This is a genomic window from Methylocella sp. (assembly GCA_037200525.1).
GTDB lineage: Bacteria > Pseudomonadota > Alphaproteobacteria > Rhizobiales > Beijerinckiaceae > Methylocapsa.
Genome location: JBBCGG010000001.1, coordinates 2391208 through 2448878, shown reverse-complemented (window position 1 = coordinate 2448878; position 57671 = coordinate 2391208). Strand labels below are relative to the sequence as shown.

Sequence of the window (57671 nt, the reverse complement as noted above, 5' to 3'; positions counted from 1 at the left end):
CAAGGAATGCAAGTCCAAGAACGACGCCGCGCAGCAAAGCCATGACGACGCCTGACATTTCCTGCGGGCTTCCCTCCGAGGCATTCGCCAAAGCCAGCAGGAGGGCGGCGAGGCTCAGCCCATTGGGGATGATGAAGCGATGCGCGTCAACGACGGCGATCGCCAGCATCAAAAGCGCCAATGCGGCGCCAAACCATCCCGCGCGGCCCGGAGCCGAGGCGAGGCTCGCGATCGCCATGGCGCAGCCGACCGCTGCAAGAAAACAATATTTGACGAGATCCTGGTCCGACCATGGCGCGAGGCGGCGAGCGCATGGCGTTGCGCGGCTTAGCCAATTCATTGGAGCGCCCGGGGCGGATTTGGTTCGACGGCGCCCTGCGGATAGACCGACCCGACCTTATTGCCGCGCAACTTGGAGCGAAGCTCCTCGGCGACGAAAGAGGCGTCGACGCTATCGCGAATGATCTGCGGGCGGATGAAGATGATCAGCTCCGTGCGATTTATATTTTTCACCGCGCTATTGTTGAAGAAATTGCCAATGACCGGAATTTGGTCAACGACGGGAACCCCCGCGCGGTTCGAGTTGTGGTTATCCTGGATCAGTCCGCCGAGCAGCACGGTCTGACCGTTCGGGACCATGATCGTACTCTTGACCTTGCGATCGCTGAACGTCGGGCCGAGGGCGGAAATGGTCCCCTCCTCGCTGATCTCCTGTTCGATTGAGAGAAGGACATTCCCGTTGGCGTTGATGCGCGGCTGGATATGCAGAAGGATGCCCGTATCTTTGTAGTCGATCGTGTTGACGACGGCGTTATTGGCGGACAGCACAGTCGCGGAACCGGTCTGGATCGGAATCTGATCGCCGACTTCAAGAGACGCAACCCCGTTGTCGATGACGACGAGAGAGGGATTGGAGAGAATCTTGGTGTCTGTGTATTGGTGCAAGGCGTTCAGGACGACATTCGGCGTAAATTGCGAGCCAAGCAGCAGGTTGAAGCCGGCCCCCGGCTGCAAAGGCAGCGTGCCGGGAGGAGCTATATTGCCGACGCCCATGGTCGCGATTTGAGATGTCTGGGCGGTGCCGGTAGCTGCATTGGTGCCGGAGGACGCGAGGGTATGCCCTAAGAAGAACTGGACGCCATAAGTGAGCGCGTCCGTGAGCGTGACTTCGGCGACGGTGACGTCGACCGCGACCTGCAACTGGGGGCGGTCGAGCTGGTCCAGAGCCTTCTCGATGATGTGGTAACTCTCCTGATTGGCGTAGATCACGACCGCGTTATTGGGGATGTCGGCCATGATGCGGACTCCCGGCAATAGATTCGGTCCTTTGCTTGCCCCTCCGCCAGAAGGACTAAAGCCGTCGCCGCCGCCAGGGCCGCCGCCCGATCCTGATCCTGCCCCACCCGCGGAGCCGCCGCCGAGGCCGCCAAATGGCGATTGGCTTCCGCCGCTAGATCCAAAGCCGCCGCTTGAAGATCCTGAACCGAGCCCACCCGACGAACCAGCTCCAAGGCCGCCTGAAGATCCGCTTGAACCGAGCCCGCCTCCGGATCCCATTCCGCCTCCCGAACTCGATCCAAGTCCGCCCGAGGCTCCGCCAGAGCCGGAAGCCGGCGCGCCGCCCGTTAGCCGGTCCACCGTCGTCAATCCGCCGCCCGGGGCAAGCTGATTGGAAGCCGAATCGAGGCCGCCGCCGCCGCTTCCGACAAACAAATCATTCAGCAGCTTGGCGATCTGGCGCGCATCGCCGTATCGGACGCGATAGACTTTTACTCCCGTGCTCGCCGTGGCGGAGCCGTCGAGACGGCTGATCCAGGTTCCGGTTATGCGCAGCAACTCCGGCTTCCGCGCCACTACCAGAATAGCGTTCGAGCGGGCCATGGGTTGCAGTTTGACGAGATTCTGACTGAGGCCGGATTCGCCGGAATCCAGGATTTTCTCAAGTTCGGCGATCACGGGTTCGGGCGTCGTGTTATGAACCGGGAAAATGCCGACCGATTGGCCGCGCATCCAATCTTCGTCGAAGCTGAGAATAGTATCGACGGCGGAGCGGCGCTCGACGCCGTTGCCGATGACGATGATGAGATTGTTGGACGGGTCGGCGCGGATTGCTCCGGGCCGCGTCGCAAAGCCCTCCAGCAGCTTCATGATCGTCTGCACAGAGACATGCTCCACCGGCACGACCGTCACGCCGTATCCGGCCTCCGTTTCATGACCGGATGACGCGCGGTCGACGCCGCCGTTGCCGACCGCGTCATCCAGCGGAAGAATGCGATAGCCGCCGGCGTCATGGGTTAGAACCGCATTGTTCGCACGGAGGGCGCTCTCAAGAACGAACAGCAAATTGGATCTCGGAACCGGCCGCCCTGATGACAGGGTAATTGAGCCTTGCACGCGAGCATCGATCGAATAGCCGACGCCGAGAATATCGCCGAGAATGACCTTGGCGACCGCGGTCACCGGAGCATTTTCGAAGTTCAGATCGACGCCCTCGCCGGGCGCCCCGCCGCCGCCCGCACCGCCGCCCGACTGCGGCGTCGCCGGAACCGCGCTTCCATAATAAACGGCGGCGCGCTGATCGTGCGCTGATCCGGTGTTGGCCGTTCTGGTCGCTTGCGGAAACCGCGGCTGCAGATCCTCGCCGCGGACTGTATCCAGCGCGTCGGGGGACTCATTGCCGCCGCCGATAACCGGCTGGTACTGCGAACAGGCAGACAGCGCGGCGACGACAAACGCAAACAGAGCGCTGGACATCGCGTGGCGACGCAGAGGGCGAACTCGAACGCTATTGAAGAAACTGAACACAAACGTACCTGAAGAAAAAGCGCTCTGATCACGCGGGCGAGAAAAGCAGATAGCAAATAACGACAACCAGCACTACAACCAAATTTCGCGCGATCATTAAATAGAGTTAATCTTGGGAGCTGGCTCTATGCTGCCCTCGAATGCTGACGACAGCGATTAGGCTTTGGCCGCGACGTCATCGAAAAAACGTCATAAACATGCGCTAAGTCCGCCGGTAGAGGCCCCTCTCAGGAGATAAAATGCACGTGAATTGCTGACGACGCCGCGCTGAGAATGTATAAATGTTCGCTGGCGTCGGCGGAGCCCTCCTCCGATTCATGTCTTTTCTGTAATCTTTCAATAGGCGATGTAACTTGACATATGTTGAAATCCGCCATTCTTAATTAGATAACGACACTTTCCGATCTAGGCAATGCTGCAGAAATGTGACGCCTATATTCAAGATAGACTCATATTCTAATAGAATGCCTCTTACTGAACTGTTTTATAGGCATTTTTTGTTAGCGTCTTGAGTTGAAAGAAGAAACAAAGCTGAAATATGACATCCATCCTTCGTCCTCGAGTTTGGACGCTCCAATCTCCAAAAGGGAGCGGGGGCCGGCGTTTATCGCGCCGAGACCGCCGGCGAACTGCGTTGTCCGGCGTAGTCCCCGCCGCGCCGGCTGCGCCGACCCGCCAAGGCGCGCGCGCGGCCGCAATCAGCTTCGTAGCTTCGGTTAAATTTCGCTTGTCCGGCGACAGATTTGGCGTCTTAAAAGACGCTGGCCACTCTCGACCTGCGCAGGCATGAAGCCATGACCCCCTATCTTGCGGACGAGTTCGCAGCGCATCTCGTCAACAAAAAATACGTCTCATCCGACAGCGTCGTTGCGTCCGCCTCCAAAGACTCGCGATCCGAGCCGAGCCTGAGAAAGCTTTGGGAAGCGACGGAACTTTCGGCGAACAGCTTTGCCGATGAAGTCGCGCATTTTTACGGGATGCGCAGGCTAAACCTGCCTCAACTTGTCGCAGCGACGGCTTTGGCGGATCGATTTTCGTCGCGTTTCCTGCGCGAGACGGCGGTGTTTCCTTTCGAAATGCCGAAAGGCCAGTTCAAACTCGCGGTCGCCGATCCAAGCGACCACGCCGCCGTGCGCGCGGCTGAAATTGTTCTCGGAGGCGCCGTCACAGTCGAGATCGCCTCATTTGAAGACATCGCGACCATCCTCAGCGAGCGACTTGGAACCGAAGAGGCCCCGGCGCAGGATACGAGGCGCTCGCAAGCCAGCGCCGACGACGACATCGAAAGCCTGCGGGATCTCGCAAGCGGCGCGCCGGTCGTTCGGGCCGTCAATGATCTTCTCGAAAAAGCGGTTGAGCTGCGCGCGAGCGATATCCACATAGAGCCCTTTCGCAACGGTCTTACAGTGCGCATGCGGATCGACGGATTGCTGCGCGCGGTGCCGGCCCCGGTTGACGCCTTGCCGCAAGCGCTCATCTCGCGCATAAAAATTCTCGCCGGCCTCAATATCGCCGAACGACGGCTGCCGCAGGACGGCGCCGCTCGCCAGCGCATCGGCCGCTCGGACGTCGACATTCGCGTCGCCACCATGCCGACGCAGCACGGCGAATCCGCGGTTCTCCGCTTGCTCCAGCAGGATCGCGGACTGCTCGACGTCGCAAGACTCGGACTGTCGGCGTCAGATGAAAAAACCTTGCAGCGCCTGCTTGGTCTGCCGCATGGCATGATCATCATCACCGGACCGACCGGCAGCGGAAAGACGACAACGCTCGCGACGATGCTCTCCCTTCTCAACGATCCGTCGCGGAAAATCCTGACGATCGAGGATCCCGTCGAATATGAAATACCGGGAGTCAACCAAAGCCAAGTAAAAGCAGGGATTGGCCTCACTTTCGCGACGGCGATGCGCGCATTCGTCCGCCAGGATCCCGATGTGATCATGGTTGGCGAAATACGCGACTCCGAAACTGCGAGCATCGCCGTTAACGCGGCGCTGACGGGCCATCTCGTGCTGACGACCCTACATACCGAGTCCGCTGCGGCCGCCATTCCCCGCCTGCTTGATCTCGGCGTCGAAGGCTTTTTGTTGAAATCCACGCTGCGCGCGGTCATCGCGCAGCGCCTCGTTCGCGTTCTTTGCGATCGCTGCAAGGCCAAACGGACGCTGACCGCCGAAGATATGTCGCTTGACCCGCGCTATAGCGCGCTTGGCTTCAAGGCGGGCGATGTCGTCTATGAGCCGGTGGGCTGCGAGCGATGCGGCGGCATAGGCTATCGCGGCCGTAATGGAATTTTCGAAACGCTGGAATTGAAGGGCGAGGCGTATGAACTCGTTGGTCCGCAGGCCGATGCGCACAAGATAGATCTTGCCGCGCGGAAATCCGGCATGATCACCATGGTCGAGGATGCCGTGGCCAAATGCCGCGCCGGCGTGACTTCGACCGCAGAGGTTCTTCGCGTCACGACAATCCGCTAACATAATCCAGAAGCTTCTCGACATGCCGAGCATTTGCAGATGATGAATTTTCGCTATCAGGCTCTGACCCAGACCGGCGAAATCGTGAGCGGATCGCTCGCAGCTGCGAACGCCTCTGAAGTCGCGCATCGCATTGAATACCTCGGCCTCATTCCCATCGAAACCGTCCAGGAGGACGGCAAGCGGAAGGGTTCGAAGTGGAACCTCGAATTCGCATCGAGCCCCCGCGCCGAGGACGTGACATTTTTCACCGGCGATCTCGCCCTTCTATTGAAGACCGGGGCCCGCATCAACGAAGCGCTTGATCTTGTTGCGACCGACTCCGACATCGGGCGGTTGCGGCCGACCATCGCCAAGATCACATCGACCATTCTTGGCGGCGAGAGTTTCGCGGATGCGCTGGCGCATCATCCGTCGCTGTTTTCGCAAATGTATGTGGCGCTTGTGCGAGTTGGCGAAACATCGGGCAATCTCGTTCCCGTCCTCGAAGCTCTCACCGCCGAGAGGGTGCGCTCCGAGGCGCTGCGCGCGAAAGTCAGCGAGGCGTTGCGCTATCCGGCTTTCGTTCTCTCCGCCGCCGCCGCCGTTCTGAGCTTCTTTCTCACCTTCGTGCTGCCTCAGTTCGGTGCGGTGCTGCGCGATTTCAACGCCAAACTCGATCCGATCGTGGTCGGCTTCCTGGCGCTGTCCGATTTCGCCTCGGCCAATAAGGCGGCGCTCGGGGCCGGATTCGTCGCGATCGCCGTCTCTCTTTGGCTCCTGCTGCGGCGCCCCGGCGTGCGCAGCGCGATCATGGATGCGGCCACTCACCTGCCCCTGATCAATAAAATTTTAAGCTACCATCGCACCGCCGTGTTTTGCCGCAACCTCGGCGTCCTCCTGGCGGCCGGAGTCACTCTCACGGCGACGTTGCGAATTCTCGCGGATATGATGGCGACGACCGGCCGCTCCGAGGCCTGGCGCGCGACCGTCGATCTCGTCCGCCATGGCGGCAAGCTCTCAGACGCGCTCAGCGAAACGCAGGCAATTCCGCCAATGGCGATACGCACCTTGCGGCTTGGCGAAGAATCCGGCCAATTGCCCATGCTCGCCGAACGCATCGCCAGCTATTATGAGAATAAGCTGCAACGAAGTCTCGACCGGCTGGTCGGGGTCATAGGTCCAGCGGCCATCATCGGCATCAGCATCATCGTCGGCGGCCTGATCGTTTCGATCATGACCGCGCTTATGTCGGTTAGCCAGGTAGTTGGTTGAGGAAAACAAGTAGTTGGTTGAGGGAAAATCCTCGGCAAGGAACGTGATCGGATGAACCAGGAAGCAGTCCCAACAATGAAGAAGATATATGCGTTCTTCGGCGGCATGAATAAGCGGCCGCCGCTTGCGTTCAAACGCCGCGTGGATCTCTCCCATGGCCGATCGGCCGCCCGCGGCGGCGAGGACGGCTTTACGCTGGTTGAGATGCTGGTCGTCATCACGATCATCGGCCTCATCATGGGTCTCGTTGGACCGCGAGTTCTGAACTATCTGTCCGAGTCGAAGGTCAAGGCCGCGACGATTCAGATCGAAAGTTTTGCTGGCGCTCTCGATCTTTACTTTCTCGACCTCGGCCGCTACCCGTCGACCGCTCAAGGCCTTACCGCATTGGCGCAGCGCCCCGGTGGCGCGACAGCCTGGAATGGCCCCTATCTGAAGAACGGAAGCGTCCCGAACGATCCCTGGGGCCACCCCTATCTCTATCGTGCGCCTTCGGATCACGGCCCTTATGAAATCATCTCTTTAGGTTCGGATGGGCAGGAGGGCGGAGCCGGCGTCGCCGCCGACATCAAGAGTTGGGAGCGACGGTGATTGGCGTCTCGCACACAACGGCAAGCGATGACGAAAGCGGCTTTACCCTGCTTGAGGTCATCTGCGTTCTCGCCATCGTTGCGATGCTCGCCGCCCTTATATTGCCAGCCATTCCGAGCGGCACCTCGCGCACCCGGCTTGAGGCCTATGCGGTAGCGACGGCGGCCTTGCTCAAGGCCGACCGCAACGCCGCGATGCGCCGCGCGGCGCCGGTCGAAACCGCGCTCAATTCGATCGCCGGCACGATTCGCTCCGGCTCCGGCGCAAGTATGGTGCAGTTGCCGCCCGACGTCGCCTTCCACGCCGTCCTTCCAGAGCAATGCGGCGGACGCGTCAGCGGGACGACGATTGAGTTTTTTCCGTCCGGGATGTCTTGCGGCGGAACGATCTCGCTCTCTCGCCTTGGCTCGACCCTTGAGGTCCGCGTCGCCTGGCTGACCGGAGGCGTCGAAATTGTCCCGCTCAAAACCTTCTGAGACCCAAAACTTCCTCGAACAGGAAGACGCTCGCGCCGGCTTTACTATTATCGAGGCGCTGGTCTCTCTTGCCGTCGTCGCAATTTGCCTCAGCGCAATTGGAGCGCTGATGGCCAAGAACATCCGCGGCGCAGGAAAGATCAGCCAGCACCTGGAATTGGTCGAGACCTTGCGTAAGATCGAGACCGCCCTTCCCAGCCGCAAGAGTCTTTCGACCGGGAACCTTTCGGGCGAGGTCGGCGATCAAAGGTGGTCGGTCGATGTCGAACCTTTCCCCGTCGCATCCGCCGCATCGAATCCGACCGCCAATCCTCCTCCGGAAGATTGGATGCCCCAGACCGTCATCATAACGCTGCAAAGACCCTCTGGATCCACTATCCAGCTTGCTACTCTGCGCCTGACGGCGAGGACCGCGCAATGAAACTGCGCGCCTTGACGAACCGAGCGTCGCAGCGAGAAGGCTTCACGCTTTTTGAGGCGCTCATCGCCGTCGCTTTGATGGGCTTCATCCTCTCCATTCTCGCCACCGTCATCGCGCAATGGACTCCAAGCTGGAAGGCAGGCTTCAACCGCGTGCAGCGAACCGAGCTGGTGGGTCTTGCCATTGATCGCATTGTCACGGATCTTGCGGCCGCCGAATTCATCGCGCCCATCGGAAGCGACCGGCCGCTTTTCTATGGATCGCCCTCCTCCATCACATTCGTGCGGTCGGCCATCGGCCCAAACGCCGCAACCAACGGCAAGTCGAGGGGCCTTGAGATCGTGCGATATTTCGACAGCGCCGACGAAGGCGGATTTGTCCGCGCCAGGACGCCGTTTTCGCCTGCGCCGAACGATGTCCTCAGCGACGATTTCAAATTCTCCGATGCGATTCTTCTGCTGCGCGCGCCGTTGCGGCCGTCATTCTCCTTCGCCGGAACCGATCGCGTTTGGAAAGACACATGGACCGACGCCGCATCCTTGCCCGCCGCCGTTCGCGTCAGTCTGCGCAATGAGGACACGAATGAAACGCTGACGGTTTCGACGGCGACCCTTATCCATGTGAATTCGCCCGCCTCCTGCGTCGCGACTGATAAGTCGCTATGCAACCAGCACCTCGACAAAGGCGCCGACGCGCAGCCGGACGGAGAAGGCGCAGATGCGAAGCCTCCAGGGGGACCCGGACTGTGAGGCGGCGTTTACAACCGATGTCTTTCGCACGCTCAGCCTTGCCGCAAGATCGCGGCGAGCAGGGCTTTATTATCGTCGCGGTGTTGTGGATCCTCGCCGCGCTCGCAACCTTTGCGTCGGTCTACGGGCTGTATGTCTCCAATACGGCAGTCGGATCGCGCGTCGGCGAAGAAAGGTTGCAGGCGGAAGCGTTGATATCCGCCGCGCTCGAACTCACAGCTTTTCGCCAGCTTAGCGGAACTGCCGACGATCGGCCGAGGGCGGGCGACTTCGGGTTTCAACTCGGCCGCGCGAATATTACAGTGAAGTTTCAATCCGAGGGCGCCCGCATCGATCTCAACGAGGCGCCCAAGGAATTGCTGGCGGGCCTTTTTTCAGTGCTCGGAGCAAAGCCCGCCGACGCAGCCTATTACGCCGACCGCATCATCGAATGGCGGAAAAAAGTCGGACTTCCAGGTCAGAACGCAGCTGCCGGTCAGAACGGCGCTGCGGGCCAGAACGGGGCTGCGGGTCAAAATGCGGCTCCGGGTCAGAACGGAGCTCCGGCTCAAAACGGGGCTGCGAGTCAGAACGCTAGTCCGGGCTTAAACAGCGGAGGCCAAGGTGAGAGCAAAGAGGCGGCCGCCTATAAAGATGCCGGTCTGGCCTATGGGCCGCGCCTGGGGCCGTTCCAGAATGTCGCTGAATTGGGGTTTGTGTTGGGGCTGCCGCCGGAATTGGTCGAAAGCGCGCTTCCGTTCGTGACGGTATTCAGCGGAACGCCAAAGGTCGACGTCATCGGGGCTGCGCCAGAGGTCGTCAAGGCGCTGCCGCATATCAATCCGGATATGGTCAACGTCGTTCTCCAGCAGCGCGATGCGCAAAATCCGAAAGCGATCGTGGCCATGTTGGGTCAAGCCGCCGACAATGTCTCGGTAGAAGCTCGCAAGGCGACGCGGATCGATGTCGCCATTCGCTTCGCCAACGGCCGCAAGGTGAACGCAGAAGCCGTGATTCTTCTTATGGATAAAGACCCAGAGCCCTATCGCGTCCTCGAATGGCGCGACGATTTCGATGGTTCTTTTTGACTTTGCCGATCAGGAATAAACTGACATGAGCCGCGCCGACAAGATTCTTGCTGCAACATCTCGCTGGATCGACCATGTCGCATCCGCGATCCTGACTCTTCGGGAATCGTTGCGGCCTACGCGAATGATGCGGCTGATCGAACTGAAGGATGGCTCATTCACGCTGCAAGAAATGGCGCCGCAAGAGACCTCGACTCCCAAGGCTTCGGCGTTCCAGATTCTGAAGCGGAAAAGCGCCTCGCTGCAAAAGCCCGCGCCAAAGGCGGAGGTGCAATGGACAGGCGATCCAATCCGCATCGTCGACGGGCGCATCGAGTCTGGGATTGCGGCGAAATTGGCTCCGCTCCTGTCGCGCGCTAAAGTTGAGCTCGTGCTGCAACCCAGCCGATTTATGTTTCGGCCGCTGGAGCTGCCGCGTCGCGCTTCGGACTTTCTTGAAGGAATCATCCGCGCCCAGATCGACAGGCTGACGCCGTGGACCGCGACTGATGCGGTCTTCGGCTGGCGCCCCTCCGCCGACATCGGCGACGAGAGGATGCTCGTCACGATCGCCGCGACGGCGCGGACTCTGCTCACGCCTTTCGTCGGCGCGATCGCCGGCCTTGGCGTTGAAACCGTCACGATCTCGACCATCCCTCCGGTCGCCGTTTCCGGCGAAGAGACGCTCAAGGTATTGGAACAGAAGATCGAAGGCGCGCGCGACGCGTACCGATTGAAGCGGGTCCTTGTCGGCGTCCTTCTCGCGCTCGGCGTCATTTGCGTGGCGTCGATGGCGCTTGCCTTCTTCGCGGGAGGCGAGCTCGAAGCCCAGAGGGACGACGCCAACCATCTCATCGCTCAGCGCCGCACCGCGCGGGGTCAGCCGGGACGCGAGGTCGACAGCCCAGCTGCGCTCATTCTCGAGCAGCGCAAGCACGAGACCCCGGCGAGCGTCATCGTCATCGACGCGCTATCGCAAATTCTTCCTGACGACACCTATTTGACCGAATTGCGCATTCAGGGCGACAAGGTTCAAATTGTGGGCGTCACGCGCGATCCGCCCGAATTGATCCACCTCATTGAACAAACGCCGCATTTCTCTAAAGCGACGTTTTTCGCGCCCACGACGCGGACGCCGTCCGAGTCGGGCGCGCATTTCTCCATCGAGGCGCATGTGGAGCCCGTTTTTCCCTCGCGACAGGCAAACCAATGATCAGCGCGACCTCCCTCATAAAACGTTTTGACGAGCCATACGCTTTGGCGACCTTGGGCTACCTCGCCGTCGTGCTGACTCTGCTGACCATCTCCTGGTTCGCGCTTTCGGGGCTAAAGGACGATTACGATGAGTTCTCCGTCGTCAACGCGCGTCTCGCCGCGATGGAGGGACATGGAAAATCAGGGGATCAAGCGGCCGCCGACGATTCGCCGTTTTCCGGCTCGCCTTTTCTGGACGGTCCAACAGTAACAATAGCCGGAGCCGACCTGCAGCGCCGCGTCGTCGCGGCCGTCGATAAGGTTGGCGGCAACGTGCTGTCTTCGCAAATCGATCTGCATGACGTGCGTGCGAGCGAAGGCTATGTCACGCTCTCGGCGACCTGCGAAGTCGACCAGACCGCGCTGCAACCCTTGCTCTATGATCTGGAGGCGGGAATGCCTTTTCTTTTTATTGAGCAGATTATAATCCAGGGATCGCAATCCGGCGCCCAAAAGGAGGGTGGGCGAATGCACGTTCAGATCGACGTGACAGGTCAATGGGAAGTGACCAAATGATCCGGCGCGGCGCAATTTTACTAGCGGCAGCGGTTGCTTCGCTGGCTGCTGCGGCCTTGGCGCAGTCTCCGCCAGAGTCGGACGCGTCCCGCAATGAGCTCACGCAGTCGAACTCGCAATTGAGTCATGTAAATCCCGGCCCAGCGGACGCAGCTCGTGCGGACGTGGTTCATGTCGACGCAGTTCAGGGGGACGTAAACCACCCGGATTCGGAGCCTGCCCCAGCGGCTGCTCCGTCTGCCCATTCCAAGCCGCAGCCCGAGCACGGCAATCCGCTTTGGTCGATTCCCATTGATGATTTATCGGCGACGCGCGAGCGCCCCCTCTTTTCGGTTTCCCGACGTCCGCTGCCGGTGGCTGCCCCCCAGACTGCATACGTCCCGCCGCCCCCAGTCGTCGCGCCAGCGGCGCCAGAGCGTCCGCTGATTACCCTAGTTGGAACAGTGCTTCGCGGAGAAAGAAACGTCGCAATCTTCACCGATCCAACCGGCCAGACGGCGATCCACCTTCATGTCGGCGAGGAGGACAACGGATGGGTGGTGCGTTCGGTCGGTTTACGCACGACAGTGCTCGAGAAAGACAACCAACAGGTGACGCTGACGCTGCCTGTGCCCAACCCGCAGCCAATCGGCGCAGCTCCAACGGTCTCCGATACAGCGCCAATTGAGCCGGTTGCCGGCGGAAGACGACTGTTGCGATCGCCTTCTGAGGCGCCGTAGCCCGCCGTCCCGAACACCGCGTTCTGAGCCAGTATGTAATCGCCTAGCTTTAGCGCGTAGCGCCACACGAAAAAAAACCGCGCCCTTTCGGGATCATGCCGGCTTCATTTCCAACGCATGATCTTGTCCGAAAAGTCTGCAACTTTTCGGGAGCATGCTAATGCGCAAGGCGTTCCAGAAGGTCGCGGACATGGACCTGATCGGCCTTATAATTGCCGGTCAACGTATACATCACGAGATTGACGCCGCCGCGCAAGGCCATTTCGTGCTGTCGCCGTCCGCCAGGGTTGAGCGCATAAAGACTTTCGCCATCAGCATCGCTGGCCCAGCCGGCCGCGAGATCATTCGCGGTGATGATGATCGGCGATACGCCATCGCCAGAGCGCACCGGACGCGCTTCGCCATCCGCAGGAGCTGGCGGGAGCGCCTCGATCCAGGTCGCTCCATTCGTGTAGCGGCCGACAAAACCGTCGAGAAGATAGAAGGTTTTGGTCACCACGTGATCGGGCGGCACCGGCTCCAGTTCGGGCACGTCGACCCCGTCAAGCAATTGCCGCAGCCAGCTTGCTTCCGGAGTCGGCGCCCCGCCCGGCCGCGTGGCTTCGGCATCGCGCGTGTCGAACACAATAGTCCCGCCTTGCTTCATGAAGGCGCTGATCTTGGCGATGGCCGCCTGTGGCGGCTGCGGACGCGAGGCGACGATCGGCCAATAAAGCAGCGGATAAAAGCTGAGCTCGTCGCGCGCCGGATCGACGCCGATGGGCTCGCCGGGCGTCAGAGAGGTGCGTCGCGCCAGCACGCGCGAGAGGCTGAGGAGACCCTCCCGGCTCGCCTCATCCACTTTGGCGTCGCCGCTGACGACGTAAGCAAGCCTCGTCGTCAGCGCGGAAGCAAGGTCTCGCGGCGATATCGCCTGCGCCGCCGGTTCGGCTTCAACCCGCATCGGGGCTGCGAAAAATCCGCAGCACAAAGCGACGAGCGCAAGCGCAGCGACGGCGCGGCGCGAGATGCGCAGCCCACCTGCAAGCCACTGCGAAGCCAAAGCATCGAGGCAAAACATCACAAAGGCGGCTGCAATCAAGAAAGGCGCCAAATCGATCGGTTCGCCGGCGCGCAAAGCATCAGCCCTCAATCCGATGCCCGAGAAGTCTACTTTGGCGATGGTCTCGTTCGCGCGCAACGTATTGACTGCGACAAGCGCATCCGTCGGGCCGTAGAAGCCGGGCAAATGCTCCGCATCGGCGCCGCCGTCATAGCCGATTGAGATCGGTTTGGCGCTTGCCGGCGGCGCGCCGAGCACGCCGAAACCATCGAGCGTTTTCGTCGGCGCAACGGTTCTAGCCTGATCCGCCGCCGCACTCGGATCTTTGGCCAAATCCTGTGCGGCGTCATGCGCGGTTTCTCCCGACAAGTCGACGATCTTGCGCAGCATATCGACGAAGAGGCCTGAAATCGGCAAGTTCGACCAGGTGGTGTCGGCCGTGACATGAAACAGAATGGTCATTCCCTTGCCAAGCCGCATAGCGGTCACGAGCGGCGTCCCGTCGGAGAGCTGGGCCAAGGTCTTGGCCGCCAAACCAGGGTCGGGCTCGGCCAGAACCTGACGCGTCACCGTCACTTCATTTGGAACGCCCAATCCGAAAAATGGACTCTGCCGGTTGAAAGCCGCCAGATTCTTGGGCGTATCCCAAGACATCGAGCCGCCGAGCACGCGACCGCCGCGCCGCAGCCGGACGGGAACGAGATCATCTGAGGCCGCGGCGAGCCTTGATCCGGCGAAGCGCAGAAGAATACCGCCCTCCTCGACGAAACGGCGTAATTCGTCATGCTCTGCGCCTGACACCGTGCCGACGTCGGCGAGGATCATGATCGCGACATGCTCCTCGAGCAAAGCATGGATGGGATCGGCCGTGCCTGGCCGGGCCTCGCGCACGTCCGCGAAAGGCGCCAGAGCTTTCTTCAAATAATAATTCGGCGCGAGCAAAGGCTGCGACACGTCCGCCGCCTCGCCGCTGACGAGGCCGATGGCGCGCCGGCGCCAGCGCTCGTCCAGAAGCGAAACCGCCGCCGCCGATCGTTCGTCCGAAATTTCAAGCCGGACGATCTCGTCGCGCAATTCGACCGGCAATTCAAAGCGGGCGACAGTCTCGGTTTTGGCGGCGAAGTCGAACGGCGCGGCGCCGATCGCAAGCCCTTTGACGTCAAGCGCTCGCACCTCGCCAATCTCAGGCCCGCTTGCGGCGGAGCGCAGCACGCGCGCCTCCAGGCCGCCGGCGAGATTTTGCGGCCCGGCCAACGCTCTGACGGCCTCGGCGTCAGCGACAAGCGAGAGTTGGTTCGAGAGCGCCGCGAGCTTTTCCGCGAACTCGCGGGCGTGGCCAGCCTCAATGCCGTCCGCGATCCAGACAATGGACGGTTCGGGATGCGCCGCGATGAACCGTTCTATCGCGCCCAAAACCGGGAGACGATCTGGAACATACGGCGCCGGCTTGATCGCGCGTAACCGCTCCAGCGCCTTGCCCGCGTCAACCGGCGTGATCGCGCGCGGTCCATCCGAGGTCGCGACAATAGCAATGGGTTGCGAACGCCGTCCCGCCGCATCGATCCGTTGCGCGGCGGCTTTCAGTCTACGCTCCCAGGCTGGAGCCGCTGGCCAGCCATCATCCAGCACAATCAGCAAAGGCCCCGCCCCCGCCGCGAGCGGCGTCGGGTTCAATACGGGGCCCGCCATCGCGAAGATGATGCAAGCGGCGATGGCGAGGCGCAGAGCCAGAAGCCACCAGGGCGTCCGGCGGGGCGTTTGGCTGGTCGGGAGAAGATCGAGAAAAAGCCGCAGCGGCGGAAATGGCACCTGTCGCGGGTGCGGCGGCGTAACCCGCAGCAGGAAATAGAGCAGCGGCAGGCCGACAAGAGCGCAGAGCGCCAAAGGTACGGTAAAGGCGAGCGGGATGCCCAACATCACAGCGCCAATCCTGCTGCGGCATTATGAAGATTGGCTTCAAGTTGCATCCGCAGCGAAAGCAAAGCCTCCGACGCCGGCCGGTCGGTGCGATGCAGCATGACGGTCCAGCCCCGACTCCGCGCGGCGGACCTGATCGAATCGCGATGGGAATTGAGCCGGCGAATATAATCGGCGCGGAAGGTTTCGGCCTGACCAACGCGCAAACGCGCGGGCGAGTCGACGTCAATGAATTCGGTATGGCCCGCGAAAGGAAAGGTCTCCTCGACCGGGTCGACGATCATGACGAGATGGCCCCGCGCGCCGCGCGCGCTGACGGACTCGATCATCTTGGCGATCTGACTGGGATCGCTGAGGAAATCGCCGATCACAACGGCCTGCATATTGCGGGCGAGACTAGCAGATGGCGGCAATTCGATCGGCTCGTATCCGGGGCTGCGCTCCTCGCTGAGCAAAACCTCGCCGAAGCGCTCGACGATATTGCGCGCCGCAAGCGGCGGCGTGAGGCCGAGCAGCCCGACGCGTTCGCCGCCGCGCATCAAGAGATCGGCGACGGCAAGGCCAAGGACGAGGGCGCGATCGATCTTCGGCTGCAAGGCCAGCTTCGAGGCAAAGCGCATGGAGGCCGAACGATCGATCCAGATCATCACTGTGTGCGCTGCTTCCCACTCCCGCTCGCGCACATAAAGCCTTTCGTCGCGGGCGGAGCGGCGCCAATCGATCCGGCCTCTCGCCTCGCCAGTGACGAAGGGCCTAAATTGCCAGAATGTTTCGCCAGCGCCAGCGCGCTTGCGCCCATGCACGCCATGCATGACGCTGGCCGCAACCTCGCGCGCGGCGACGAGCAGGCTCGGGAACCGCCGCGCCAGCGAAAGCGCATCATCCTGATGGCGCCCGCTGACCCGACTATCAATCTGATCGAGCAGCCGAACCTGCGACATCGTCAGCCAATCCGCCCGGTCAGCTGCGTGATGAGACCCGTGACTGTTTCGCCTTCCGCCCGCGCCGAAAAAGTCAATGCCATGCGGTGCTTCAATACGGGGACGGCAAGCGCTGCGACATCATCGAGCGACGGCGACAAGCGGCCGCCAAGCAGCGCGCGGGCTCTCGTCGCCAGCATCAACGCCTGCGCGGCGCGCGGCCCCGGGCCCCAGGACACGTGCTGCGTAATGGCGGGATCGCCTTCGCCTGGACGCGCCGAACGAACAACGTCGAGAATGGCTTCGATGATGCTATCGCCGATCGGAATCCGGCGCACCAACCGCTGCATCGCCATCAACTCCTCAGCGCTCATCACGCGCTTTGGCGCGACCTGATCGTCGCCCGTGGTTTCGATGAGGATGCGCCGCTCCGCCGCGCGATCGGGATAGGTGACGTCGATCTGCATCAAAAAGCGGTCAAGCTGGGCCTCGGGGAGCGGATAGGTTCCTTCCTGCTCCAGCGGATTTTGCGTCGCCAGCACGTGGAAAGGCTGCGGCAGATCATGGCGCTCCCCAGCGACGGAAACATGATATTCTTGCATCGCCTGAAGCAAGGCAGATTGCGTGCGCGGGCTCGCCCGGTTGATCTCGTCGGCCATCAGCAATTGCGCGAAGATCGGCCCCGGAACGAAACGGAAGCTGCGCCGCCGGTCGGCCGCCTCCTCCAGCACTTCGGAGCCGAGAATATCGGCCGGCATCAAGTCCGGCGTGAACTGCACGCGGCGGGCATTGAGGCCAAGCACGGTTCCTAAAGTCTCGACGAGTTTGGTTTTGGCGAGGCCGGGCACCCCAACGAGGAGACCGTGGCCTCCCGATAAAAGCGTGACCAAAGCCTCCTCGACGACCTGCGTCTGGCCGAAGATCGTGGTTTCAATTGCCGCTCGCGCGGCGGCGATCCGCTCCAGCGCCGTCTCGGCTGTGCGCGCCATGGCGGCTTCGAAGGAAGCCGTAATAGGTTCCGGCATAAGATTGCGCCCTTTCGGCTTTCCGCCGCCAACAAAGCAATTTTGCTTTGTTCATAGCCTGTTAGATGGTCCACCCAAATCGGATTGTCGATCAGAATGGGTCAGAATCTCCGCGATTTGGCTCTTTTTGATGGCCTGAGCGCCATGCGCCGAGGAAACTTCAATTGATTTTACTCAGGATTCCGAGACAAAACGAACTCGAAAATTTTACCCGGAGCATAATCAAGAAAAGCTGACGCCCTACCCTTCTATGCACACGCTGCGAAGGTCTCAGCGTCGCGCCGTTTCGGACGGAATAGATTGTCGCCTGCGTCGCTTCAGCCGAGATTTATTCATATTTCACATTTGCCGCTCTATTGGTGATGCGCCGCTAGCTACAGAGGATCGCGCCGCCCCGGCGCAGAATGGCTGGCGAGATAAAGGCCACCCAAGAAACCTTACGACCTGAAAGGGCGGATAGAGCCATGACCGCAATACACCTCGCCATCGATCTAACCCGACCCCTGCCGCGATGGCATGTCTATGGGCGATGGATCGCTATTCTTTTCGCTGGCGGCTGGTTCTTGACGGGGTTGCTTTACGCCTACGCCGGCATCGCCGTCCCGGTCGCATTCGACCCAAGGGTGACGGCCTCGCCCGAAGCCCTCGCCAAATATTTCGGGGCTCTCGAACAGGGCGCGCTGTTCTATTTGCTGGCTTTTGCTTGTTTCGCCGCGGCCGACTTCGCGCTTCTGCTTCTTGGCGTGGTGCTTCGGCAGCTCGTCGGCCCCGGCGACATCCGCGGCGAGTTAATGCGGACTTGTATGGTCATCGCCATGGCTTTCGGAATTCTCGTCGATGTAATGTTGTTCAGTCATTGGCTGATCATCAGCCGCCTTGGAACGGCTCTCGCGCCCGCCGCCCAAGCCGGATTGTGGACAGCATTCTTGGAAATCCAGACTTTCGGCGTGTGGCTGTCCGTGGCGGGTTATGTGATCGGGGCGCTGGGACTTCTGCTTCTGGCCACGGCGACAATCGAGGTTCCAGCACTCCGCCGTTGGGCGCTCATGACCTTTGCTTTCGCTTTCTTCATTCTGCTTGAGGTGGCGGCCATCGTCTTCGACGTCGCTGCTTCGAACAGCGGCATCGCCACCGGCTTGTTGTTCCTACTTTTAACTGTCGTGGTCGCTCCGATTTGGGCGCTTTGGCTGGCGCGTCTTTTGGGCCGGCCGTTGCCCGCCATCTAAACCCCGCCGCTCACTGGATGCTTTCAGCGCGGCAAGTCGCCTTTCGTCGATGATTGATCAATCGAACTCCTACGTTGGCCATAAGCATTTAATATGGCCGCGCGCTATAAGAACAACGCGAATAAGGATAGGCGCAAACGCAGAAGAAGACTGAGATGGGCGGCGTTGACGACTGGAATCCGCCTTTTTGCGGCGACATCGACATGAGGATCGCCCGCGACGGAGTCTGGTTTTACCAAGGCACGCCAATCGCACGGCCCGCCCTTGTTCGGCTGTTCTCGACAATCCTGCGCAAGGACCCCGAGCGCTATGTTCTCGTGACGCCAGCCGAACGCGTCGGCATCATCGTGGAGGACGCGCCCTTCATCGCCGTGGAAATGGAGGCGGCGGGAGAAGGATCAACGCAAACTCTGCGGTTTCGCACAAATGTCGACGATTGGGTGAGCGTCGACGCGAAACACCCGCTGCGCTTCGAGCGCGGCGCTGAAAACGGCGTGAAGCCCTATGTTCTTGTGCGTGGAAAGCTTTGGGCGCTCCTCAAACGCAGTCTGCTGATCGATCTCATTGCGCTCTGCGAAATCAAGGCGCATGACGGCACGCAGCGTTTCGGCGTATTTTCAGCCGGCGCATTTTTTCCGCTGGCGGATGCGGACGAGATTGAGACCATCGAGACAAACATTTGAATATCAATAATAATGAGCGTTTCCATCCATCAAGCGTCTTCGCACAAATCAACCGACGGCTGAGCTTTGCGCTGACTCCGCAGAGCGAGGATCATATCCTGAGCGATCAGGCGTTGGGAGACGACATATTGGATGGCCTCCCTACCGCGTTCGCTCTTGCCGCCGGCGCGCGGGCGGCTGCGGTGCTCGTCGGGCTTGTCGCCTACCCCCAAGAGATCCGGATTATTTTCACTCAGAGGGCGGCGAACCTGCGCGTTCATCCCGGCCAGATCTCGTTTCCCGGCGGCAAGATCGAGGCGCAGGACGAAAGCCCCGCCGCCGCCGCGGTGCGGGAGGCCTTCGAGGAAATCGGCCTGCCGCCCGGCCGCGTCGAGCCGCTCGGCTATCTCGACCCTTATGTCACCGGCACCGGCTTTCGCATCATCCCGGTCGTCGCCAAGGTGGCGCCCGGCTTTGTCCCGACCCTCGATCCGGGCGAGGTCGAGGATATGTTCGAAGCGCCTTTCGCTTTTCTCATGGACGCCGCCAACCATAAGCTCGGCGCGCGGGAAATTGAGGGCCGGATGCGCCAATTCTATGCGATGCCCTACGGCGAGCGCTACATTTGGGGCGTCACCGCCGGCATACTGCGCAATCTCTACGAAAGGCTGTACTCTTAATGTGGCGCATCATCCTCGAGCCGGCGCTGCTGTTCGGCTCTCCATTCGTCGCCTATGTGATCTATCTCATCCTGCGCCAAAGATATCCTTTTGCGGTGGACCACTGGACCCGCAGCGACGTCGCGACCTTGGTTCTGGCTGGGCTTTTCACGACGGTCGTCGGCGTCTTCGCTTTTGGCCTTTTCTCGCCGCGACATCAGGGCACCTATGTCCCCGCCCATATCGAAAACGGCAGGCTGACGCCGGGACAGCTGCAATGAGCAAGGCGACTTCCGAACCTTCGGGGGTAAAAGCGCCAGACGCGCTGGCTCCCCTGCTGCAAAACCCATCCCTCAAACACATCTTCGCCGCCATCGACCGCGATGGCGAAGAAACCCGCATCGTCGGCGGCGCCTTGCGCAACGCCCTGCTCGGCCGCGACGTTCACGAAATTGATCTCGCCACCACGGCGCCGCCTGATCTGATTGTGCAGCGCGCGCGCGCCGCGGGCCTTCGCTCGATTCCAACCGGCATATCGCATGGCACTGTAACCCTCCTCGTCGAAGGCGAGCCTTTTGAAGTGACGAGCCTGCGCGAAGACATCGAGACGGACGGACGCCACGCGAGCGTTCGCTTTGGCCGCGATTTCAGGACCGACGCTCTGCGGCGGGATTTCACCATGAACGCGTTGTTTCTGGCGCAGGACGGCCGTCTTTTCGATTATGTCGGCGGCCTTGACGACATTGCCGCGAAGAAACTGCGCTTCATCGGCGAACCGGCGCGGCGCATCCGCGAGGACTATCTGCGCATCCTGCGCTTTTTCCGCTTTTCGGCTGATTTCGGCGAAGGTCCGCTTGATTCAGCCGGGCTTCTCGCGGCGATGCGCGAACGAGAGGGGCTGGCGCGGCTTTCGCGCGAAAGAGTGCGGGCGGAGCTTTTGAAGTTTCTTGTTGCGCGGCGCGCCGTCGAGGTCGCGCAAGAGATGACCGACGCCGGGCTGCTCGGCCCGCTGCTCGCCTCGGCGCCCAACCCTGCCCGGCTTCGGCGCGTGGCGGCGAATATCGCAGGCGGCCGTCCGGACGCCCTCATGAGCCTCGCGGCGCTTTCTCTCAATCTGCCCGAGGACGCCGAGCGCCTCGCCCAGCGCCTGCGCCTTTCCAACGCGGAACATCAACGCCTCGAGCGCGCCGCGGTGGCGCTGACCTCCTTGCACGGCCGCTACGAGGCCCCAGGGCAAGATGAATTGCGCCGCTTGCTTTTTCTGCATGGGCGGCAGGCTGCGCAGGACGCGCTTCTGCTTGCGGAAGCGGATGCGGGCAGTGCGGCGCCATGGATAAATGCGAGAGTTTTTCTTCAGGAGGCGCCGGAGCCGCGTTTACCGTTTGCCGGCGTGGATCTGCTGTCGCGCGGCCTCGTCAGCAGCAAGGCCGTCGGTGAGGTTTTGAATGATCTGAAGGATCGCTGGATCAAAGCGGGCTTTCCGGACGATCCTGATCAGTTGGCGCGGATGCTCGACGAAGCGATCGAGCGCGCGCGTTGACCCCTTGCTGATGACGCGACCGATGGTCGGCTAGCCGCCGGTGGCGCGTTGCGCCGGCTGCAAGCTCCCGCCAAACCATTAACCCTGTCGCCAGTCTTCCAGCAACTAGAAGGCCAAAGTCTTGTTAAGATTGGGTCCAGGTTTTAGTCCGCGGTCCGCCGCGCTATAATGACGGCTGGGCGGTCGGGAGTTGCGCAATGAGCGCGGACCACAAGACACCATCGGACATAGCGCGCCGCCTCGCCAGACGGGCGCGCGCGCGAGCTGATCAAGACGCCCGACCGGAAGCTTGGCGGCGCGAGACGTTCAATTTGCCGCGGGGCGAGGCGCGCGACAAAGCCCGCGAGTGGTTCGACAAGTTTCCGAAGGCAGCCTATATGACCGAAATTGAATCCTGGCGCGAACTCGCCGGCGACAGGATCGAATTCACCATGCGGCGGCTGCCGACCGCCGATTAGAGCAGATCGATTTAAATCGCTTTGAGCAGTTGAATGACCTCCTCGTCCGAGGTCTGTTTGAAGTCGGCGTAATGCAGGCCCACGGCCGAAAATGGTTCGGGCGTGCTGAGGCAGACGATCTCGTCGGCCTCCAGCCGCAGCGCATCGAGCGTATCGCGCGGGGCCACCGGAACCGCCAACACGATGCGCTTGGCCCCCGCGCGGCGAAGCGCTTTCAAAGCGGCTCGAATTGTGCCGCCAGTCGCGATCCCATCGTCAACGACGATCACGAAGCGTCCCTTTATCGGCGCAGCCCGGCGCTGACCAAGGTACAGCCGCCGCCGCCGTTCGATCTCCTGAAATTGCCGCTGCGCTTCGGCCTCGACGTACCCCGGCGGGGGATGGACGATGCGCATCGCTTCCTCATTCATCACAATTTGCGGGTCGCTGCCGTCGACCACGGCGCCGAGCCCTAATTCTTCGTGTCCCGGCGCGCCGATCTTGCGGACGATCAGCAGATCAAGCGTCGCATGCAGCGCCTTGGCGACCTCGAAGGCAACCGGCACGCCCCCCCGCGGCAGCGCTAAGATCACGGGGCTCGATCGAGCGAATTTCGCCAATGCGCGCGCGAGGCGACGCCCAGCCTCCCGACGATCCGAAAACGTCGCGACCTTGTTGGACATATTTCGCCTCCCTTCCGCCGGAGGGCGGGGACGCGCCCGGAACCAGTCACTCGTATCGCAAACGATCCGGTCCGGTTTTTCGCCGAGTCGCTTGCGCGCGAGCGCATCTTACGGCTGCCCCCTCATCCAGATGATTTGGGCTATCGAGGCTTCCGGCGCAGCGTCCCTCATCGAAATTCGCGTACAGCTATGGACCGGCGGCGTGAGTTTCAGCTATCCTACGCTCGACGTCATTTTGGCCCGCGTCAGGGATGATTAAGAAGACAGATTAGCGGCAATAGCTCCGAAGCTTTTTAGCCCCTATCTAAAGCAAGCTGGACAGCGGGTTCGGTATCGCGACCCGAGACAGCTGCACTATATTGGAGGACCTGTGGAACGGACCGAAGCCATCTTAGAGCCCCAAGACTATGCAGCGCCGACTCCATCAAATTCCAGCGATATTTTCTTCCCGTTTTACGATGCGGATCCAAACCGTCCCTTTATTGTAGCGCAAATTGGGCAATCGCTCGATGGTCGGGTCGCCACGATTAGCGGCGAATCCCGTGATATTAGTGGTGCGGCGGGGCTCGATCATCTGCACCGTCTTCGCGCGCATGTCGACGCAGTAATTATTGGAACCGGAACAATCATTGCTGACGATCCTCAGCTCACGGTGCGGCGGACAAAGGGAAATAGCCCAGCCCGAGTAGTAATCGATTCGTCCGGTCGATTGGGTTCTCTGGGTAAATGGTTAGCTTGCGACGGCGCCCGCCGCATTCTCATTACTACGGCGCCGGCCGCGGTTCCGTCGGGAGTTGAAACTATTCAGCTTGCAGCTAAGAACGGCAAAATTGAACCCAAGGCCATTGTTGAGGCTCTATTCGCCAGAGGGTTGAGCCGGCTGCTTATTGAGGGGGGCCCGCGTACGCTCGCCGGCTTTATTGACGCAGGCTGCATCGACCGACTGCATGTACTGGTGGCGCCGGTTATCATCGGGTCTGGACGGTCAGGATTCGAACTTTCTCCGGTGCCGGAACTCAAGCTTGCGCGCCGTCCTCGCACCAAGGTCTACTTTCTCGGCGGCGGAGACGTATTGTTTGACTGTGATCTATCGACCTGTCCGCAACAATCGAACTGACCTGTATTTATCCGCAGCGGGACCATGATCTTCGATCCTTTTTCTCAATTCCTTTAGAACTTGACGGATTTTCAGCATGGACGTTGGCCATCGTATGACCAACGGCATGAACGATAATGCGAGCAACCGATGAGCGGGACATACGCCGAGAACGGGCAGGATTATTCGGCGGCGGCCAAATGGCTTCACTGGATTGTCGCCGCGATTGTCATCACGCTAATTCCAGTGGGCGTCATCATGGCGGATTTGCCCGAAGGCTCCCTTCAAGACTGGATGTTCTTCTTCCATGAATCTTTTGGCGTCACGGTCTTGGCGCTGATGGTTGTGCGCCTCATCCAACGATTGCGCGGAGCGCCCCCTCCATATCCTACCCTCACGCGGACAGAGCGCATCCTTTCGATCGCGGTCCATCGAGCGCTCTATTTATTATTGTTTCTGGCCCCACTTCTTGGCTGGCTGGCTTTGTCCGCCTATGGTCTTGGGCCGGCCTTCTTTGGCCTCGGCAAACTCCCCGCTCTCATCGGCAAGGATGAGCCGCTTTCTAAAATTCTATTCCAGCTCCACGGTCTTGTTGGTTTTGTCATCGCCGGAGTCGTCGCCATTCATATCGCGGGGGCTTTCCTTCACGGCTTTGTCAAGCGCGATGGTCTGATCTTTAGGATGCTCCCTGTCAGCTGGCGCGGCTAGGGAATTGCAAAAAGATCGCTATGCCCGATCTCGCAGCCTGTCGCGCGGCGGCGGGCGTCCCGCCAATTTGCAATCATCGCCGCCGGCGCTGATTGCGTCTCAGCCGCGGCTGCGGCGATGCCATCGGCGAGAGCTTCGACAAGCGGGTAATCCGCCGCGGTGAGCCGCCAAGGGCTTAGCTCCACAGCGACTCGAAAGCCCTGCGCCTCCAGAGCCTCCCGTAGAAGCAACGCCCCGCGTGGTCCCGCGGCGGGACCAAAGCCTTTGTCTCTTCCCTGGTGCTGATGAAAAGCGCGGAGGATCGTCGCATCATCAGGATGCGGAGGAAGCCAGACCTCCTCTCCCGAATAGGTCAGGATGGCGTAAAGCGGCTGCTTGCGTCTCGCGAGTTCGGCGCAAAAGACTTTGATCCAAGCCGGGGATACAAGATCGAAAAAGGCCGCGGAAGTGACGAGATCAGCCCCGTGATCAAGGGCCGAGCCTGGCGCGGCGACGAGGTCAATTCCTGCAAAGATTACTTCGATGCGGCGATCGCCTTTCAGAAGGATGAGAGGGTCGAAGCTTTCCAAAGCATCCGCCCAAGCGATCAGCGCATTTTTCGCCGCTGCGAGCAGGCGTGGATCGTGATCTACCAGCCGCCATGTTTGGCGCAGCGGCAGATATGGCACCAAACCGCGCAGGTTTGAGCCGGCTCCGCAGGCAAGATCAACAATCGAAATTTGATCGCGTTGCGCGAAATGTGCGGTCACTGCGGCGCGCAGTTGCGCGTTGCGGGCGCGATGGTCGAAAGGCTCACGCAAAGCAAGCCATTCGGCGGAGAAGCCGCTCACGGCGAAACCGGCGCGCTGTCGCGCGCGACGTTGGCGATCACCAGCGCCGCATCATGCCAACGAGGCAGATCCTGCCCAGCGCGCCAAGACGCATCGGCCAAGCGCGAACGCAACTCATTGTCCAAAATCATCCTTCGCAAGGCCTGCCGCAGGCCGACGACATCGCCGGGCGAAACTTTCAAGCCGGCCATGTCGGGAACCGTATCCGCCGCCGCGCCGCCCGTTGTCGCGACGATAGGCAAGCCACAGGTCATGGCCTCGGCGAGCGCCATTCCATAACCTTCATAGAGAGAGGAGGACACGAAGATATCGCTTGCGTCGAAAACGGCTGCGAGCGCTGCGGCGGATAAGTCACCAAGACATTCGACGCGACCGCCAAGACCTTGGATCTCGATGAGCCTATTGAGCGCCGTCGCGGTTTCGGGCGAGCGCGCGGGACTGCCGGCAATCCGCAGGCGCCAGTCGCAATCGGTAAGCCCTGCGAGCGCTTCGACGAGCACGTCAAAGCCCTTGCGCGGGATAATCGAGCCAACGGCGAGCAGGGTTGGCGGTCCGCCTGATCCAGAAGCTCGCGCAGCGCGATCAACGCCGGGACGCGCGACTGAAATGCGTTTTGCCGAAACATCGAAGTCTTGCGCCAGCAAAAGGCTGGTATGTACGCTTGTTACGATAACATGAGCGGCGAGCGCCAACGCCATTCGCTCGCTATCAAGAAGCGCGCGACGGCGCGCCGGCGGCAGTCCGGTCTCTAACCCGAGCGGATGGTGGCAAAGGGCGATGATTGGCGCATTGATAGCGCGGATTGCATCCTCAGGCAGCGCGCCATAGGCGAGCCCATCAGCCAGAACTACGTCGCCCGGCAGAAGATTGTCATTTATAGCGCGCACGGCGCGAGCCACATCATCTGGAGCAGGGTCTGGGAAGCTCCCTTGCAAAGCGAGGTGAAGAACATCGACGCCGCAGCCGGGCAGTTCCTGCAACACTCTCCTGTCATAGCCATATCCGCCCGTGCGCAATGACAGATCGCCTGAAATTGCGAACAGAAGCCGCATCACCCAGCGACAGCCCCCTCAAACCAAGCGCGCGCCACATGCGATTCATGCAAGGTTACGCGAATGCGGTCGACGCCCTCCCCGCCGGGGCCAAGCGCGCCCGAACGCGCGGCGACCGCCATCGCTTCAAAAATATGACGCGAGATGAATTCCGTCGTCGTTTGCTGACCTTTAAAGGCCTCAACCTCATCGAGATTGCGATAATTGAGCGGCGCAAGAATTGCCTTCAGGGCATCGTGGGCGCGGCCAATGTCGATGACGACGCCGTCCGACGTCAAGGTTTCACGGAAAAAAGCGACATCGACAATAAAGGTGGCGCCATGAAGCCGTTGCGCCGGGCCAAACAACTCCCCGCGAAAGCTATGCGCTATCATGATATGTTCACGAACTTCGACGGCGTACATTTGTTTTTCCTATATATTTCAGTAGCGAACCACTGTCGCGACGCCTTGAGCGTCGGACGCCAGAATACGGGGCAAATCGCGCGCGAGATCGTCGAAACTGACTTCCTCGGTGATCAACGCGTCAAATTGGTCACTGCCAAGCAGCTCCAAAGCCTTACCTAGCCGCCGCGCGAACGACCATCGAGGTCGTCGCGATGGCGAGACATGGCCAACCTGGGATGAAATCAGCCGCAACCGATTAGCGTGGAAGCCGCCTCCCAGCGGGAGGTTGAGCAGCGCATCGCCATACCAGCTCATTTCGACGATTGTGGCCTCGAACCCGGCGCAAGCGAGTGCAAGCGATAGACCAGCCTGCGTTCCGCTGCAGTGGAAGACAACATCGGCTTCATCGCGACAAGTTGATCGAAACTCGGCCTCGCTGATAAAGCGAGCGCCAATCAACTTGGCGATGCTGGCGCGAGCCGGCTCGGCATCGACGACGGTGACTTCGGCCCCCGGCAACTCCCCAGCCAGCGCCGCAATCAGCAGGCCGACAAGGCCGGCGCCAATCACGACAATCCGGTCGCCGGGACCAGCGCCAGAATCCCACAGCCCGTTGAGGGCGGTCTCCATATTGGCTGCAAGCGTCGCGCGGCGAGGCGCGATATTGTCAGGTATGGAGCAAAGCAGGCCGAGGGGCGCGACAAAGCGGTCCTGATGCGGATGCAGGCAGAAAACATTCCGCCCAAGCCATTTTTCCGGGCCTGCCTCGACTCTGCCAACAGCGCAATAGCCATATTTCACTGGGAACGAAAACTCTCCCTCCTGCAGAGGCGCCCGCATTCGTTCTCTCTCCGAAATCGGCACGCGCCCCTCAAAGACTAGCCGCTCGGTGCCGCGGCTGATGCAGCTCCACGACATAACGACAAGGGCTTCGTCGGGGCCAGGATCTTCAATCGCCATCGTTCGCAGCATGGCTGTGCACGGAGCCTCGACCCACAGGGCGCGCGCCTTGAGACGCCCGGCGCGTCCGGATGTCGTATCGACCCCCATAATCTGCCCCTCTATGATCCGGCCCTTCTACGACAAAGGCGGCGTGAGCGCCAGCCAGTTTGCAGCCGATGAGTTTTGCCAAGACATGAATGACCCCTATTTCGCGACGGCGCCGGCTGGCCTGGAGAAGCTTAAAGATTTAACCCGCCGCCGCCGTTGCGTCGCCGCGATCAACCTAGCCGTTTATCTGATTCTCCTTATTTGGCTCGGCGCCCTCTTTCAGCATGTCGGCTGGAGCGCAATCTACATTGCAATCTTCATAGCCTTCGCCGTCACTGCGCCCTGGAGCGTGCTCGGGCTCTGCAACGCGACATTAGGTTTATGGCTTCTCCATAGGAGCCCCAACGGGTTGGCGTCCGTGGCGCCTTTTGCTCGCGCAGGCGATGCGACAACCCGGCTGCGGAGCCGGACAGCCATATTGATGACGATCCGCAACGAGGATGTCTCGCGCGTGCTCGCGCGGTTGCGAGTCATGAAGAAAAGTCTCGATGCCACCGGGGAAGGAGCTCAATTCGATTGGTTTGTTTTGAGCGACACCACGGATCCCGTCATCGCCGCGCAAGAGGATAAGGCCTTCGCCAACTGGAATGCGCAGAGAGGCAACGACTCAGACCGTTTACGCTACCGCCGACGATCCCGAAACATCGGCTACAAGGCCGGCAACATCAGCGATTTTTGCGACCGCTTCGGCGACCAATTCGAATTCATGATTCTGCTCGACGCCGACAGTTTGATGGATGGCGAAACGATCGTGCGCTTTGTGCGCATCGGCGAAGCCCATCCCCGTATTGGCATCCTGCAGAGCCTTGTTGTCGGCGCGCCGTCTACTTCGGCTTTTGCGCGCATTTTCCAGTTCGGGATGCGGCACGGCATGCGGCCCTATACGATGGGGGCCGCCTGGTGGGCTGCCGACTGCGGCCCTTTCTGGGGGCACAATGCGCTCGTCCGCATCGCTCCATTCCGGGCGCATTGCGCGCTGCCAAAGCTTAAAGGCGACCAGCATGTTCTGTCGCACGATCAGATCGAAGCCGTGCTGATGCGGCGCGCTGGATTCGAGGTTCGCGTGCTCCCAATCGAATGCGGCAGCTACGAGGACAATCCTCCAAATCTGCTTGAATTCACGCGGCGGGATTTGCGCTGGTGCGAAGGCAACATGCAATATTTGAGATTGCTCTCCATGCCCGGGCTTTTTCCGATGAGCCGCTTTCAGCTCTTATGGGCGATCAGCATGTTTATCGGCGTTCCGGCCTGGACCTCAATCATTGCGCTCGTCGCTCTCTTGCCGCTGACGCAGCAGAATTTATCTAGCTTCCCAACTATCGCCACAGCGCTTCTCTATCTGCTTTTTCTTGTGTGTTATCTCTCGCCGAGGCTCGCCGGCTTTATCGATGTCGCAATTACGCCGGGCGGCCTCAAGCGGCACGGCGGCGTCGCGCGTTTTGCGGCGAGCGTTTGCCTCGAAATTCTGTTTTCCTTTATCATTGGGCCTATCACCACATTCCGCACAAGCCTCTTCATGCTCGGCCTGCTCTTTAAGCGAACGGCGATATGGAGCGGACAGGCGCGGGATGCCCATGCGATCTCGTGGCGCGTGGCCGCGCGAAGCCTTTGGCCGCAGCTTATGTTTGGCGCTCTCATATTTGGGGTTGGGGCCGCGTTTGCTCCTCGCCTGCTGCTATGGTCATTGCCGCTGACCTTGGGCTATCTAATCGCCATCCCCTTTGCAAAGGCGACCGCCTCTCCACAGTGGGGAGCCTTTCTCGCCCGGACCGGCCTCTGCGCAACTCCCGAGGAAATTGTCGAACCGGCGATTTTCAAAGACCTTCGACGAGAACGGGAGCATAGAGAGCCGCAAGTGTTAGTTCCCGAACCGAGCTATGAATCGGTTTAGATTCGCGAGGACGGCCCCCGCCGCCCTCCGCGCCTATTTGCCCCAGTTTTGGCGGAGGCGGGTCTTGCGCGCGACCGAGCGGCCTATGTCGAGGATTTCATTTCGAGGGGGGCGCACGCGCCGCGCAGACATGCTGCTGCGTCTAGGCCGCTCTTCAACGCAGCGCCCCTGCCGGGCTCGGCCGAAGGGCTCGCCATCGCGGCCGATCACTTCGATCCATTGCGGCGTGTACCCGCTGAGCAGCATTTCGCGGCACCAAAGCACAGGGAGCTCCGATGCGATGTGGCGGCCAATTGGATTCGATAGCAAGGATCGGAGTGTGGCGAAACGGGATTGGCGGCACGATAGGGAGACTATCAAGCAAGAAATTCGAGAAGATGGATAGGATGACCGCCTCGACTCCCAAAGATACCGCGCCCTCGGTCGCAGATGATCCGCGATGGGCTCGCGTCGTCGCTCGCGATAAAACCGCCGACGGCCAGTTCTGGTACTCGGTTTCAACGACGGGCATCTATTGCCGTCCGTCATGCCCATCGAGGACCGCCAACCCTAAGAACGCGCAGCTCCACAGCACGCTGGAGAGCGCCCGCGCGACGGGCTTCCGGGCGTGCAAGCGTTGCAATCCGGAAGGTCTCTCGATCGAAAGCGAGAACGCGGCCTTGGTCGCAAAGGCATGCCGGATCATTGAAGAAAGCGAAGAGCAACCCTCGTTGGAGGAAATCGCAGACGCGGTTGGCCTCAGCGCGAGCTATTTCCATCGCGTTTTCAAGACCACGATCGGCCTGACGCCGAAGGACTATGCGACTGCCCATCGCGCGAAAAAGATCCGCGAGGGCCTTTCCTCCGGCAATACAGTCACGGAAGCGATCTACGACGCCGGCTTCAATTCCAGTGGTCGCTTCTACGAGAAATCGACCGGCATGCTGGGCATGACGCCGACGCAATATCGCGCCGGCGGCGCCAATGAGGAAATCAAGTTCGCTGTCGGGCAGACGTCGCTCGGCGCAATTCTCGTCGCGTCAAGCAAGAAGGGCGTCGCCTCGATCCTGCTCGGCGACGATCCGGACAAACTCGTTCGCAATCTTCAGGATCGCTTTCCCAAAGCCCGTCTCATTGGCGCCGATCGCGACTACGAGGCGCTCGTCGCGCGGGTCGTCGGCTTCATTGAGTCGCCCGGCATCGGCCTCGATCTGCCTCTCGACGTACGCGGCACCGCCTTCCAGCAGCGCGTCTGGCAGGTGCTCCGGGAAATCCCGGTCGGAGAAACTGTCTCCTACGCGGAGATTGCCCGGCGCATTGAATCACCGAAGGCGATGCGCGCGGTGGCGGGGGCCTGCGCGGCCAACAACCTAGCCGTCGCCATTCCCTGTCACCGCGTCGTCCGCAATGACGGTTCGCTCTCAGGCTATGCCTGGGGCGTCGAGCGCAAGCGTATTCTGCTCAATCGCGAGGCCACGCGATCCATCTGAATGCATCGCGGCCCGCCCGCGCCCGCGATGCGCCAAACCACCAACCCCGCACTCGCCCCAGGCTTGAGCGTGACGATTTGGAAACGCGTGCGCATTGTGATGGTCGAGCGCCGCCGTGAGATCGCGTCGAAATGAATTTCTCCCGCCGCTACGACGAGTCTATCGCCTTCCTGCGCAGCCTCGATGACGCCTGGGGCCGGGCTTATCGCGCAGGTCGGCCCGTGTCTGCACGACCCGAAGGCGGCGCGCGAGCCCTATCAGGCGCTCATTCGAGCGATCGCCTACCCGCCAAAAGCGCTCGCGGAACCTCCCGCGCCAAGCTTCGCCATGACGTCAGCCGTGTGGACTCCGGCCATAGGCACACGCTCGGCATCATTTTTCATGACGCAAAGTAGATTCGTGGGTTTGATGATTTGCGGCGATTGCCGGGGAACGTTGTTCTCTTATATCAACGGCTTGCGTAGTGGCGTAGCAGAGTGGCGGATATCTGTGGATGGGGCAAAATCACTCCCACTCGATTGTTTCCTGAAGGCATAACTATCTGTTTTTACGTCATTTTTATCAACGAAAAAACGCAATTACCGTCACTTTTACCGTCAGAAAATCGTGCTGTTGATTTCGTTCACCTTCGTCCGCGATTTTCGCAGCATGGGCCCGAGCGAGCCCATTATCATGGGGACCGCACGAAGTTACCTTAGATGGGCCGGCGACGACAGCCGATATGGTGCTCGCAAGACCAAGGTCGATCCGCCATGCGCGGCCATGGCGACGCTCGGGGTCTCAAACAGCGCTCTGGCGCTCAGGCCCTCTCAAGGGGTAACAACCGTGAGCGGCCAAAGCCATCAGCGAGCTTGCCGCCTACACCAATCGGCTTTGCGTAAAAGGCCTAGGGACGCGGGGGAGAATTGCAATGGGGGCGGTCGACGAAATCCTGGACTGGTCCGCGACCAAGCTGACACCCTGGCGTCAAGACGCGCTTCGCCGATTGGCGGGTTCAGCGACGGTGACCGTACAGGATGAAAGCGAACTGCTTGATCTGATCAAAGAGAAAGCGGGCTTTTCCCTGGCCGCGAAACCGCCGACACCGACGCCGTTGAGCAAAGCTCACCTCGCGTCCGTCTCGAGCGGATCACCTCTCCAGATCAAAGGTATTCGCAACGTCAAGAACGTAAACCGTCTCGTGCCGGCCGCCGCGCTGCCGTTCACGCCCAACGGCATGACGATCGTCTACGGCCGCAATGGCAGTGGCAAGAGCGGCTTCGTCCGAATCTTCCGCACAGCCTGTCGCACCCGCACTGACAATCCAGCCAAGCTCAAGGTGCTAGCTGACGTCTATGGCTCAAGCGGGGGACCGCAAGAAGCCGAAATCATCGTCGACCTGGGCAGCGGTGATGTCGTCGTGCCCTGGACCGCCGGCGCGCCCGCGTCGGAGACCCTACTACAGGTCGCAGTGTTCGACAGCAGCGCAGCGCAGCTCTATGTCGATGGGGGCAACCAGATCCAGTTTCTTCCATTCGGCTTGGCCCTGCCTCACAAACTCAACGAGCTTTGCCTCACCCTCAGGGATAAGCTCGAAGCTGAGCGTAAGCCCATTACGGATCAGATCGCCCTCGTCACCGTTGCCTTCGAGACGCCCAGAACGACGAAGGCCCAGACCTTCTATGCTGGCCTCACTGGCAAGGCGACAGATGCGCAGATCGACGCCGCCGCCACGTTTTCACCGGATGACGAGAAGCGCATTGACGAACTGACACGTCTACTCGCCGCTAACACCGCCTCAGCAGCCGACGTGACCGCGCTTTCCACGTGGATCAAAAACCTGGCGTCCGAGTGTGCCAGCCTTGGTCAAGCATTCAGCGACCCGCAGCTCGAGGGATATCGCACCCTCAAGCAACAGGCCATCGACGCGCGGACCGCCGCCGGCACGAAAGCCGCCGACCTTTTCTCAAGTGAGCCTCTCCCTGGTGTCGGTGGTGAAACCTGGCGGCGGCTCTGGCTTGCCGCCCGCGAATATTCGATCACTGACGGCTATGCCGGCCGCGAGTTTCCGGTCCTCAGTACGCCGGACGCGACCGAAACTTGCGTTCTTTGTCAGCAACCGCTCAGCGCCGAAGCGTCGGTCCGCATGGGCCGCTTTCAGGCGTTTGTCAGTGGATCGCTCGCCGCAACTGCTGACCAGGCCGAAACTGCGGTCACCCAGGCGATCACGTCCCTGCCCCAGGTCGAGATCTTCGCGTCGAAGGATTGGGCAACCCGGCTCGAACAAATCCGTAAGCGCAATGCGGAACTCACCGATACGGTCACGTCCTTCAAGAAAGACGTGGAAGCCAGACGCGCGATCGCCCTGGCCTCGCTCCAGACATCTGAGGCGCCACCGCCCCCATTAGCCGCCGCAACTCTGGTCTCCCCGCATGGCGCCTTGCAAGACTTGTCAGCGGTTTTATCCGCCGAGGCCGAGGCGTTGGCGAAGGCCGATCAGAGTGGAGAGCGCGCGAAACTGGAAACTGAGCGGGCTGAACTCGCCGATCGCAAGATCCTCACCGCAGGCCGTGATCGCGTGATCAAACGCCGGGACCTTCTCAAGGAGGATGCACTTTACAACGCAGCACTTGCTGAGGTTCAGACGAAGGGAATCACCCAGAAGGCGAATGAACTCGTCGACACGCATCTGACGAAGATCGTGACAGACCATCGAGGTGGAACGCAAAACTTTAGAAATTACGCACCTCAAGGTTGGTTTGGCGCGAAAGAGCGGGCAGACCAAGGCCGCGTTCCAAACCAATCCGGGCACTACGCTAACAAAATTGACCTCTGAGATTCTCAGCGAAGGCGAGCAGCGCGCGCTCGCGCTTGCGGCATTTCTAACGGAAATCGCCGTGACGGAAGGAGCGGGCCCGATCGTCATCGACGATCCCGTCTCATCCTTGGACCGTGATCGCGGATTGAAGGTCGCGGCCCGCATCGCAGCCGAGGCGCAAAAGCGCCAGGTAATCGTCTTTACGCACGACTTGATCTTCTTCAACGACCTATGCCGAGAAGCCGATGATCTCGGCGTTACGACCGAAACGATCGCACTCTTCGCCGATGGCGCCAATGCGGGCAAGGTCGATCCCGCCGGGGTGTCGTGGAAAGGGTTGGGCGTGACCAAGCGCCTCGCGCGGATCCGAAACGACTTCGCGCCATTGAAGAAGCTCCACACGTCGAGCCCGGCGGACTATGAATTCAAGGTGAAACACCTCTATGGGCGCCTGCGAGACAGCTACGAGCGCCTCGTGGAGGAACACATCTTTTGCGACGTGGTCCGGCGCGGCGTCGACAGGATTGAGACTCAAAAGCTGCGCATGGTGCATCTGTCCGATGCGCTCGCGATCCGATTCCACGATGGTATGACGAAAGCCAATACGCACAGCCATGACAATCCGGCGTCAGACACCGTCTCAATCCCAGATCCAGCCGCATTCGAGTCGGACCTGGCCTACATCGAGCAGCTCATCACCGACCTCAAGGCGGAGAGCGTCTCGGCGGAAGGCAACCGTCCCAGCATGAAGCTGAAAAAGGATTAGCTCGATCCGAGCGCGCATCGCTCCAGGTTTGATCCTCGCACCCTATTTCCCAGCGAGTCGATCGCACCGCTTCAATCGCCCCTCCCAATGCCGCCGCGTCATTGCACGGTGCTGGCTCCGGTGGCTGACCACGTCGATCCCAGCCCATTGGAAATTCGGATCTCCGAACGTCCCGCCCCACGCTTCTCGACGCGTACTTGCACGCCGATCCTGTCAATCATGGCGGCGACGTGAGTGATAACACCGACCTTCTGGCCGCGGCCCTGCAATGTTTCCAGCGCGTCCACCGCCATATCGAGGGTCTCTGCGTCAAGCGATCCGAATCCTTCATCAATAAACAGCGTATCGACAAAGGACGCCCGCCCCTCGAGACCCGAAAGCGCCAGCGCGAGCGCCAAAGAAACCAGGAAGCGTTCGCCGCCTGAAAGGCTTCGGGTCGCGCGCACCTCGTCGCCCATGTCTCGATCAATAATATGCAGCGTGAGATCGGATGCTGCCCCCCGGGCGAGCCTATACCGTGGGCTCAATGCGTTGAGATGATCGTTGGCCAGTTGAACCAGATAATCGAGCGTGATGCCCTGTACGAAGCGGCGGAACCGGTCGCCGCCGGCCGAGCCGACGGCATCATCGACGGCCTGCCAAATCGCGAGTTCGGCTCTCGACGTCTCGATCTCCATCGAAAGGGTTGCCGCGGCCCGGCGTGCCTCGTCGTCTCGCACCAGCGCAGCGGCAAGCGCGCCGGTTCGCTGGTGCAAGTCCCCGATTTCCGTCGCCAGCACCGCGACGGCGGCGGTCAACGCCTCCGCGTCGGTTGTCTCATCGAACTCTTCAAGGGACCTGTTCAAGTCGTTCTGCCGCGTCAGGACGGCGGCGCCGGCGTCGTTCACGGCCCGGTCGATTTCTTGAATTCGCGCCCGCAGCGCTGTGCGCACGGTTAGATCAGCGGCAATGAGCGCGGAAACCTGATCAAGCGACCGCGCAACGCCCTGACAGGCCGCGTTGAATGCCTCCTCGGCTGAAGCGCGCCGCCGCGTCGCCGCCTCCAACGCCGAGACGGCTTCCTCGCAGCGGGCGCCGGCCGCCTGGAACGCGGCGGCAGCGGCGGATTTTGCCTCGCGCGCGCTCGCGAGCGCTTCACGGGCTATTCGGCGGCCTTCATTGATCCGCGTGCGGTGACTGGCCGTGGCCTCGCCATCAAAGAGCTTGGCCCGAGCCACCGTCTTCTCGTCTACGACTGAACGACGTTGATTAAGGCGGGCTGCAGCCTCCGTCACCTGCGTCCGGGCATGCTCCGCCGAAACAGCGGCCGCTGCGCGATCAGGCGCCAACCGCTGCAATGTCAGATCGAGCTCGCCAACCTGCTTACGCAAGACATCATACTCTTTGGCGACCGCAATGAGTCTGGCGGCCACGCCTTCGGGATCGCCATCGAGCTGCTCGGCTGTTCGGTCCGCCGCGGCGAGAAATGGAGCGATTTCGCGTTCGACGGAGCCCAGACGCTCTGCGATATCCGTTCCCCGAACCGTGTGTTCCCTGGCCTTCAATTGCGCGGCGTGAAGCCCGGTGCGCCTTTCCTCGATGTTTCGGATCGCCGCCTCGATCGTCACACCAAGCACGTCGTACTTCCGCTGCAAACCGTCGATCTCCGTTCGCAGACGTCTGGCATCTGCAAGCGGGGCGCCGGCAGCAACCCGCTCCGCCCTCGCCGTCACGGTAAATGCCGTCAATTCGGACGCGCCCTGCGCGTTCGGTGCGAGTGGCACACTCGCCACCAATCCCGCCCTTCCGCAGAGATCGCTCAACAGTGGTCTCTGCTCGTTATAATCGCTCTCGGCCGCCAACGCTTGGCTGCGCGCAGTGTCAATTCCGCGAGTCGCCTCGGACTGCCGCACCTCGGCGGCAGCGAGCGCACGCGTGGCTGCGCCTATGCGCAGGCTTATCGCGTCCAGCGCTGCATCCAGTTCCTGGCGGCGGCGGCGAACAGTCGCGACCATGTCGTTCAGCGCGCTGGGGTGTGCAAGATGAGGATGATCTGTGCTGCCGCACACGGGGCAAGCTGCATCCGGCGCCAACATGCTGCGCAAGTGCACAGCCTGTGGCGAGACGGCTTCGTCGGCGAGGTCAGCGAGCGGTGCTATTTCCGCACGGGCCGTTCGATCACGGAGTTGTTCGGATTCGGCGCTTACGATCTGGCCGCTGGCCGCGCTTACCTCCTGCGCCGCGGCGGTGAGCTCGGACTCCCCGCGCGCCAGATCCGCCGATGCGCGTGTATGCCGATCACAGGCTGTAGTCGCCTCACGCAGAGCCTCGAGGACGCCCTGGAGAACTGTTTCGCGTTCGTGGAGCGCTGGCTCATCAATCGCAGCAAGGTGACTTCGACGTTCGCCGATATCGCGAGTGAGGCCGTCTTTTCGATCGCGATCCGTCGCGAGCTTCTTTGACAGGTCCGCTATTTCGCCTTCCAATCGCGCCTCGGTCTTACCGGCTTCCGCTGCGCCGGACGCCACCGTGGCGCCGTCCCGTTTGAGTATGACCCGCTTCTCCAACAAGGCCGTCGCATCGCCTAGACGGTCGGCAAGAAGGACGCGATTTGATTGCGCCTTTAATTGCGCCGCCGCTATACGGTGCGCTTCTACCGTCTGGCCAAGAGTCTGATCAAGCGCGGTGAGCGCATCTACCTGAATGCGCAAAGCCGTCTCTGCCTGCTGCGATTTCTCGGTCGCATCATTGAACTCGGTCCGGGCCGTCGCAAGCTCCGCGTCGAGCTTTTCTGCCTCGCTCCAGAGCGGGCCAAAACGCTTGAAGATGTCTTCTGCAGCCTCGTCGGCTGTTACCGCCTCGGAAAGCTGAGTTGCCGCCGCCTCGTCGAGCGTCCGCGTGTCCTCGCGTGCAACTTGCAAATCAACGAGGCGTGAATCGGCGTCGGTCGCCGTGCGTCGCGCGTTTTCCAAGTCGACGGATAGTGGACGGAGCGGTTCGACCAGGTCGAATTCGGCCAGGGCGCCATAGTCATCGGCTGCGGCCTCGCGCGCCAAGCGCGCAGCGGTCGCTTGGGCTTCCGCCTGAGCGAGATCGCTTCGAGCGCTAACAACTCGCTTGAAATGATCCAGGCGTCCATTGTGGCGATCGCGCTCTGCCGCCTTCTGGGCGACGGCCTCAGCAAGTTGGCTTTGTTCGTCAAGCAGCAGCTGTCTGGCGTCGTCGTCGAGAAGACCGATGTCGCTGCGTCGCTGTTCAAGCTGCTCGACAGTTCTCCGCCGCGCTTCCGTGCCTTCATGGACACGGATAGAAATTGCGGCATAGATCTCCGTACCGGTTATCTTCTCAAGCAATTCGGCACGCTCGCTTTCGGCGGCGAGAAGAAAGGCATCGAATTCACCCTGGGCAAGAAGCACCGTTCGCCGAAACTGATCGAATGTGAGGTCAGTTCTCGCTTCTACAGCTTCCCGAACCTGGGTCTTGCCCGCCGCCACGGCGCTGCCGTCGTCAAGTCGAAACAGCGCACGTTGTTCGTTCTGGAGCCGCCCATTTGCGCGACCGCGGGCGCGATTGGCTTCCCAGCGAACACGGTAGCGCTCGCCATCCTTTCCGACGAAATCGACCTCCGCATAACCGCCGCCGGCCCCACGGCGGAGGATCGCGCGGCCATCATGAATGGAGATCGCCTCTCCGCTGGGATCGGGAGCGTTTTCCCGACGGCCTATAGAGACACGGGGATATTCGCCGTAGAGCGCAAGGCACAGCGCATCAAGAATGGTGGACTTGCCAGCGCCTGTCTCGCCTGTGATGGCGAAAAGCCCAGATCCTGCAAGCGGCTCGGCCGCCAGATCGATTTCGAACGGCGCCGCAAGGCTCGCCAGATTTGCGCCACGGATCGCGAGGATGCGCATGGGTCAGGACTCCGCGCGCGCTCGGTGGAAGACATCCAGATGCGCAGCATCCGGCGCCACGCCGAACTCACGTTCGAACGCGAGCTTGAACAAGTCTTCCGGGTCTCGTTCCGCCAACCTAATCCACGGATCGGCAACGACCAATTCATTCAGCGTGTCAGGCGTCGCGGTGACACGGGCTTCGACGATGCGAACGGGAAAGCTCTCGGCAATGCGGTCGATCTCCTCCCGAAATCCGGGCTGAAGCCCCTCGCGGGCAAGCCGGACCTGGACGAATGGCCGCTCGCTAAGCGGCAAATCTGGTTGGAGATCTAGCGCCGTCAGGTGATCGCCAAAGTCGGCCAGACGCATATCACCTGCCTCTGGGAGGCGAAGAAAGGCGACGGGACGCCCAATCGGAATGTGTTCAGATACGATCTTGACCCCGTCGAGGCTCACGAGGGTCACCCCATGCAGGTACGGCTGCTCCGTGGCAGACAACGGAATAAGTGAACCCGAATATCGGACGGTATCTCGTCCGACGGCCTGAGCTTTATGGAGGTGACCGAGCGCGACATAGCTCGCCTCCGGCGGGAATACATCATGCGGCACTGCATGCTGACCGCCGACCAAGATTCGACGCTCGGCGCCCTCAGACTCGATGCCTCCCGCAACGTGGAGATGTCCAGTGGCGACAAAGGGCAAACCATCCATTTGCGGTCGCAACGCTTCAAGTAGCTCCGCGTACAGGGTCCGCACGCCTGCGACAACGGGCGAACCCGCCTCGTCATCCAGCCGCGTAAGGTTGGGAAGGCACGCCGCCGTTGGGTAGGAGACGGCCAGGACATGAGCTGCCAAGGCGCCGCTCGCGTCGAAGATCGGCACGAGGTGGCGCGACGCCTCGATCCGTCCGTCGTGCCTCCGCACATTTCCAACGACTCGGATGTTAAATGCTTCCAATAAAGGACGGGGCGCCTCCAGCCGCCCGGCGGCGTCGTGGTTGCCTGAAACAATCACGGTTGTCATCCGTGGCCGAGCGCGGCTCAGCCGCACAAGCGTGTCGTAGAAGAGTTGCTGCGCCTCCCCAGAGGGGTTCTGGCTGTCGAACACGTCGCCAGCGATGATGAGCGCATCGACGTTGCGCTCAACAATGATCTCTTCAAGTCGCCGGAAAACTTTGCGGTGCTCATGTTCGCGCGAGAACCCCCGCAGCGTTTGACCGATATGCCAGTCAGCCGTGTGAAGGATACGTATCACGGAAGCCTACTCCTCCGTCCCCTGCGCCGGCGAGTTGCCCGACCATTCCTCGGCGATTGTGTGCCAATCGACTGCGCGCTCTTCGGCCAACGTCCAGACCTTCCAGAAATCCGGATCGGCCGACTGTGGGCGCTGGGAATCCGGTAGTTCATCCACCTCCACCAAAACCGGGATCGGGGCCGCCCAACCCAACAGAACCGCGTGCCGAGACGGTAGACTAGGCAGCTCCCGCAGCAGCCCTCCGACGTTGTCGGGAACCAAACGCCCGACGAGGTTCTGGTCGGCATCGTTGACGATCCGGTGCAGGAGAAATGTGTTGCACTGGGCAAGCACCGTGGGAGAAAGCTCCGAAGGTCGCTGCGACGAAAGCACCAGACCCAAGCCGAACTTCCGCCCTTCTCGTGCAATTCGCTCAAATGCTTCGCGACAGAGGCGAGATGGTGATGCGAAATTCGCATCATCGTCGCCACCGCGACGCACGAACGTATGGGCTTCCTCGAGAATCAATGCTGTCGGTAGGGCTTTGCCTTGGCTGTTTTGCTTACGGTATCTTTGAGATGCTTCAAATATGATGCGCGCCAATACCGCGATAATAATGTGCGTGATGTCCGACGGCACGAGCGACAAATCCACAATTGCCACCTGCCCGTTTGTTGCGCCCGTATCTCCCAAGAGGCCAGCAAGCCAATTCTCGAAGCTCGGCTGATTATCGGGCGCAATCACCGTTGACAGCCGTTGGTCGGCAAGCATTGATCGGATGCGTAGAGTCAATGTCGCAATAAAGTTGGCGACATTGGGGTTGGATGACGTCTCCGCAGAGAGCGCGTCAATGTGATCCGCGATCTGTCCGACATCGAATGGTGTCGGGGCGTCCTCACTGACATGCTCTTCTGGAGCAACAGCCGGTAGATACTGCTCTACAGCATCGAACAATGGCAGAAAGGAGTTAAATTCCGCTACATTTGGCGCATTATAATTGAAGTCGTTTCGGCGAGCGTTCCACATCTTGTGCAGGTCAACAAAATCTTTCGCCGCTGTCGATAGCGAATCGACATGCACGATTGCTGCATCGGTCCCCAGCATTCGCCCATGAAAATCCCGCATCACCAAGTCAAGATTGCTGAAATTCTGGCAGCAGTTCAATAGGCCAACGAAGTCAGTATACGATGCCCCAGACCCGTCGGCGATGTACGCGAGCGTACGGGAACGAAATAGGCGGACCTGCCGGACAACTGCAACATGGAGCGGCTCGCGAAGTGCCCGACCGGCGCGCAGATTTCGTAGTGCCTGCATGAGCAGCGGCCTTTGCGCTCCTGGCTGCGCCTGGGTGACAGCGCCCCATTCGTGGCTGTTCCACATCCAGGCTGGCAGCACGAATGGGTTGTGTTCATCGCCAGGCTTAAACACGCGAACCCGATCAGGCATATCGACGAATGCACGTGCGTATTCCCCGTTGGGGTCCAGCACGATGAAACGCATATTAGGAATCTTCGTCGGGTCGTTGATCGCCTTGCTGGCTGCTTCCATCGACCAACGAATGAGTCCGGCCACTGTGCAGGATTTACCGCTCCCGGTGTTGCCCAAGACAGCGAGATGCCGCCCGAATAGCTTATCGGGATCCACCATGATTGCGGCGCTCGCCGCCATTGGCGATGACCCGATCCGAACTCGTTTGTCGTCGTCCTTTGCTCCTACGATGGCTTCAATCTGCCCCGACGTCGGAATCAGAACCTGGTCCCCCACCGACGGAAATGCGACCACACCGCGGGAGAGTTCGAATTTGGTCGCCCCTGACACACGGTCGCGCCGCGAAGTCAGCGTTCCGACCGGCGATAGCGACATTTTCCGTAGCGGAAACGGAAGGTCGATCAGGCCGAAGTCCTTGAGCCCAGAACGCTTCGGATAAGGAGAGCGTTCGATTCCGATCCAAGTGATGTAGGCAACGGTCGCGCCGGCTTCATTTGGAATGAGCACGTATCCATTGAGGCGCGGAAACCCAGCGGGTACGCCGGTGTTCAGCGCTGTCGAGTGCGGAGCGTCCAGTTCCAGAAGCACCCTGATTTCGTCAGGCGCGACCGACTCGACGACACCCACAACAAGGTCCGACAATCTTTCGATTGGACTCGTCATGTTCGCCTCATGCCGGATCGGTTGAGGGCGGCAATGGCAGCGCCGCGGGAGGCTCACCAGGCCTTGGATCGACAGGACGGTGCTTCAGCAATTCGGTCATCCGACCAGATATGTAGTCGAGCGCAGGCTTCGGCAGGTAGTTATCGACCAACGTTTGAAGGTCTGCGAAATGTGGACCAATCAATAGCGAAACCTGCGCTTCCCTGGTCTTTTCGATGAACGCCTTAAGTCTATCATCAGCGGCATAAGCCATGACCACCAAATGCGTGGACGGAATTGTCAGCATATCGAGGAGCACTCGATTGACGTGATCGTCGCCAAAGCCGTAGCCGTAGGTGACGACAACGGCGTTGGGTCGGCAGGCGGCGGCAGCGAAATCGCGAAAGAGTTCCGCATAGGGATATTGCGTTGTTTCCACATCCTTCGCTGGATTGGGATAGATCATCACCGTATCCACAGGCTTCTTGGGAATGTCGGTGTGGTCCGCCGGGGCTCCGAATGGAATGCCCTTCCGGTATATCCGCCGTTCGGCCTTGTCGAAGAACCAATCCAACGAGCCGTGCAGCTTGGTCAGGCGGATCACACCCTCCATGAATCGAGGCTCTCCTCGAATGCCCGGTGGATTGTAGTGAATGTCGACTTCCACGCGTGATGCGCGAAAGACTGGATTCAGGGCGCCAACAAATCTGTCGATGATCCGAAGACCCGCAAAATCGCTGCCATGCTCGATCAGGCGGTCGTAGTTTGTCGTGAAGACATGCAAGCGTTCGCGAGACGCAGCGCGGCTCGCGAAACTCAGTAGGAATGATTGAAGAATTCCTTGAGCTGCTTCCTTCGAAGCCGGGTCCTTCCCAACGACAATCCCACTTTCCGTCGTCAATAGTGACGTCAGAAAGCTGGACATCTGTGTGTCTATGGCGTCCTTGAGGGTCACTTCTCCACCCTTGTCGATAACCCCCAATCCATCAAGCAAAGCAAGCGCGCTTCGAAACTGATCCTCGATGTTTGCCGCACCTCTTTTCATGGCCGTCGCTCCGGCCTGGGCATGAGTATCAATGGCGGCGTCGTATGTCGTTCCGAATGTAACTTTGGCCATTCCCGTGGACGGCGCACCGGCGATATAGCCGACCGCAGTGGTAAACCCGCTGCCAAGCAGCAGATTGAGATGCTCCGCTTGGAAAACTGCGGAGAGCCATGGCTCGATGTGCTTTCGAGCACTATTTATCAGGGCGTCCAACTCGTCTGAATCCACGGGAAGGTCATCCCATCCACCTGAATGGTTACCCATGCGGTAGAAGTGCTTCTTCTTATCCATGGCTCTCCCCCACGACAACGATCAAGGCCCTACAACCAATTGACGCTTGGCCACTCGGGACATTGAGTTGAGCTCGTCGTTATTCGTCATCAACTGCTGCTCCCCGCGACCACGGTCCGCCCGGCGGCCAAACAGGTTCCCCACGCGGAGCGCCGACGACTAGAGGCATCAGAAAGCCGCGGAGATCGGCGATGATCGTGGCGAAAATATCCGGCGCGGCGGCCATCCGCTCGCGGCCGAGGAAGGCGCGCCATTGAGCAGCCCACGCCGCCGCAAATTCGTCGGTCAGTCCGACCGGTGTATCGAGTGGCGCCGCCGTGCCGCGCCGCTCAAACGTGCGCTGCACGGCTTCGATCAAACCGCGCTGGCGAAATTCGAATGTCTGCGCAATCAGCCATAGATCGTAGAAATCCTTGAGCCGACTGTTCGCGATACCGAGCGTGGTCAGGGCTTCGAACTTTTCCGCGACCACGGTCTCCACGGGATAGGCCCGAAGGTGCGGCGCGGGGTTGCCCAGCAACGTCGGATAATCGATCTCGACCGGCGCCGGCGTTACCGCATCGCCGAAGCCGACATCAACCTGGATCGGCACGCGCGCTCCGGCGATCGTCGCCGTCGTGCGCACCCGCACGCCGCCATATTCCACTTCCTCACGGATCGGCGCAGCCTGCAAACCGGCGTGATCAAAGACCACGCCATCATCGGCGACTGGCTGGGCGCAGATGGAGCGGAAGGTATCGGCGATGGCCCCCACGTCATTGTCACCATGACCGAGCAGATCAAGATCGCGAGTTGGCCGGAACGGGTCGGCGACCCAGGTCACGAAGAGCATCGCCCCTTTCAGAATGAAGCGCTCGCGATGCACCGAAACACTCAGCCGGTAGAGCAGACGTTCCAGTGCATAGCGTGTCAGCAGGATCTGAAAGTCCGACCTCTCGGCGCGCGCCCGATCCAGCAGCCGCGCCCGCACCGAAGCACCAATGTTGCGGGGTTCACGCGGCATCGGACACCATCGCTTCGACATAAGGACGCATCACCGACCAGACCCTCGCCTTGCGTGCATAGCGCCAGAGTTCGTCAGGCGTGCATCGCCGACGGCGAAGGCCCTCCCGCAGCCCTTCCATCGCCACGTCGAGGCCGACTTTAGCGCGATAGCGGAAGCAGTCGACGATTGTCCTCGCCGGGTCTGTAATGGGGACCTCGACCCCCTCGATACGATGGCGCACGACGCCGTCCGTCAGAGAATTCCCGGTGAAGCGCACGAACCGGATGCGCGGATAGTCAATCTTTGGTCGCCACGCGGTTCGCTCGATCGCCATCCACACAGCGGCGGGCATCTGGAGCGTCAGCTCGTGATACTGAAGCGCCGAAGTCAGGCAGACGATGCCCTTGGGAACCAGGGCCGCGGCTTCGGCAAGCGTATGGGCGGCCTCGACCTGCGCATCGGGGAGCTGATAGAGTCCCCGCGCCGGGCGAGCGACCGCGTCCTCCCGGACAAGACGCGCCAGCGTCTCCGGTCCGATACCTTCGGCTACGAAATCCTTAAGCCGGAGCATTCCCCGGGCTTTCAGGAGATCGAGAGCGCGGGTCCGTTGGGCGCTTGTTGACGGCATCGACGGGTGACAACTCCTCTGCACTCCTAAACTATAGCAGAGGTTTTATCACAAGTTACCTGGGAGGGGAAAGTCTTCCCCTGCGGACGAGCCGGTCGGCGTCTCGTCCGACCCCTTCTGCGGGGAGCCCCCCGCAACGCCCCCGAGAGTGAGAGACAGGCCGGGTCGGCCGTGACGGGTTGGAGGTCGCGAGAGAGGCTCGCGGCGCCCGTCGCGGAGATCCGCGATGTCCAGATACACCGCTCGCACCCGTTCCGGCCAGGACCGGACGAGCCTCTATGCCGAAATCACTGACAAGATCATCGCCGAACTGGAAGCCGGCCGTGTGCCCTGGGTCCAGCCCTGGGGGACGGCGGCGGCGAAGGCGCCGCTGGCCATGCCGAAGAACGCCACCACACAGCGCCGCTACTCCGGCGTGAATGTGCTTATTCTCTGGGGCGCGGTCATTGAGCGAGGGTTCGTCGGCCAGAGCTGGCTCACCTTCCGCCAAGCCTTGAGCCTCGGCGGCAACGTCCGCAAGGGCGAGCACGGCACGACCGTCGTCTATGCCGATCGCTTCACGCCGGAGGACGAACGCCGGCGGGCCGAACGCGACGGCGACGAGCCTGGCGCCATCCCGTTCCTCAAGCGGTTCACCGTGTTCAACACGGATCAATGTGAGAACCTTCCTGACGGGCTGGTCACCGCACCGCCGCCCGTGCCCGAGGGCCTGATCCTGCCCCAGGCTGAGGCCTTGATCGACGCAACCGGCGCCGATTTCCGCGTCGGCGGCGACCGCGCTTTCTACAGCCCGGCCAACGACTACATCCAAGTGCCGCGGCCAGACGCCTATTTTGAGCCGATCAACTGGCACCGGACGGCTCTGCACGAGCTCGGTCACTGGGTCGGACATCCTTCGCGGCTGGCCCGCGATCTGTCGGGCACCTTCGGCTCCGCCCTTTATGCCAAGGAAGAGCTTGTCGCCGAGATGACCAGCGCCTTCGTGTGCGCTTCGCTCGGCATCGTGCCGACCGTGCGCCACGCCGATTATCTCGGCTCCTGGTTGGAAATCCTGCGGGAGGATGACCGCGCCATCGTCCGCGCCGCCAGCGCCGCGTCGAAGGCAGCCGACTATCTACTGGCGTTCCGGCCCGACCATATCGAGGCCAACGTGATGACGGACGAGCGGGACGCGGCGTGATGTTTCCGTCTGGGTCTCCGGGAAGCCGCCTTTCCGTTTCCACGGCTTTCCGGGTTTGCGGCCTCAAAGAGAGCGAGAGGAAGGCCGGGTTTTTCGTGACGGGTTGGAGGTCGAGAGAGAGTCTTTCGGCCGCCCGTCGCGGAGAATCCGACATGGCTAGCGCCGTTCAGAAGATCATCCTCAGCGCCTCGCGCGACATCCCCTTCAATAAGCTGGTGCTCAGCCAGGCGAACGTCCGGCGCGTGAAGGCCGGCGTCTCGATCGAGGAACTGGCCGAGGACATCGCCCAACGTACGCTCCTGCAGAGCCTCAGCGTCCGGCCAGTCCTCGACGCCGAAGGCCAGGAGACCGGCATTTTCGAAATCCCGGCCGGTGGCCGGCGCTTCCGGGCGCTCGAACTGCTGGTCAAGCAGAAGCGCCTGGCGAAGACCGCGCCAGTCCCCTGCGTGGTGCGCGAGGGCGGCATCGCAGAGGAGGATTCGCTGGCCGAGAACGTCCAGCGCGTCGCGCTCCATCCGCTCGATCAGTTCCGCGCCTTCCAGGCGCTGCGCGACAAGGACCTTGGCGACGAAGAGATCGCCGCCCGGTTCTTCGTGACGCCGACCGTGGTGAAGCAGCGCCTGCGCCTGGCCGCCGTCTCCGACAAGCTCCTCGACATCTATGCCGAGGACGGCATGACGCTGGAGCAGTTGATGGCGTTCACCGTCACCAACGACCGCGCTCGCCAGGAACAGGTCTGGGACGCCGTATCGCGCGCCTACAACAAGGAGCCCTATCTGATCCGCCGCCAGCTCACCGAGGGCGCGGTCCGGGCGTCGGACCGGCGCGCGCGGTTCGTCGGGATGGATCTCTACGAAGCCGCCGGCGGCGTGATCATGCGCGACCTCTTCCAGCATGACGATGGCGGCTGGCTGCAGGATCCGGCGTTGCTCGATCGGCTGGTGACCGAGAAGCTCCAGGCCGAGGCCGAGACGCTGCGGGCCGAGGGGTGGAGTTGGATCGCGATCGCCACCGATTTCCCCTATGGCCACGCCGCCGGTCTGCGCCGCCTCACCGGCGAGACGGTCGATTTCACCGAAGACGAGAACGCCAGCTTCGCCGCGCTGAAGACCGAACACGACGCGCTTGAGGAGCAATACTCTCAAGCCGACGAGTTGCCCGACGAGGTCGATCAGCGCCTCGGCGAGATCGAGACCGCCATCGCGACGTTCGAGAACCGGCCCGTCCGCTACGATCCGGCCGAGATCGCTCGCGCCGGCATCTTCGTCAGCATCGACAACGAGGGGGCGCTGCACATCGAACGCGGCTTCGTCCGCCCCGAGGACGAAGCGCCGGTCGAGCCGATCCAGGGCGGCGATGGCGATGCGCCGGAAACCGCCGCCACCGCCAACGGCGCCATCCAACGGGCCGTCATTACCATCGGCGGCGCGCCGACGGGTTCCGAGATCGACACGCCGGAGGAGGACGAAACCATCCGCCCGCTTTCGGATCGGCTGGTGACCGAGCTGACCGCCCATCGCACCTTGGCGCTGCGGGATGCGCTGGCGAACGATCCGCACATCGCCTTCCAGGCGGTGCTGCACGCCCTCTGCCTCAACGCCTTCTACCGCTATGCCTCGAACACCTGCCTGGAGATCACGGCGAAGCACTCCGGCTTCAGCGCGCAGGCGCCGGGGTTGGCGGAGACGGCTTCGGCCAAGGCGATCGATGCACGGCACGAGCAGTGGGCCAAGCAGTTGCCCGAAGCGCCGGCGGCTCTGTGGGACACGCTGACGGCGTTCGACAGCGACAGCCAGTCGGCGCTGTTGGCCCACTGCGTCTCGCTCACCGTCAACGTCGTCAAAGAGCCGTGGAACCGGCGTCCGGACGCTTTCGCGCATGGCGACCAGCTCGCCCGGACCGTCAATCTCGACCTGGCCGCCGCCGGCTGGGCGCCGACCGTCGATAACTATCTCGGCCGGGTTCCGAAGGCGCGCATCCTCGAAGCCGTGCGCGAGGCCAAAGGCGAGCAGTCGGCGCAGCTCATCGACCACCTCAAGAAGACCGACATGGCCAAGGAGGCCGAACGGCTGCTTGCCGGCACCCGCTGGCTGCCGGAGCCGCTGCGTCTCGCCGAAGTCGTGCCCCTCACCGACGAGTCGACTGGCGAGTCCGACGCCCTGCCCGACTTCCTCGCGGGTGACGAGGACGAAGCGCCCGCCGACGCCGACGAAGAGCCGCCGCACATGGTCGCGGCCGAATGACTGTCGACCTGCGGGGTGGCTTCGGCCGCCCCGCATCCGTTTCTCCGTCCCATTCCGCCTGAAAGCCCCGCCGTCGCGCCGGGTTTTCTTGTTTTTGGAGCCACGCCATGACCGAGCACTCCCCCGTCACCCCAGTAGCCGCCCCTACGCTCGCCAATTGGGATGTCCAGCGCGGCGAGCATGATCGCCTCGATGCCGAACTGCGTTCCGCGAACAAGGCCGTCGTCTTCGATGCACTCATCGCAGCCGGCCTCACCATCATCACCGTCCGTTTCGACGGCTATGGCGACAGCGGGCAGATCGAGGACATTGAAGCCAAGGCCGGTGACGAGGTCGTCGCCCTGCCGCCCGGCAATGTCGAGATCGCGGCCGCCGCCTGGGGCCACGCCGAGCCCGAACGGACGGTGATGTCCATCCGCGATGCAATCGAGCGACTGGCCTACGATTTTCTCGAGGAAACCCACGACGGCTGGGAAAACAGCGACGGCGCCTATGGCGACTTCATCTTCGACGTCGCCGAACGGACCATCACGCTCGATTACAATGAGCGGCACATGGAGTCCGACTATTCCCAGCATGTATTCTGAGGAGGCGACGATGGGACATTGCTATCATCACGCGCTTTCCTCGGTGAAGAAATGGGGCGGCGCCACCGAGGACTATCTGCCGCTGCATCAATGGTTCGACGAGTCGAAAGTCATCACCGCTGATTTTCGGCACCGCGCGCTGCGCCATCATGCCGAAGGCATCTTCATGCTGGAGCGCTTCTTCGGCCCGACGATCATGATCTCGACCGGCCGCGTGGTGCCGGTCCGGCTGATCGGCGAGCAGCATGTGCGCGAGGACCTCGGCTTCATCCCGAGCTTCGCGGATTGGGTGCGCTGCATCCGCCCCGAGCCCTGGATGGGCCGGGCCCAGCCGATCCATCGCGACGTCGATCCCTTCGCCGCCGCCGGCTGATCATCCTTCTCACTGTCAACCCAGCGAAGAGCCCGGCCATCGCGCCGGGCTTTCGCATTTCTGGAGACCCGACATAGCCGACTACTTCTCACCCACCGTCATTCAGCAACCGATCCCGATCGCCGACATGACGCCGCTCGAACGTCTCGTGCTCAGCCTCATCTTCGATGCCGAGCCGGATGGCGAGGCGGTGTACTTCCGCACCTCTCTCGGTCCGAGCGACGCTATTGGGCTTTCGATCGACGAACTTCGTGCGGCGTTCGATGCATCCGCGGGAATCGACAGCACGGCGACCACGTACATCGCCGAGCGCGTGGCGGTCGCATCCACCGACGACACGGAGATCGAGATCGATTTCAGCGGCACGTCCTGGGAGTTCATCTTCCAGGACATCGTCCGGCGCTCATCCACGCTCCGCTACGTCACCACGGTTACGTCTTTCACCTGCTCGAAGATGCGGCCCGACGGCTTCGGCGGCATGGCGGTCCTGATCACGGCGGACGCGATTGTCGGCAAATCCACCAATGACATTCTGGAGGACTTCCTCGCGGAGAAGGAGGGAGATGCCGCTGATGACGGCGTGCATGTTCTGCTCCGCATGCGGGAAGACGCCGTCAGGCAACAGATCAACCAAGCAATCGAGGCCGATCCCACGCTCACCCGTCTTGCGGCCGACGCGGTCAATGATGCCGACATCCACGCCGCCTGTCTCGCCGTCGTCGAGTGCAGCGACCTGTCAGAGGAGCAAGGCGCCGCCGAGTTTCGCGCCGCGCTCGCGGCGATCCGCGACGCCGAACAACGGCTCGCTCCGGTCGGCTGATCAATCAGGATCTTCCAATCCCACCCGGCGTCGCGCCCCCCCCGCGCCGTCCTCATCCCCCATCGAAAGGAGGCGGCCATGGGCTGGCTCTACATGACATCCCTCAAGGGCCATTCCGGCCCGCGCCAATATCTCGACGCCCAATTCACCTTCGAGCGTCCTGACGCGAAATCGAAAGTGCTGCGCTCGGCGCTGGTCGGCATGCGCGTCTACTACGCCGCCGTGGAACAGGTCCGCATCGCCACCGGTGTGCGCGAGGTCTGGGCCGCCATCTGCCTCGTTCGATATAATCCGCGCGACCGCGAGGGCTACATCTTCGGCTACAAGGACATGGAAGAATCGATGGGGCCGTATGAGTGCGATTGCCCCGCTCCGATCCTCGATCTCCTGACGGCGACCGACGCTCAACATGCGCTGCAATGGCGCGCTCGCTGCCGCGAAAACGCTGCCGCCCGTCGCGCCAAGTCCGCCCGGCCGAGCCCGCGCGTGGGCCAGGTGATTGTCTTCGACGAACCGCTCTCCTTCGCCGATGGCCGAAGCTTCCAGCGGCTGGAGGTCATCGCCAACCCGCGCAGCCATCGCACCGTGTTCTTTCGTGCGCCCGGCTCGAGTAGCCTCTACCGGATTCCCAACATCAAGAGCCGGTCCTACCGGCTCGTCGATCCCCCAAGGTGAGCAGGCGTTTTCTTCCGGGCGGCATCAAAGGGTCCGGCGCTCAGCGCCGGACCCTTTTCTTCTTGAGCGTCCAGAGAGGGAGAGGATTGCCGGGACGGGTTTGAGCCGTTGGGATCGAGAGAGAGCGCCCCTCGGCTCGACCCGTTCCGGCTCTCTCGAGGTTCCCTTCATGACGACGAATCCCGCTTCCGCGGCCGCTTTTGCCGCCGCGCCGCTCCCGGTCGCGCCGCCCGCTCCGAGGACCGTCGACGCGCTGGCTCATGCCGCGCGGATCATCCTTCCCCATCTCGAACGCGGCCAGCGTGTCGATGCACCGACGCTCCGGGGATCAATGGTCTCCGCCTTCGGCGGTTCCGACGCCGATGGCGCCTGGGACTGGAAGACCGCCTACGATGCCTGCGAAGCGGCGACGATCCTGTTCTTGCGCAAGTTCGGCCCCGCCATGCTCGCGCGGGCAGCCTCTTCCGCCGCCATGCTGCCGATGCTGGCCAAGATCGCGGGCCTTCTTCCCACCCACACGCGCCGCTCCGAGGAAAGCCAGGCGCTTCAGCAGTTCTCGACGCCGATCGCTCTCGGCCTGGCGGCCAGCGCCGCCGCCGCGATCACGCCCGTCGATCTCGTGCTGGAGCCTTCGGCCGGCACCGGCCTGCTCGCCATCCTCGCCGAACTCGCGGGCGGGTCGCTCGTTCTCAATGAGCTGGCCGAGACTCGCGCTGGGCTGCTGGGTCATCTGTTCCCCGGTATCGCCGTCACCCGCTTTGACGCCGCGCACATCCATGATCACCTCGACGCCGGCGTCGTTCCGAGCGTGGTGCTCATGAACCCGCCGTTCTCCGCGCTCGCGAATGTCGATCGCCGCATGGCCGACGCCGCCCTGCGCCATGTCGGCTCGGCGCTCGCGCGTCTTGCCGAGGGTGGCCGACTCGTCGCGATCACCGGCGCGAACTGCGCGCCCGACAATCCGATGTGGACCGATGCCTTCATCCGGCTGCAGGAGCGCGGGCGCATCGTGTTCTCGGCCGCCATCGATGGTTCGGTCTATGCCAAGCATGGCACGACCATCGACACGCGCCTGACCGTGATCGACCGTCTGCCCGCGCCCGATCCCACGGCGTTTCCGGCTTTGCACAGTTGCGCCCCCGATGCCGCAACCTTGCTTGGCTGGATCGCGAATTCCGTTCCGCCAAGGCTCCCGCTCGCCACGCCGATCGTCACGCGGGCCACGGTTCGTCCCGCCGCCGCACGACCGCCGCGCGTTGCGCCACGCCCTGCCTCCGTCCCGGCCGCGACGCCCGAGCCGGAGGCGGTTGAGCTGACTTATGAGACCATCGACTGGACGCCGGTCGAGGGCGGTCACATCACCGAGGCGCTCTATGAAGGATACGGATTGCAGTCGATCCGTATTCCCGGCTCTCTGGCTCACCCCACCAAGCTGGTGCAATCGGCGGCGATGGCGTCGGTGGCGCCGCCCAAGCCAAGCTATCGGCCGCACCTGCCCGCCAATGTCGTCGCGGACGGCATGTTGTCCGACGCCCAGCTCGAAAGCGTGATCAATGCCGGGGAGGCCCATTGCGGTCATCTCGCCGGATCGTGGACGGTGGACGAGACCTTCGATATCGTCTCGGCCGCGCCCGACGACGCTGAAAACGCCGTGCGGTTCCGCCGCGGCTGGTTTCTCGGCGACGGCACCGGCGCCGGCAAAGGGCGCCAGGTCGCCGGCATCCTGCTCGACAACTGGCTGAAGGGCCGCCGCCGCGCGGTCTGGGTATCGAAATCCGACAAGCTGATCGAGGACGCCCAGCGCGATTGGTCGGCGCTTGGGCAAGAGCGGCTTCTGGTGACGCCCCTGTCGCGCTTCCGTCAGGGGACGCCGATCCGCTTGGAGCAAGGCGTCCTATTCACCACCTACGCCACGCTACGCACCGACGCGCGCGACGAGAAGGTTTCGCGGGTCCGGCAGATCGTCGAATGGTTGGGCTCCGATTTCGACGGGGTGATCATTTTCGACGAGAGCCATGCCATGCAGAACGCAGCAGGCGGCAAGGGAGAACGCGGCGACCAAGCGGCATCGCAGCAGGGCCGTGCGGGGCTCCGGCTTCAGCACGCGCTGCCGAACGCACGCGTCGTCTATGTCTCGGCGACCGGCGCCACCACCGTCCACAATCTCGCCTACGCCCAGCGGCTCGGCCTTTGGGGCGGCGAGGATTTCCCCTTCGCCACGCGGGCCGAGTTCGTCGAGGCGATCGAGGCCGGCGGCGTCGCGGCGATGGAGGTCCTGGCGCGCGACATGAAGGCGCTCGGCCTCTACGCGGCCCGCTCGCTCTCCTATGAAGGCGTCGAATATGAGCTGGTCGAGCACCGGCTCACCGACGAGCAGATCCGCATCTACGACGCCTATGCGGGCGCGTTCGGCGTCATCCACAACAATCTCGACGCCGCGCTGGAGGCGACCAACGTCACCGGCGAAACGGGCACGCTGAACGCGCAGGCCAAGTCCGCCGCCCGCTCAGCCTTCGAGAGTGCCAAGCAGCGTTTCTTTAACCACCTCATCACGGCGATGAAGACGCCTTCTCTGATCGCCGCCGTCGAGCGCGATCTGACGGCTGGCCATGCCGCGGTGATCCAGATTGTCTCGACCGGCGAGGCGCTGATGGAGCGCCGCCTTGCCGAGATTCCGACCGAGGAATGGGGCGACGTCCAGGTCGACATCACTCCACGCGAGTACGTGCTGGATTATCTGGCGCACAGCTTCCCGACCCAGCTCTACGAGCCCTTCACCGACAGCGAGGGCAATCTCTCCTCGCGGCCCGTCTATCGCGATGGTCAGCCCGTGCAGTGCCGCGAGGCCGTCGCCCGCCGAGACCGGTTGATCGAGAAGCTCGCGTCGCTGCCGCCAGTCCATGGCGCGCTCGACCAGATCGTCCAGCGCTTCGGCACGGAGTTGGTGGCCGAGGTGACGGGGCGCTCGCGCCGGATCATCCGCAGATGCGGATCGGATGGCGTCGATCGCCTCGCTGTCGAGAACCGTGCGGGTTCGGCAAATCTCGCCGAGACGCAAGCCTTCATGGACGACGCCAAGCGCATCCTCGTCTTCTCGGACGCGGGTGGCACTGGACGCTCCTACCATGCCGAACTGTCGGCGAAGAACCGCCGCCTGCGCGTCCACTATCTGCTGGAGGCCGGATGGAAGGCCGACGCCGCCATCCAAGGCCTGGGGCGGACCAACCGCACCAACCAAGCGCAGCCGCCGCTATTTAGGCCGATCGCGACGAACGTGAAGGCCGAGAAGCGCTTCCTCTCGACCATCGCCCGCCGGCTCGACACGCTCGGCGCCATCACCAAGGGCCAGCGCCAGACCGGCGGGCAAGGCCTGTTCAGGCCCGAAGACAATCTGGAGAGCCACTACGCCCGCGACGCGTTGCGCCAGCTCTATGTCCTACTGGTCATGGGCAAGGTCGAGGGGTGCTCGCTGGGCGCGTTCGAGGATGCAACCGGGCTGAAGCTGACCGACAGCAACGGCATCAGGGACGAACTGCCGCCCATCACCACCTTCCTCAATCGGCTGCTGGCGCTGACCATCGACCTGCAGAACATCCTGTTCACGGCGTTCGAGCAGCTCCTGACCGCCCGTATCGAGGGCGCGATCGCATCGGGAATCTACGACGTCGGGCTGGAGACGTTGACGGCGGAGAGCTTCGTCGTCACCGGCCGGCAGACCATCTACACTCACCCCGGCACCTCGGCGGAAACCCGCCTGCTCACCATCACGCAGCGCGAGCGCAACCGGCCGGTCACGCTCGACGAGGCGTTGGGTAGGCTCTCCGATCCCCGCGCTCTGCTGCTGATCAACAGCCAGTCGGGCCGCGCCGCCGTGCAGGTTCCCGCGCCGAGTCTGATGCTCGACGATGGCGAGGTCGAACGCCGCGTGCGACTCATCCGGCCGATGGAGCATCCCGCCATGCCGCTGGCGATGATGCCCCAGACGCATTGGCGGGAAGCCGACCGCGAAATCTTCGCCGGCGCCTGGGCGGCGGAACTCGCCGAGGTGCCGGAGTTCACCGACAGCGCGATCCATATCGTCGCCGGCCTCTTGCTGCCGATCTGGAAGCGTCTGCCGAACGAGTCGACGCGGGTCTATCGGCTCCAGACCGATGCGGGCGAACGCATCGTCGGTCGCAAGGTTTCGTCGGCATGGGTCGCCAGTGCGCTTGAAACCGGCCCGTCGAACCTGTCGGCCGATGACGCCTTCACCGCGCTGATGGATGGCAGGACCATCCTCGATCTTGCCGAAGGGCTTCAGCTTCGCCGCGTCCGCGTCATGGGCGTGGGTCGCATCGAACTGACCGGCTTCACCGACGCCATGCGTGACCGGCTGCGGGCCTACGGCCTGTTCCATGAGATCATCTCGTGGAAGCTCAGGATGTTCGTCCCGACCGACGCCGCCGGCCCGGCGATCCTGGCGAAGGTGCTGGAACGCTATCCGCTCGCGCGCGTCGCCGAGCGGGCGGCGGCGTAACGATGGCGCTCGATGCCGCCGAACTGGCGCAACGTCTCGCGCGCGATGCCGAGGCGGTGTGCCGTCATTATCTCTCCAACGGCCGCCGCGAAGGCCGCTATTGGCTGGTCGGCGACGTGAGGAATACGCCCGGCCGCTCCCTGTTCGTCCGGTTGAAAGGACCGGACTCCGGCAAGGGTTCGGCCGGCAAATGGACCGACGCGGCGACCGGCGATCACGGCGACCTCCTCGATGTCATCCGCGAGAGCTGTGGCCTTGCCGATTTTCGCGACGTCGCCATTGAGGCCCGGCATTTTCTGAGCCTACCGAGATCGGAGCCGGAGCCGGACCATCAACGGCGACCATCGCCCGCACCGGCGGGATCGCCGGAATCAGCACGCCGCCTCTTCGCCATGGCGCAGCCGATTTCTGGCACAGTCGTCGAAACGTATTTGCGCAAACGCGGCATTACGGCTTTGCACGGAACCGGAAGTCTCCGCTTCCACCCACGCTGCTACTACCGACCAGATCGGCATTCCCCGACCGAGACCTGGCCGGCGATGATCGCAGCCGTCACCGATCTCGCCGGCACGATCACCGGGGCGCACCGCACCTGGCTCGACCCATCGGGGCAGGACAAGGCGGCAATCGACACGCCGAGACGCGCGATGGGCAACCTCCTGGGCAACGCCGTCCGTTTCGATGTGGCGCACAATGTCTTGGCGGCCGGTGAAGGCATCGAGACCATGCTGTCGCTGCGATGCGTCATGCCGACCATGCCGATGGTGGCCGCGCTCTCGGCCGCACACCTCGCCGCCATCCTGTTCCCCGCGACACTGCGCCGGCTCTACATCGCCCGCGACGACGATCCGGCCGGGGACGGCGCCATGGCGAGCCTGATCGACCGGGCGAACGAGGTCGGGATCGAGGCGATAGCCCTGTCGCCACAACTGGGTGACTTCAACGAGGATCTCCGCACGCTCGGCATCGATGAGCTACGGGCAGCGTTGCGGGTGCAGATCGCTCCGGAAGACGTCGCTCGTTTCATGGAATTGGCGGCATGAAGCGGCACGGGAAAATGATGTCCGCGGCGCCGCCGGTCTCATGCCGAATTCGGTCGTGATGCTCTCCAGCCTTGTCGGAGAGGACCGCGCCCACGGCCTTCTGAGAGGGCGACCCTTGCGGCAAACGGCCCGGCCCAGCAATGGCGGATGGCCGACTATTTTCCGTCGGCGGGCCCCGTTTAAGGAAGAGGGCCGCCTTTACATCGCGAGGCAAAATAGCCGGCCCCCGCCATCCTCCGCTTTGCTTCGGCCGCTTCCGCTTCGCTGCGCGGTGCAGGTCCGGTCCGCCCGCCGCCTTTCGTCGCCATGAAGGCCGCGATGGGCGCGGTCGATCCGACGAAGGAAAGCACAATGACGACCGAACACGACAACACCGGCTACGAGCCGCCGCACACCTCATCCACGACCGATCACGTCCTCGCCGAACTCCAACTCTACGGCTATCGCCCCTTCCAGGACGAACCCGACCCGAGGCCACTGCCCGAAGCCCAGAACGTCGCCGTCGCCATCGCCGACATCTTCGACGCCCTCGTCGCCACCTTGGTGGACACCCGCCTCGAACCCGACCTCGAAGATCTGCTCTGGTCGACGGTCAATCTCTTCCACCGCACCATCGGCCGGATCGAACGCGAACTCGACGACAACGAGCAGGCGCAGAAGCGCAGCCAGAAGGAACAGGATGGCTCCGAGATCCGCTCGGTCGAACTGGAGCGCCTCACCGCCGAAGGGCAGACGCTGATCGAGCGCAGGAACATCATGGAGTTCTTCCGCGACCAGGCCGCCGACCAGTTCGAGCGTCACACCCATTCGGCCTGGCGGCCGCGCTCAGGATCGAAGGTCAGCCACCGCAACCTGACCTCGGCCGTGATCGACAGCCGCGACTTCCTCGCCGCCAGGCGCCGGGCTGAAAACGAGGTGCTATTGCCCGCCGGCCCCAAGATCGCCTTCACCGGCGGCTTCGACTTCAACGATCATCGCCTGATCTGGGACAAACTCGACCGCGTCCACGCCAAGCACCCCGACATGGTGCTGCTGCACGGCGGTTCGCCCAAGGGCGCCGAACTTATCGCCGCCAAATGGGCCGACCACCGCAAGGTGCCTCAGATCGCCTTCAGGCCCGACTGGACCAAGCACGCCAAGGCAGCGCCGTTCAAACGCAACGATGCGATGCTCGATGTGCTGCCGATCGGGGTAATGGTCTTCCCCGGCACCGGCATTCAGGACAACCTCGCTGACAAGGCAAAGAAGTTCGGCATTCCGGTCTGGAAATTCGGGAGCGGCGGCGCGTGAGCGCCGTTGCTGCCTACCACTGCACTCGACCCGACATGGCCATAGGCTGGCGTGCCGAGCTATCCAGGAACCGGACCTTCGCTATTTCCTTGGTGTCGCGCAGTCGCTCGGGTGGCAGCTCCCCGTCGTGACGACGTCGTCGCTCGAACTCGCGACTTCGTCGGCGCGTTCAAGGCAGCGCTACCAATCAGCGTTCGTCGGTAGCGCCTCCCCGGCGCGAGTCCCGATAGACACGAGGGCGGCCCCTTCCGAGAGGGGCAAGTCGTTCCCTTTCATCGCGCGGAGACGATCTGGTT

General features: G+C 62.2%; 51 protein-coding genes (2 of these 51 only partly in view). 34 read left to right on the top strand and 17 right to left on the bottom strand.

Annotated elements, in window-relative coordinates; genetic code table 11:
- Positions 1 to 340: the 5' portion of an A24 family peptidase gene (locus tag WDN46_11990; protein MEJ0094126.1), read on the bottom strand. 272 nt of this gene lie to the left of the window's left edge; 340 of the gene's 612 nt are visible here — the first part of the coding sequence; it begins with the start codon at positions 338 to 340; the stop codon falls past the left edge of the window.
- Positions 337 to 2754 (bottom strand): type II secretion system secretin GspD, encoded by a 2418-nt coding sequence (gene gspD, locus WDN46_11985; GenBank protein MEJ0094125.1) that lies wholly within the window; start codon positions 2752 to 2754, stop codon positions 337 to 339. The genes WDN46_11990 and gspD overlap by 4 nt, the downstream gene beginning before the upstream one ends.
- An 845-nt stretch (positions 2755 to 3599) precedes the next feature.
- Between gspD and WDN46_11980 the strand changes: the two genes are divergently transcribed.
- From WDN46_11980 to WDN46_11935, 10 genes are read left to right on the top strand one after another with little or no spacing between them, the layout of a single operon-like run.
- A complete protein-coding gene (locus tag WDN46_11980) occupies positions 3600 to 5282 on the top strand; it encodes a GspE/PulE family protein (protein ID MEJ0094124.1) in 1683 nt (560 codons plus the stop codon).
- Positions 5283 to 5321: 39 nt separating this feature from the next.
- Positions 5322 to 6536, top strand: coding sequence for a type II secretion system F family protein (locus WDN46_11975; GenBank protein ID MEJ0094123.1), 1215 nt, complete (start codon positions 5322 to 5324; stop codon positions 6534 to 6536).
- A gap of 51 nt (positions 6537 to 6587) precedes the next feature.
- Positions 6588 to 7127 (top strand): type II secretion system major pseudopilin GspG, encoded by a 540-nt coding sequence (gene gspG / locus WDN46_11970; protein MEJ0094122.1) that lies wholly within the window; start codon positions 6588 to 6590, stop codon positions 7125 to 7127.
- Positions 7124 to 7603, top strand: coding sequence for a prepilin-type N-terminal cleavage/methylation domain-containing protein (locus WDN46_11965; protein MEJ0094121.1), 480 nt, complete (start codon positions 7124 to 7126; stop codon positions 7601 to 7603). Before gspG ends, WDN46_11965 begins: the two co-directional genes overlap by 4 nt.
- Positions 7581 to 8024: a prepilin-type N-terminal cleavage/methylation domain-containing protein gene (locus WDN46_11960; protein ID MEJ0094120.1), complete on the top strand. Its 444-nt coding sequence runs from the start codon at positions 7581 to 7583 to the stop codon at positions 8022 to 8024. The genes WDN46_11965 and WDN46_11960 overlap by 23 nt, the downstream gene beginning before the upstream one ends.
- Positions 8021 to 8773 carry a prepilin-type N-terminal cleavage/methylation domain-containing protein gene (locus WDN46_11955; GenBank protein ID MEJ0094119.1) on the top strand — a complete coding sequence of 251 codons (753 nt, stop codon included), beginning with the start codon at positions 8021 to 8023 and terminating at the stop codon, positions 8771 to 8773. The genes WDN46_11960 and WDN46_11955 overlap by 4 nt, the downstream gene beginning before the upstream one ends.
- Before the next feature lie 38 nt (positions 8774 to 8811).
- Positions 8812 to 9840: a type II secretion system protein GspK gene (locus tag WDN46_11950; GenBank protein ID MEJ0094118.1), complete on the top strand. Its 1029-nt coding sequence runs from the start codon at positions 8812 to 8814 to the stop codon at positions 9838 to 9840.
- 25 nt (positions 9841 to 9865) lie between these two features.
- Entirely contained in the window at positions 9866 to 11032 is a 1167-nt protein-coding gene (locus tag WDN46_11945) for a PilN domain-containing protein (protein MEJ0094117.1), read from the top strand.
- Positions 11029 to 11589 carry a type II secretion system protein GspM gene (gene gspM, locus WDN46_11940; GenBank protein MEJ0094116.1) on the top strand — a complete coding sequence of 187 codons (561 nt, stop codon included), beginning with the start codon at positions 11029 to 11031 and terminating at the stop codon, positions 11587 to 11589. Before WDN46_11945 ends, gspM begins: the two co-directional genes overlap by 4 nt.
- The gene (locus tag WDN46_11935; GenBank protein ID MEJ0094115.1) at positions 11586 to 12308 is read left to right on the top strand and encodes a hypothetical protein; all 723 of its coding nucleotides are present in this window, start codon (positions 11586 to 11588) and stop codon (positions 12306 to 12308) included. The genes gspM and WDN46_11935 overlap by 4 nt, the downstream gene beginning before the upstream one ends.
- A 157-nt stretch (positions 12309 to 12465) precedes the next feature.
- On the opposite strand, the gene WDN46_11930 is transcribed toward WDN46_11935, so the two are convergent.
- The 3 genes from WDN46_11930 to WDN46_11920 are packed head-to-tail and all read right to left on the bottom strand — an operon-like array spanning position 12466 to position 17212.
- A complete protein-coding gene (locus WDN46_11930; protein ID MEJ0094114.1) occupies positions 12466 to 15267 on the bottom strand; it encodes a DUF4159 domain-containing protein in 2802 nt (933 codons plus the stop codon).
- Entirely contained in the window at positions 15267 to 16208 is a 942-nt protein-coding gene (locus WDN46_11925; GenBank protein MEJ0094113.1) for a DUF58 domain-containing protein, read from the bottom strand. Before WDN46_11925 ends, WDN46_11930 begins: the two co-directional genes overlap by 1 nt.
- 2 nt (positions 16209 to 16210) lie before the next feature.
- Positions 16211 to 17212, bottom strand: coding sequence for a MoxR family ATPase (locus WDN46_11920; protein ID MEJ0094112.1), 1002 nt, complete (start codon positions 17210 to 17212; stop codon positions 16211 to 16213).
- A gap of 464 nt (positions 17213 to 17676) precedes the next feature.
- On the opposite strand from WDN46_11920, the gene WDN46_11915 reads away from it, so the two are divergent.
- From WDN46_11915 to WDN46_11890, 6 genes are all read left to right on the top strand, one after another.
- Positions 17677 to 18438, top strand: coding sequence for a hypothetical protein (locus tag WDN46_11915; protein ID MEJ0094111.1), 762 nt, complete (start codon positions 17677 to 17679; stop codon positions 18436 to 18438).
- 155 nt (positions 18439 to 18593) lie between these two features.
- Positions 18594 to 19121: a DUF1285 domain-containing protein gene (locus tag WDN46_11910; protein MEJ0094110.1), complete on the top strand. Its 528-nt coding sequence runs from the start codon at positions 18594 to 18596 to the stop codon at positions 19119 to 19121.
- Entirely contained in the window at positions 19118 to 19780 is a 663-nt protein-coding gene (locus WDN46_11905; protein ID MEJ0094109.1) for a CoA pyrophosphatase, read from the top strand. The genes WDN46_11910 and WDN46_11905 overlap by 4 nt, the downstream gene beginning before the upstream one ends.
- A complete protein-coding gene (locus WDN46_11900; GenBank protein MEJ0094108.1) occupies positions 19780 to 20040 on the top strand; it encodes a DUF6111 family protein in 261 nt (86 codons plus the stop codon). The genes WDN46_11905 and WDN46_11900 overlap by 1 nt, the downstream gene beginning before the upstream one ends.
- Positions 20037 to 21299, top strand: coding sequence for a CCA tRNA nucleotidyltransferase (locus tag WDN46_11895; protein ID MEJ0094107.1), 1263 nt, complete (start codon positions 20037 to 20039; stop codon positions 21297 to 21299). The genes WDN46_11900 and WDN46_11895 overlap by 4 nt, the downstream gene beginning before the upstream one ends.
- 197 nt (positions 21300 to 21496) lie before the next feature.
- Complete coding sequence (locus WDN46_11890) at positions 21497 to 21757, top strand: hypothetical protein (protein MEJ0094106.1); 261 nt, start codon at positions 21497 to 21499, stop codon at positions 21755 to 21757.
- 11 nt (positions 21758 to 21768) lie between these two features.
- On the opposite strand, the gene WDN46_11885 is transcribed toward WDN46_11890, so the two are convergent.
- Complete coding sequence (locus WDN46_11885; protein ID MEJ0094105.1) at positions 21769 to 22419, bottom strand: phosphoribosyltransferase; 651 nt, start codon at positions 22417 to 22419, stop codon at positions 21769 to 21771.
- Positions 22420 to 22510: 91 nt separating this feature from the next.
- Between WDN46_11885 and WDN46_11880 the strand changes: the two genes are divergently transcribed.
- The 3 genes from WDN46_11880 to WDN46_11870 all read left to right on the top strand — a co-directional run bounded on the left by WDN46_11880 (position 22511) and on the right by WDN46_11870 (position 24223).
- Positions 22511 to 22678 (top strand): hypothetical protein, encoded by a 168-nt coding sequence (locus WDN46_11880; GenBank protein MEJ0094104.1) that lies wholly within the window; start codon positions 22511 to 22513, stop codon positions 22676 to 22678.
- Between the two features lie 111 nt (positions 22679 to 22789).
- Positions 22790 to 23536 (top strand): RibD family protein, encoded by a 747-nt coding sequence (locus tag WDN46_11875; GenBank protein ID MEJ0094103.1) that lies wholly within the window; start codon positions 22790 to 22792, stop codon positions 23534 to 23536.
- Between the two features lie 129 nt (positions 23537 to 23665).
- Complete coding sequence (locus WDN46_11870; GenBank protein MEJ0094102.1) at positions 23666 to 24223, top strand: cytochrome b/b6 domain-containing protein; 558 nt, start codon at positions 23666 to 23668, stop codon at positions 24221 to 24223.
- On the opposite strand, the gene WDN46_11865 is transcribed toward WDN46_11870, so the two are convergent.
- From WDN46_11865 to WDN46_11850, 4 genes are read right to left on the bottom strand one after another with little or no spacing between them, the layout of a single operon-like run.
- Positions 24220 to 25053, bottom strand: coding sequence for a class I SAM-dependent methyltransferase (locus WDN46_11865; GenBank protein MEJ0094101.1), 834 nt, complete (start codon positions 25051 to 25053; stop codon positions 24220 to 24222). The genes WDN46_11870 and WDN46_11865 overlap by 4 nt on opposite strands.
- The gene (locus tag WDN46_11860; protein MEJ0094100.1) at positions 25050 to 26105 is read right to left on the bottom strand and encodes a glycosyltransferase family 4 protein; all 1056 of its coding nucleotides are present in this window, start codon (positions 26103 to 26105) and stop codon (positions 25050 to 25052) included. The genes WDN46_11865 and WDN46_11860 overlap by 4 nt, the downstream gene beginning before the upstream one ends.
- Positions 26105 to 26509, bottom strand: coding sequence for a 6-carboxytetrahydropterin synthase (locus WDN46_11855; GenBank protein ID MEJ0094099.1), 405 nt, complete (start codon positions 26507 to 26509; stop codon positions 26105 to 26107). The genes WDN46_11860 and WDN46_11855 overlap by 1 nt, the downstream gene beginning before the upstream one ends.
- 18 nt (positions 26510 to 26527) lie before the next feature.
- Positions 26528 to 27451, bottom strand: a complete 924-nt coding sequence (locus tag WDN46_11850) for a zinc-binding alcohol dehydrogenase (protein MEJ0094098.1) — start codon at positions 27449 to 27451, stop codon at positions 26528 to 26530.
- A 103-nt stretch (positions 27452 to 27554) separates the two neighbouring features.
- On the opposite strand from WDN46_11850, the gene mdoH reads away from it, so the two are divergent.
- From mdoH to WDN46_11820, 6 genes are all read left to right on the top strand, one after another.
- Positions 27555 to 29432 (top strand): glucans biosynthesis glucosyltransferase MdoH, encoded by a 1878-nt coding sequence (gene mdoH, locus WDN46_11845; GenBank protein ID MEJ0094097.1) that lies wholly within the window; start codon positions 27555 to 27557, stop codon positions 29430 to 29432.
- Positions 29433 to 29818: 386 nt separating this feature from the next.
- Positions 29819 to 30901, top strand: a complete 1083-nt coding sequence (ada, locus tag WDN46_11840) for a bifunctional DNA-binding transcriptional regulator/O6-methylguanine-DNA methyltransferase Ada (GenBank protein MEJ0094096.1) — start codon at positions 29819 to 29821, stop codon at positions 30899 to 30901.
- Positions 30902 to 31036 (top strand): hypothetical protein, encoded by a 135-nt coding sequence (locus WDN46_11835; protein ID MEJ0094095.1) that lies wholly within the window; start codon positions 30902 to 30904, stop codon positions 31034 to 31036.
- Entirely contained in the window at positions 31033 to 31296 is a 264-nt protein-coding gene (locus WDN46_11830; protein MEJ0094094.1) for a 2OG-Fe(II) oxygenase, read from the top strand. The genes WDN46_11835 and WDN46_11830 overlap by 4 nt, the downstream gene beginning before the upstream one ends.
- Positions 31297 to 31811: 515 nt before the next feature.
- Entirely contained in the window at positions 31812 to 33716 is a 1905-nt protein-coding gene (locus WDN46_11825) for a hypothetical protein (GenBank protein ID MEJ0094093.1), read from the top strand.
- Complete coding sequence (locus WDN46_11820; GenBank protein ID MEJ0094092.1) at positions 33706 to 34464, top strand: AAA family ATPase; 759 nt, start codon at positions 33706 to 33708, stop codon at positions 34462 to 34464. Before WDN46_11825 ends, WDN46_11820 begins: the two co-directional genes overlap by 11 nt.
- Before the next feature lie 98 nt (positions 34465 to 34562).
- On the opposite strand, the gene WDN46_11815 is transcribed toward WDN46_11820, so the two are convergent.
- The 6 genes from WDN46_11815 to WDN46_11790 form a co-directional block, all read right to left on the bottom strand.
- Positions 34563 to 38354 (bottom strand): AAA family ATPase, encoded by a 3792-nt coding sequence (locus tag WDN46_11815; protein ID MEJ0094091.1) that lies wholly within the window; start codon positions 38352 to 38354, stop codon positions 34563 to 34565.
- Positions 38355 to 38357: 3 nt separating this feature from the next.
- A complete protein-coding gene (locus tag WDN46_11810; GenBank protein MEJ0094090.1) occupies positions 38358 to 39590 on the bottom strand; it encodes an exonuclease SbcCD subunit D in 1233 nt (410 codons plus the stop codon).
- A gap of 6 nt (positions 39591 to 39596) precedes the next feature.
- Positions 39597 to 41720, bottom strand: coding sequence for an ATP-binding protein (locus WDN46_11805; GenBank protein MEJ0094089.1), 2124 nt, complete (start codon positions 41718 to 41720; stop codon positions 39597 to 39599).
- 7 nt (positions 41721 to 41727) lie between these two features.
- Positions 41728 to 43035, bottom strand: a complete 1308-nt coding sequence (locus WDN46_11800) for an SIR2 family protein (protein MEJ0094088.1) — start codon at positions 43033 to 43035, stop codon at positions 41728 to 41730.
- Positions 43036 to 43114: 79 nt separating this feature from the next.
- On the bottom strand, positions 43115 to 44038 hold the full coding sequence (locus tag WDN46_11795) for a nucleotidyl transferase AbiEii/AbiGii toxin family protein (GenBank protein MEJ0094087.1): 924 nt from the start codon (positions 44036 to 44038) through the stop codon (positions 43115 to 43117).
- A complete protein-coding gene (locus WDN46_11790) occupies positions 44028 to 44648 on the bottom strand; it encodes a type IV toxin-antitoxin system AbiEi family antitoxin domain-containing protein (GenBank protein MEJ0094086.1) in 621 nt (206 codons plus the stop codon). Before WDN46_11790 ends, WDN46_11795 begins: the two co-directional genes overlap by 11 nt.
- Positions 44649 to 44874: 226 nt before the next feature.
- Here WDN46_11790 and WDN46_11785 point away from each other — a divergent pair, with 226 nt between their 5' ends.
- The 9 genes from WDN46_11785 to WDN46_11745 all read left to right on the top strand — a co-directional run bounded on the left by WDN46_11785 (position 44875) and on the right by WDN46_11745 (position 57375).
- Positions 44875 to 45828, top strand: a complete 954-nt coding sequence (locus WDN46_11785; GenBank protein MEJ0094085.1) for a zincin-like metallopeptidase domain-containing protein — start codon at positions 44875 to 44877, stop codon at positions 45826 to 45828.
- Positions 45829 to 45980: 152 nt separating this feature from the next.
- Positions 45981 to 48071: a ParB/RepB/Spo0J family partition protein gene (locus WDN46_11780; GenBank protein ID MEJ0094084.1), complete on the top strand. Its 2091-nt coding sequence runs from the start codon at positions 45981 to 45983 to the stop codon at positions 48069 to 48071.
- Between the two features lie 107 nt (positions 48072 to 48178).
- Complete coding sequence (locus WDN46_11775) at positions 48179 to 48658, top strand: DUF6878 family protein (protein MEJ0094083.1); 480 nt, start codon at positions 48179 to 48181, stop codon at positions 48656 to 48658.
- 10 nt (positions 48659 to 48668) lie between these two features.
- Positions 48669 to 49031 (top strand): hypothetical protein, encoded by a 363-nt coding sequence (locus tag WDN46_11770; GenBank protein ID MEJ0094082.1) that lies wholly within the window; start codon positions 48669 to 48671, stop codon positions 49029 to 49031.
- Positions 49032 to 49158: 127 nt separating this feature from the next.
- A complete protein-coding gene (locus WDN46_11765) occupies positions 49159 to 49851 on the top strand; it encodes a hypothetical protein (GenBank protein MEJ0094081.1) in 693 nt (230 codons plus the stop codon).
- 78 nt (positions 49852 to 49929) lie between these two features.
- Positions 49930 to 50526: a hypothetical protein gene (locus WDN46_11760; protein MEJ0094080.1), complete on the top strand. Its 597-nt coding sequence runs from the start codon at positions 49930 to 49932 to the stop codon at positions 50524 to 50526.
- A 169-nt stretch (positions 50527 to 50695) separates the two neighbouring features.
- Positions 50696 to 55042, top strand: a complete 4347-nt coding sequence (locus WDN46_11755; protein MEJ0094079.1) for a strawberry notch family protein — start codon at positions 50696 to 50698, stop codon at positions 55040 to 55042.
- Positions 55043 to 55044: 2 nt separating this feature from the next.
- On the top strand, positions 55045 to 56085 hold the full coding sequence (locus tag WDN46_11750) for a toprim domain-containing protein (protein MEJ0094078.1): 1041 nt from the start codon (positions 55045 to 55047) through the stop codon (positions 56083 to 56085).
- Positions 56086 to 56436: 351 nt separating this feature from the next.
- On the top strand, positions 56437 to 57375 hold the full coding sequence (locus WDN46_11745) for a DUF2493 domain-containing protein (GenBank protein MEJ0094077.1): 939 nt from the start codon (positions 56437 to 56439) through the stop codon (positions 57373 to 57375).
- 272 nt (positions 57376 to 57647) lie between these two features.
- On the opposite strand, the gene WDN46_11740 is transcribed toward WDN46_11745, so the two are convergent.
- Positions 57648 to 57671: the final stretch of a hypothetical protein gene (locus WDN46_11740; GenBank protein MEJ0094076.1), read on the bottom strand. 1236 nt of this gene lie beyond the right edge of the window; the window shows 24 of its 1260 coding nt (coding positions 1237-1260); its start codon lies off the right edge, out of view; its stop codon occupies positions 57648 to 57650.

Excerpts from the sequence above, each read along its gene's own strand:
- gspD (MEJ0094125.1), bottom strand. The coding sequence starts at position 2,754 with ATGTCCAGCGCTCTGTTTGCGTTTGTCGTCGCCGCGCTGTCTGCCTGT.
- WDN46_11980 (MEJ0094124.1), top strand. The coding sequence starts at position 3,600 with ATGACCCCCTATCTTGCGGACGAGTTCGCAGCGCATCTCGTCAACAAA.
- WDN46_11975 (MEJ0094123.1), top strand. The coding sequence starts at position 5,322 with ATGATGAATTTTCGCTATCAGGCTCTGACCCAGACCGGCGAAATCGTG.
- gspG (MEJ0094122.1), top strand. The coding sequence starts at position 6,588 with ATGAACCAGGAAGCAGTCCCAACAATGAAGAAGATATATGCGTTCTTC.
- WDN46_11955 (MEJ0094119.1), top strand. The coding sequence starts at position 8,021 with ATGAAACTGCGCGCCTTGACGAACCGAGCGTCGCAGCGAGAAGGCTTC.
- WDN46_11945 (MEJ0094117.1), top strand. The coding sequence starts at position 9,866 with ATGAGCCGCGCCGACAAGATTCTTGCTGCAACATCTCGCTGGATCGAC.
- gspM (MEJ0094116.1), top strand. The coding sequence starts at position 11,029 with ATGATCAGCGCGACCTCCCTCATAAAACGTTTTGACGAGCCATACGCT.
- WDN46_11935 (MEJ0094115.1), top strand. The coding sequence starts at position 11,586 with ATGATCCGGCGCGGCGCAATTTTACTAGCGGCAGCGGTTGCTTCGCTG.
- WDN46_11930 (MEJ0094114.1), bottom strand. The coding sequence starts at position 15,267 with ATGTTGGGCATCCCGCTCGCCTTTACCGTACCTTTGGCGCTCTGCGCT.
- WDN46_11925 (MEJ0094113.1), bottom strand. The coding sequence starts at position 16,208 with ATGTCGCAGGTTCGGCTGCTCGATCAGATTGATAGTCGGGTCAGCGGG.
- WDN46_11920 (MEJ0094112.1), bottom strand. The coding sequence starts at position 17,212 with ATGCCGGAACCTATTACGGCTTCCTTCGAAGCCGCCATGGCGCGCACA.
- WDN46_11915 (MEJ0094111.1), top strand. The coding sequence starts at position 17,677 with ATGACCGCAATACACCTCGCCATCGATCTAACCCGACCCCTGCCGCGA.
- WDN46_11910 (MEJ0094110.1), top strand. The coding sequence starts at position 18,594 with ATGGGCGGCGTTGACGACTGGAATCCGCCTTTTTGCGGCGACATCGAC.
- WDN46_11900 (MEJ0094108.1), top strand. The coding sequence starts at position 19,780 with ATGTGGCGCATCATCCTCGAGCCGGCGCTGCTGTTCGGCTCTCCATTC.
- WDN46_11895 (MEJ0094107.1), top strand. The coding sequence starts at position 20,037 with ATGAGCAAGGCGACTTCCGAACCTTCGGGGGTAAAAGCGCCAGACGCG.
- WDN46_11890 (MEJ0094106.1), top strand. The coding sequence starts at position 21,497 with ATGAGCGCGGACCACAAGACACCATCGGACATAGCGCGCCGCCTCGCC.
- WDN46_11885 (MEJ0094105.1), bottom strand. The coding sequence starts at position 22,419 with ATGTCCAACAAGGTCGCGACGTTTTCGGATCGTCGGGAGGCTGGGCGT.
- WDN46_11870 (MEJ0094102.1), top strand. The coding sequence starts at position 23,666 with ATGAGCGGGACATACGCCGAGAACGGGCAGGATTATTCGGCGGCGGCC.
- WDN46_11860 (MEJ0094100.1), bottom strand. The coding sequence starts at position 26,105 with ATGCGGCTTCTGTTCGCAATTTCAGGCGATCTGTCATTGCGCACGGGC.
- WDN46_11855 (MEJ0094099.1), bottom strand. The coding sequence starts at position 26,509 with ATGTACGCCGTCGAAGTTCGTGAACATATCATGATAGCGCATAGCTTT.
- WDN46_11850 (MEJ0094098.1), bottom strand. The coding sequence starts at position 27,451 with ATGGCGATTGAAGATCCTGGCCCCGACGAAGCCCTTGTCGTTATGTCG.
- mdoH (MEJ0094097.1), top strand. The coding sequence starts at position 27,555 with ATGATCCGGCCCTTCTACGACAAAGGCGGCGTGAGCGCCAGCCAGTTT.
- ada (MEJ0094096.1), top strand. The coding sequence starts at position 29,819 with ATGACCGCCTCGACTCCCAAAGATACCGCGCCCTCGGTCGCAGATGAT.
- WDN46_11835 (MEJ0094095.1), top strand. The coding sequence starts at position 30,902 with ATGCATCGCGGCCCGCCCGCGCCCGCGATGCGCCAAACCACCAACCCC.
- WDN46_11830 (MEJ0094094.1), top strand. The coding sequence starts at position 31,033 with ATGAATTTCTCCCGCCGCTACGACGAGTCTATCGCCTTCCTGCGCAGC.
- WDN46_11825 (MEJ0094093.1), top strand. The coding sequence starts at position 31,812 with ATGGGGGCGGTCGACGAAATCCTGGACTGGTCCGCGACCAAGCTGACA.
- WDN46_11815 (MEJ0094091.1), bottom strand. The coding sequence starts at position 38,354 with ATGCGCATCCTCGCGATCCGTGGCGCAAATCTGGCGAGCCTTGCGGCG.
- WDN46_11805 (MEJ0094089.1), bottom strand. The coding sequence starts at position 41,720 with ATGACGAGTCCAATCGAAAGATTGTCGGACCTTGTTGTGGGTGTCGTC.
- WDN46_11800 (MEJ0094088.1), bottom strand. The coding sequence starts at position 43,035 with ATGGATAAGAAGAAGCACTTCTACCGCATGGGTAACCATTCAGGTGGA.
- WDN46_11795 (MEJ0094087.1), bottom strand. The coding sequence starts at position 44,038 with ATGCCGCGTGAACCCCGCAACATTGGTGCTTCGGTGCGGGCGCGGCTG.
- WDN46_11790 (MEJ0094086.1), bottom strand. The coding sequence starts at position 44,648 with ATGCCGTCAACAAGCGCCCAACGGACCCGCGCTCTCGATCTCCTGAAA.
- WDN46_11785 (MEJ0094085.1), top strand. The coding sequence starts at position 44,875 with ATGTCCAGATACACCGCTCGCACCCGTTCCGGCCAGGACCGGACGAGC.
- WDN46_11780 (MEJ0094084.1), top strand. The coding sequence starts at position 45,981 with ATGGCTAGCGCCGTTCAGAAGATCATCCTCAGCGCCTCGCGCGACATC.
- WDN46_11775 (MEJ0094083.1), top strand. The coding sequence starts at position 48,179 with ATGACCGAGCACTCCCCCGTCACCCCAGTAGCCGCCCCTACGCTCGCC.
- WDN46_11770 (MEJ0094082.1), top strand. The coding sequence starts at position 48,669 with ATGGGACATTGCTATCATCACGCGCTTTCCTCGGTGAAGAAATGGGGC.
- WDN46_11765 (MEJ0094081.1), top strand. The coding sequence starts at position 49,159 with ATGACGCCGCTCGAACGTCTCGTGCTCAGCCTCATCTTCGATGCCGAG.
- WDN46_11760 (MEJ0094080.1), top strand. The coding sequence starts at position 49,930 with ATGGGCTGGCTCTACATGACATCCCTCAAGGGCCATTCCGGCCCGCGC.
- WDN46_11755 (MEJ0094079.1), top strand. The coding sequence starts at position 50,696 with ATGACGACGAATCCCGCTTCCGCGGCCGCTTTTGCCGCCGCGCCGCTC.
- WDN46_11750 (MEJ0094078.1), top strand. The coding sequence starts at position 55,045 with ATGGCGCTCGATGCCGCCGAACTGGCGCAACGTCTCGCGCGCGATGCC.
- WDN46_11745 (MEJ0094077.1), top strand. The coding sequence starts at position 56,437 with ATGACGACCGAACACGACAACACCGGCTACGAGCCGCCGCACACCTCA.